The 56,901-nt window shown below is 63.5% G+C and carries 57 protein-coding genes (1 of these 57 only partly in view); 50 read left to right on the forward strand and 7 right to left on the reverse strand.

From position 1 onward, the window contains the following. From ACE3UG_RS10540 to ACE3UG_RS10725, 38 genes are all read left to right on the forward strand, one after another. The coding region (locus ACE3UG_RS10540) for a hypothetical protein (protein ID WP_374623297.1) at nt 1–319 on the forward strand (319 nt) is incomplete at its 5' end. Nucleotides 320–527: 208 nt separating this feature from the next. Further along, nucleotides 528–2,501, forward strand: coding sequence for a tRNA uridine-5-carboxymethylaminomethyl(34) synthesis enzyme MnmG (gene mnmG / locus ACE3UG_RS10545; RefSeq protein WP_374623300.1), 1,974 nt, complete (start codon nt 528–530; stop codon nt 2,499–2,501). Between the two features lie 12 nt (nt 2,502–2,513). Further along, nucleotides 2,514–3,194, forward strand: a complete 681-nt coding sequence (gene rsmG, locus ACE3UG_RS10550; RefSeq protein ID WP_374623302.1) for a 16S rRNA (guanine(527)-N(7))-methyltransferase RsmG — start codon at nt 2,514–2,516, stop codon at nt 3,192–3,194. After that, on the forward strand, nt 3,191–3,775 hold the full coding sequence (locus ACE3UG_RS10555) for a lipocalin family protein (RefSeq protein ID WP_374623305.1): 585 nt from the start codon (nt 3,191–3,193) through the stop codon (nt 3,773–3,775). The genes rsmG and ACE3UG_RS10555 overlap by 4 nt, the downstream gene beginning before the upstream one ends. Nucleotides 3,776–3,990: 215 nt before the next feature. Next, nucleotides 3,991–4,761, forward strand: coding sequence for a ParA family protein (locus ACE3UG_RS10560; protein ID WP_374623308.1), 771 nt, complete (start codon nt 3,991–3,993; stop codon nt 4,759–4,761). A 27-nt stretch (nt 4,762–4,788) separates the two neighbouring features. Continuing rightward, on the forward strand, nt 4,789–5,688 hold the full coding sequence (locus ACE3UG_RS10565) for a ParB/RepB/Spo0J family partition protein (RefSeq protein WP_374623311.1): 900 nt from the start codon (nt 4,789–4,791) through the stop codon (nt 5,686–5,688). Nucleotides 5,689–5,829: 141 nt separating this feature from the next. Then, the gene (locus ACE3UG_RS10570) at nt 5,830–6,915 is read left to right on the forward strand and encodes an SLC13 family permease (RefSeq protein ID WP_374623313.1); all 1,086 of its coding nucleotides are present in this window, start codon (nt 5,830–5,832) and stop codon (nt 6,913–6,915) included. Nucleotides 6,916–7,159: 244 nt separating this feature from the next. Continuing rightward, a complete protein-coding gene (locus tag ACE3UG_RS10575; protein ID WP_374623316.1) occupies nt 7,160–7,663 on the forward strand; it encodes an ATP synthase subunit I in 504 nt (167 codons plus the stop codon). A gap of 68 nt (nt 7,664–7,731) precedes the next feature. After that, nucleotides 7,732–8,580, forward strand: a complete 849-nt coding sequence (gene atpB / locus ACE3UG_RS10580) for a F0F1 ATP synthase subunit A (RefSeq protein ID WP_374623319.1) — start codon at nt 7,732–7,734, stop codon at nt 8,578–8,580. Nucleotides 8,581–8,663: 83 nt separating this feature from the next. After that, nucleotides 8,664–8,930: a F0F1 ATP synthase subunit C gene (atpE, locus tag ACE3UG_RS10585; RefSeq protein ID WP_017233820.1), complete on the forward strand. Its 267-nt coding sequence runs from the start codon at nt 8,664–8,666 to the stop codon at nt 8,928–8,930. Nucleotides 8,931–9,055: 125 nt separating this feature from the next. Further along, nucleotides 9,056–9,526 (forward strand): F0F1 ATP synthase subunit B, encoded by a 471-nt coding sequence (locus tag ACE3UG_RS10590; protein ID WP_374623323.1) that lies wholly within the window; start codon nt 9,056–9,058, stop codon nt 9,524–9,526. 2 nt (nt 9,527–9,528) lie between these two features. Continuing rightward, a complete protein-coding gene (locus tag ACE3UG_RS10595; protein WP_374623326.1) occupies nt 9,529–10,059 on the forward strand; it encodes a F0F1 ATP synthase subunit delta in 531 nt (176 codons plus the stop codon). A gap of 50 nt (nt 10,060–10,109) precedes the next feature. Beyond that, on the forward strand, nt 10,110–11,651 hold the full coding sequence (gene atpA, locus ACE3UG_RS10600; protein ID WP_374623328.1) for a F0F1 ATP synthase subunit alpha: 1,542 nt from the start codon (nt 10,110–10,112) through the stop codon (nt 11,649–11,651). 88 nt (nt 11,652–11,739) lie between these two features. Further along, nucleotides 11,740–12,627, forward strand: a complete 888-nt coding sequence (atpG, locus tag ACE3UG_RS10605; protein ID WP_374623331.1) for a F0F1 ATP synthase subunit gamma — start codon at nt 11,740–11,742, stop codon at nt 12,625–12,627. Between the two features lie 60 nt (nt 12,628–12,687). After that, nucleotides 12,688–14,079 (forward strand): F0F1 ATP synthase subunit beta, encoded by a 1,392-nt coding sequence (atpD, locus tag ACE3UG_RS10610; protein WP_374623333.1) that lies wholly within the window; start codon nt 12,688–12,690, stop codon nt 14,077–14,079. A gap of 147 nt (nt 14,080–14,226) precedes the next feature. Then, nucleotides 14,227–14,643 (forward strand): F0F1 ATP synthase subunit epsilon, encoded by a 417-nt coding sequence (locus tag ACE3UG_RS10615; RefSeq protein WP_374623336.1) that lies wholly within the window; start codon nt 14,227–14,229, stop codon nt 14,641–14,643. Between the two features lie 380 nt (nt 14,644–15,023). Further along, on the forward strand, nt 15,024–16,742 hold the full coding sequence (locus ACE3UG_RS10620) for an AMP-binding protein (protein ID WP_374623339.1): 1,719 nt from the start codon (nt 15,024–15,026) through the stop codon (nt 16,740–16,742). 159 nt (nt 16,743–16,901) lie between these two features. Further along, nucleotides 16,902–18,113: a Bcr/CflA family multidrug efflux MFS transporter gene (locus ACE3UG_RS10625; protein ID WP_374623341.1), complete on the forward strand. Its 1,212-nt coding sequence runs from the start codon at nt 16,902–16,904 to the stop codon at nt 18,111–18,113. Between the two features lie 596 nt (nt 18,114–18,709). After that, nucleotides 18,710–19,027: a flagellar transcriptional regulator FlhD gene (gene flhD / locus ACE3UG_RS10630; protein WP_374623344.1), complete on the forward strand. Its 318-nt coding sequence runs from the start codon at nt 18,710–18,712 to the stop codon at nt 19,025–19,027. 65 nt (nt 19,028–19,092) lie between these two features. Further along, a complete protein-coding gene (gene flhC, locus ACE3UG_RS10635) occupies nt 19,093–19,677 on the forward strand; it encodes a flagellar transcriptional regulator FlhC (protein WP_374623347.1) in 585 nt (194 codons plus the stop codon). 117 nt (nt 19,678–19,794) lie between these two features. After that, entirely contained in the window at nt 19,795–20,655 is an 861-nt protein-coding gene (motA, locus tag ACE3UG_RS10640; RefSeq protein WP_374623349.1) for a flagellar motor stator protein MotA, read from the forward strand. Between the two features lie 12 nt (nt 20,656–20,667). Beyond that, nucleotides 20,668–21,672, forward strand: coding sequence for a flagellar motor protein MotB (gene motB, locus ACE3UG_RS10645; protein WP_374623352.1), 1,005 nt, complete (start codon nt 20,668–20,670; stop codon nt 21,670–21,672). 19 nt (nt 21,673–21,691) lie between these two features. Continuing rightward, a complete protein-coding gene (locus ACE3UG_RS10650; RefSeq protein ID WP_374623355.1) occupies nt 21,692–22,075 on the forward strand; it encodes a response regulator in 384 nt (127 codons plus the stop codon). A 102-nt stretch (nt 22,076–22,177) separates the two neighbouring features. Next, nucleotides 22,178–24,253 (forward strand): chemotaxis protein CheA, encoded by a 2,076-nt coding sequence (gene cheA, locus ACE3UG_RS10655; protein WP_374623702.1) that lies wholly within the window; start codon nt 22,178–22,180, stop codon nt 24,251–24,253. 17 nt (nt 24,254–24,270) lie between these two features. Beyond that, nucleotides 24,271–24,786 (forward strand): chemotaxis protein CheW, encoded by a 516-nt coding sequence (locus ACE3UG_RS10660; protein ID WP_374623358.1) that lies wholly within the window; start codon nt 24,271–24,273, stop codon nt 24,784–24,786. An 87-nt stretch (nt 24,787–24,873) separates the two neighbouring features. Beyond that, on the forward strand, nt 24,874–27,225 hold the full coding sequence (locus ACE3UG_RS10665) for a methyl-accepting chemotaxis protein (RefSeq protein WP_374623361.1): 2,352 nt from the start codon (nt 24,874–24,876) through the stop codon (nt 27,223–27,225). A gap of 71 nt (nt 27,226–27,296) precedes the next feature. Next, entirely contained in the window at nt 27,297–29,048 is a 1,752-nt protein-coding gene (locus tag ACE3UG_RS10670) for a methyl-accepting chemotaxis protein (protein WP_374623364.1), read from the forward strand. A 182-nt stretch (nt 29,049–29,230) separates the two neighbouring features. Further along, a complete protein-coding gene (locus ACE3UG_RS10675) occupies nt 29,231–30,853 on the forward strand; it encodes a methyl-accepting chemotaxis protein (protein ID WP_374623367.1) in 1,623 nt (540 codons plus the stop codon). Between the two features lie 39 nt (nt 30,854–30,892). Next, nucleotides 30,893–31,834, forward strand: a complete 942-nt coding sequence (locus ACE3UG_RS10680) for a CheR family methyltransferase (protein ID WP_374623370.1) — start codon at nt 30,893–30,895, stop codon at nt 31,832–31,834. Nucleotide 31,835: 1 nt separating this feature from the next. After that, a complete protein-coding gene (cheD, locus tag ACE3UG_RS10685; RefSeq protein ID WP_374623372.1) occupies nt 31,836–32,510 on the forward strand; it encodes a chemoreceptor glutamine deamidase CheD in 675 nt (224 codons plus the stop codon). Beyond that, on the forward strand, nt 32,507–33,586 hold the full coding sequence (locus tag ACE3UG_RS10690; RefSeq protein WP_374623375.1) for a chemotaxis response regulator protein-glutamate methylesterase: 1,080 nt from the start codon (nt 32,507–32,509) through the stop codon (nt 33,584–33,586). The genes cheD and ACE3UG_RS10690 overlap by 4 nt, the downstream gene beginning before the upstream one ends. 151 nt (nt 33,587–33,737) lie before the next feature. Next, nucleotides 33,738–34,136: a chemotaxis response regulator CheY gene (cheY, locus tag ACE3UG_RS10695; RefSeq protein ID WP_150590129.1), complete on the forward strand. Its 399-nt coding sequence runs from the start codon at nt 33,738–33,740 to the stop codon at nt 34,134–34,136. 53 nt (nt 34,137–34,189) lie between these two features. Further along, on the forward strand, nt 34,190–34,813 hold the full coding sequence (gene cheZ / locus ACE3UG_RS10700) for a protein phosphatase CheZ (protein WP_374623705.1): 624 nt from the start codon (nt 34,190–34,192) through the stop codon (nt 34,811–34,813). A gap of 184 nt (nt 34,814–34,997) precedes the next feature. Next, nucleotides 34,998–36,149: a flagellar biosynthesis protein FlhB gene (gene flhB / locus ACE3UG_RS10705; RefSeq protein ID WP_374623379.1), complete on the forward strand. Its 1,152-nt coding sequence runs from the start codon at nt 34,998–35,000 to the stop codon at nt 36,147–36,149. A 3-nt stretch (nt 36,150–36,152) separates the two neighbouring features. Beyond that, nucleotides 36,153–38,258 (forward strand): flagellar biosynthesis protein FlhA, encoded by a 2,106-nt coding sequence (gene flhA / locus ACE3UG_RS10710; protein WP_374623382.1) that lies wholly within the window; start codon nt 36,153–36,155, stop codon nt 38,256–38,258. Beyond that, on the forward strand, nt 38,255–39,520 hold the full coding sequence (flhF, locus tag ACE3UG_RS10715; RefSeq protein WP_374623385.1) for a flagellar biosynthesis protein FlhF: 1,266 nt from the start codon (nt 38,255–38,257) through the stop codon (nt 39,518–39,520). The genes flhA and flhF overlap by 4 nt, the downstream gene beginning before the upstream one ends. Then, complete coding sequence (locus ACE3UG_RS10720) at nt 39,513–40,394, forward strand: MinD/ParA family protein (RefSeq protein ID WP_374623388.1); 882 nt, start codon at nt 39,513–39,515, stop codon at nt 40,392–40,394. The genes flhF and ACE3UG_RS10720 overlap by 8 nt, the downstream gene beginning before the upstream one ends. 39 nt (nt 40,395–40,433) lie before the next feature. Beyond that, nucleotides 40,434–41,162 (forward strand): RNA polymerase sigma factor FliA, encoded by a 729-nt coding sequence (locus ACE3UG_RS10725; protein ID WP_374623391.1) that lies wholly within the window; start codon nt 40,434–40,436, stop codon nt 41,160–41,162. On the opposite strand, the gene ACE3UG_RS10730 is transcribed toward ACE3UG_RS10725, so the two are convergent. The 3 genes from ACE3UG_RS10730 to ACE3UG_RS10740 are packed head-to-tail and all read right to left on the reverse strand — an operon-like array spanning nt 41,159 to nt 42,433. After that, a complete protein-coding gene (locus tag ACE3UG_RS10730) occupies nt 41,159–41,749 on the reverse strand; it encodes a flavoprotein (protein ID WP_374623394.1) in 591 nt (196 codons plus the stop codon). The genes ACE3UG_RS10725 and ACE3UG_RS10730 overlap by 4 nt on opposite strands. After that, nucleotides 41,746–42,003, reverse strand: coding sequence for a hypothetical protein (locus ACE3UG_RS10735; RefSeq protein ID WP_374623397.1), 258 nt, complete (start codon nt 42,001–42,003; stop codon nt 41,746–41,748). The genes ACE3UG_RS10730 and ACE3UG_RS10735 overlap by 4 nt, the downstream gene beginning before the upstream one ends. A gap of 1 nt (nt 42,004) precedes the next feature. Continuing rightward, nucleotides 42,005–42,433 (reverse strand): hypothetical protein, encoded by a 429-nt coding sequence (locus tag ACE3UG_RS10740; RefSeq protein ID WP_374623400.1) that lies wholly within the window; start codon nt 42,431–42,433, stop codon nt 42,005–42,007. A gap of 601 nt (nt 42,434–43,034) precedes the next feature. On the opposite strand from ACE3UG_RS10740, the gene ACE3UG_RS10745 reads away from it, so the two are divergent. Further along, complete coding sequence (locus tag ACE3UG_RS10745; protein WP_374623403.1) at nt 43,035–43,361, forward strand: type II toxin-antitoxin system HicB family antitoxin; 327 nt, start codon at nt 43,035–43,037, stop codon at nt 43,359–43,361. Between the two features lie 17 nt (nt 43,362–43,378). Here ACE3UG_RS10745 and ACE3UG_RS10750 read toward each other — a convergent pair whose 3' ends face one another. From ACE3UG_RS10750 to flgA, 3 genes are all read right to left on the reverse strand, one after another. Beyond that, on the reverse strand, nt 43,379–43,837 hold the full coding sequence (locus ACE3UG_RS10750; protein ID WP_374623406.1) for a flagella synthesis protein FlgN: 459 nt from the start codon (nt 43,835–43,837) through the stop codon (nt 43,379–43,381). Next, complete coding sequence (gene flgM, locus ACE3UG_RS10755) at nt 43,834–44,172, reverse strand: flagellar biosynthesis anti-sigma factor FlgM (RefSeq protein ID WP_374623409.1); 339 nt, start codon at nt 44,170–44,172, stop codon at nt 43,834–43,836. The genes ACE3UG_RS10750 and flgM overlap by 4 nt, the downstream gene beginning before the upstream one ends. A gap of 126 nt (nt 44,173–44,298) precedes the next feature. Then, nucleotides 44,299–45,345 carry a flagellar basal body P-ring formation chaperone FlgA gene (gene flgA, locus ACE3UG_RS10760; RefSeq protein ID WP_374623412.1) on the reverse strand — a complete coding sequence of 349 codons (1,047 nt, stop codon included), beginning with the start codon at nt 45,343–45,345 and terminating at the stop codon, nt 44,299–44,301. A gap of 405 nt (nt 45,346–45,750) precedes the next feature. Between flgA and flgB the strand changes: the two genes are divergently transcribed. The 11 genes from flgB to flgL all read left to right on the forward strand — a co-directional run bounded on the left by flgB (nt 45,751) and on the right by flgL (nt 56,552). Then, a complete protein-coding gene (gene flgB / locus ACE3UG_RS10765) occupies nt 45,751–46,191 on the forward strand; it encodes a flagellar basal body rod protein FlgB (RefSeq protein ID WP_374623708.1) in 441 nt (146 codons plus the stop codon). A 5-nt stretch (nt 46,192–46,196) separates the two neighbouring features. Continuing rightward, nucleotides 46,197–46,601, forward strand: a complete 405-nt coding sequence (gene flgC / locus ACE3UG_RS10770; RefSeq protein ID WP_374623415.1) for a flagellar basal body rod protein FlgC — start codon at nt 46,197–46,199, stop codon at nt 46,599–46,601. Between the two features lie 22 nt (nt 46,602–46,623). Further along, a complete protein-coding gene (flgD, locus tag ACE3UG_RS10775; protein ID WP_374623418.1) occupies nt 46,624–47,349 on the forward strand; it encodes a flagellar hook assembly protein FlgD in 726 nt (241 codons plus the stop codon). 78 nt (nt 47,350–47,427) lie between these two features. Beyond that, nucleotides 47,428–48,684 carry a flagellar hook protein FlgE gene (flgE, locus tag ACE3UG_RS10780; RefSeq protein ID WP_374623421.1) on the forward strand — a complete coding sequence of 419 codons (1,257 nt, stop codon included), beginning with the start codon at nt 47,428–47,430 and terminating at the stop codon, nt 48,682–48,684. Nucleotides 48,685–48,725: 41 nt separating this feature from the next. Beyond that, the gene (locus ACE3UG_RS10785; RefSeq protein ID WP_374623424.1) at nt 48,726–49,469 is read left to right on the forward strand and encodes a flagellar basal body rod protein FlgF; all 744 of its coding nucleotides are present in this window, start codon (nt 48,726–48,728) and stop codon (nt 49,467–49,469) included. A gap of 66 nt (nt 49,470–49,535) precedes the next feature. Further along, nucleotides 49,536–50,318: a flagellar basal-body rod protein FlgG gene (gene flgG / locus ACE3UG_RS10790; RefSeq protein ID WP_017233637.1), complete on the forward strand. Its 783-nt coding sequence runs from the start codon at nt 49,536–49,538 to the stop codon at nt 50,316–50,318. Nucleotides 50,319–50,360: 42 nt separating this feature from the next. After that, nucleotides 50,361–51,074: a flagellar basal body L-ring protein FlgH gene (locus ACE3UG_RS10795; RefSeq protein WP_374623428.1), complete on the forward strand. Its 714-nt coding sequence runs from the start codon at nt 50,361–50,363 to the stop codon at nt 51,072–51,074. A gap of 8 nt (nt 51,075–51,082) precedes the next feature. After that, entirely contained in the window at nt 51,083–52,252 is a 1,170-nt protein-coding gene (locus ACE3UG_RS10800; protein WP_374623710.1) for a flagellar basal body P-ring protein FlgI, read from the forward strand. Nucleotide 52,253: 1 nt separating this feature from the next. Then, entirely contained in the window at nt 52,254–53,138 is an 885-nt protein-coding gene (flgJ, locus tag ACE3UG_RS10805; RefSeq protein ID WP_374623430.1) for a flagellar assembly peptidoglycan hydrolase FlgJ, read from the forward strand. A gap of 173 nt (nt 53,139–53,311) precedes the next feature. Next, entirely contained in the window at nt 53,312–55,300 is a 1,989-nt protein-coding gene (flgK, locus tag ACE3UG_RS10810; RefSeq protein WP_374623432.1) for a flagellar hook-associated protein FlgK, read from the forward strand. A 16-nt stretch (nt 55,301–55,316) separates the two neighbouring features. After that, a complete protein-coding gene (flgL, locus tag ACE3UG_RS10815) occupies nt 55,317–56,552 on the forward strand; it encodes a flagellar hook-associated protein FlgL (RefSeq protein ID WP_374623435.1) in 1,236 nt (411 codons plus the stop codon). Between the two features lie 136 nt (nt 56,553–56,688). Here flgL and fliR read toward each other — a convergent pair whose 3' ends face one another. Next, nucleotides 56,689–56,901: the 3' portion of a flagellar biosynthetic protein FliR gene (gene fliR, locus ACE3UG_RS10820; RefSeq protein ID WP_374623437.1), read on the reverse strand. The gene runs 585 nt beyond the window's last position; the window shows 213 of its 798 coding nt (coding positions 586–798); its start codon lies beyond the right edge, outside the window; it ends in the stop codon at nt 56,689–56,691.

A 56,901-nucleotide genomic window follows, 5' to 3' on the forward strand; every position in this document is an offset into this window, starting at 1 on the left:
AGAGGCAGAGGCAGAGGCAGAGGCAGAGGCAGAGGCAGAGGCAGAGGCAGAGGCAGAGGCAGAGGCAGAGGCAGAGGCAGAGGCAGAGGCAGAGGCAGAGGCAGAGGCAGAGGCAGAGGCAGAGGCAGAGGCACAGGCACAGGCACAGGCACAGGCACAGGCACAGGCACAGGCGGGGCAGAGAGGCAGGAGCAGGAGCAGGAGCAGGAGCAGGAGCAGGAGCAGGAGCAGGAGCAGGAGCAGGAGCAGGAGCAGGAGCAGGAGCAGGAGCAGGAGCAGGAGCAGGAGCAGGAGCAGACGGCGGGGGGGCGGAAGGTGAAGCGCGCGTCCGTGGCGCGCTCCTCGCCACGGCGGCCTATTGAGATCGTCAAGAGACCGTCAATGTTTCACGTGAAACCGTCTCCAAAATCATCATTTCCCCCGGTTTCACGTGAAACCTGGGGTCGGTTACAAATGATGCATCGCAATACCGCTATAATTCCGCAATTACCGAATCCAGAGAGTTTGCCGAGTCCGGCAAAATTGCGATGCTTTATCCGACCGAGTTCGACGTGATCGTGGTAGGTGGCGGCCATGCCGGCACAGAGGCTGCGCTCGCCTCGGCCCGCATGGGCTGTAAGACGCTTCTGCTCACCCACAATATCGAGACGCTCGGTCAGATGAGCTGTAATCCCTCCATCGGTGGGATTGGCAAGGGCCATTTGGTGAAAGAGGTCGATGCTCTGGGCGGGGCCATGGCTGCCGCCACCGACGAGGGGGGCATTCAGTTTCGCATTCTGAATTCGTCCAAAGGACCTGCCGTGCGGGCCACCCGCGCGCAAGCTGACCGCGTCCTCTACAAGCAGGCCATTCGTCATCGGCTGGAGAATCAACCGAATCTCTGGCTCTTCCAGCAAGCCGTTGAAGACCTTATCGTCGAAGGGGAGCGTGTCGTTGGCGCCGTCACGCAAGTCGGGCTGCGCTTTCGCGCCCGTGCCGTGGTGCTGACGGCCGGGACCTTCCTCGACGGCAAGATCCACGTTGGGCTGAACAACTACGTGGGTGGTCGCGCCGGAGACCCGGCGGCGGTCACCCTGTCGTCACGCCTCAAAGAGTTGAAGCTGCCGCAAGGCCGGTTGAAGACGGGGACGCCACCTCGTATCGACGGTCGCTCGATCGATTTCTCGGTTCTCGAAGAACAGCCCGGCGATCTCGATCCGGTGCCCGTTTTCTCATTCCTCGGTCGCCCGGAGCAGCATCCGCGCCAAGTCCCATGCTGGGTCACACATACCAACGAGCGTACGCACGATATCATTCGCGCCGGGCTCGACCGTTCACCGATGTACACGGGCGTTATCGAAGGCGTCGGTCCGCGCTATTGCCCGTCCATCGAGGACAAGATTCATCGCTTTGCCGACAAGACATCGCATCAGATCTACCTTGAACCGGAAGGCCTCACGACAAACGAGTTCTACCCGAACGGCATCTCTACCAGCTTGCCTTTCGACGTTCAGCTCGAACTCGTGCGCTCGATGAAGGGCATGGAGAATGCGTATATCCTCCGGCCAGGCTACGCCATCGAGTACGACTACTTCGATCCTCGCGGGCTGCGCAGCTCGCTCGAAACGCGTGTCATCTCCGGACTCTTCTTCGCTGGCCAGATCAATGGGACGACCGGCTACGAAGAAGCCGCCGCCCAAGGGCTGCTCGCCGGCATCAACGCCGCACTGCAAGTACAAGGGCGCGACGCCTGGTGCCCTCGTCGCGACCAGGCCTACCTCGGCGTGTTGGTCGACGACCTGATCACGCGCGGCGTGTCCGAGCCATATCGCATGTTCACGAGTCGCGCAGAGTACCGCCTGTCGCTTCGCGAGGACAACGCCGATATGCGTTTGACGGAAATCGGCCGCGAACTCGGTGTTGTCGACGATGTTCGTTGGGAAGTGTTCTGTCGCAAGCGCGACGCTGTTTCACGTGAAACAGAGCGTCTCAAATCGACGTGGGTGAACCCCAAAACCTTCCCCGCCGACGATTCCGTACCGCTGCTCGGCAAGGTCATCGATCACGAGTATTCATTGGCCGATCTGCTGCGTCGCCCGGAAGTCGGTTACGACGCCTTAATGGCTGCGCAGGGCGGTCGTCTTGCCGCCGAGGGGGTGCTTTCGGACGATCCGCTCCAGGCCAGTCAAATACGCGAGCAGATCGAGATCGCCGTCAAATATCAGGGCTATATCGATCGCCAGGCCGACGAAATCGTGCGCAAGGAAGCCAACGAGAATACCGTGCTACCCGCCACCATCGACTACAACGATGTGCGGGGGCTGTCGATCGAAGTCCGTCAGAAGCTGAGCGCACAGCGGCCCGAAACGCTGGGGCAAGCGTCTCGCATCTCTGGTGTGACACCCGCCGCGATCTCGTTACTGATGATCCACCTCAAGAAGGGACTCGGACGTCGTCGCGCGTCGGAGGAAACGACTGCCGACGCTGCCACCGCCGATAGCGGCGACCAGCACGCTGCCTGACGCGGAGACCTCATGACTGCTCCGCAACACGCCGTCGCGAACGGCGGTAACGACCTGAGTGGGCTATTGGCTGACGGTATTCAGCGACTCGGTCTATCGATCCCCGAAGAACATCAGCGGCGCCTGCTCGATTACCAGGCGTTGCTGGCGAAATGGAATGCCTCGTTGCAGATGACGTCGATTCGAGACCCAAGACAGATGGTCGTCAAACATCTGCTCGATTCGCTCTCGATTCTGCCGCGTCTCGATCGTGAGCCGATTTCACGTGTGCTTGACGTAGGCTCAGGCGGCGGCTTGCCCGGCGTGGTGCTCGCGATGGTTCGCCCCGACTGGCAGGTGACGGTGAACGACATCGTTCAAAAGAAGACCGCGTTCCTCACGCAAGCCCGTGCGACATTCAAATTGACGAATCTGACGGTCGTGACGGGCCGGGTCGAGTCGCTCGTCGTTGGCAAGGATGTGCCCGCGCCGTTCGACGCCATCGTCTCGCGCGCCTTCGCCGAATTGACCGACTTCGTCACGCTCGCGCACAAATTGCTCGCCCCCAATGGCAGTTTCTGGGCCATGAAGGGCGTGGCAGCCGAGCATGAGTTGTCGCTTCCGGCAGACTTCGAATTGGTCGAGCGTCTGTCGCTGAACGTACCGTTTCTTGACGCCGAGCGTCATTTGCTCCGCGTGAAGGTGATTGCATGAACAAGATGACCCGTTGGGCGGGCGCTGTCATGGTCGGATTTTCGGTGGTTGCGGCTGTTGCGTGGGCGCAATCCGGCCAGGAATCGCTGACAACGCGCGTGCGCCCGGTGCAGAAGATCGACAAGGCGCGTTATGTCGGCACCTGGTACGAAATAGCACGCTACCCGAATTTCTTCGAGAGAAAATGTGTCTCGGACGTGACCGCAACGTATGTGGCGCGCCCGGACGGCAGAATCGACGTCACGAACAAGTGCCGCAAGGAAGACGGCACCTGGGTCAGCGACACCGGTCTGGCGCGCACGGATGGGCAGGGTACGGGGACCGCACGCTTCAAGGTGACGTTCGCGCCTGAATGGCTGCAATGGATTCCCTGGCTTTGGGCGAACTACTGGGTTATCGTGCTCGACGACGACTATCAGTTCGCCGCCGTCGGAGAGCCGGGTCGTGAGTATCTCTGGATCCTCTCGCGCACGCCGTCGCTCGATGAAAACTCACTGAATCAAATGCGTGCCCAGTTGCGCAAGCAAGGCTACGACACCGACAAACTGGTGTTGACGCCCCAAAAGGCCAGCGCGCCCTGAATCGGGTGTGCTGGCAGGCCTCGCAATGGCCAGCGGAGACAATAACCGAGCATTGCTCAGGTTATCGAATTATCGAGCGATATCGGTCAGCGCACGCCGTGCAACCCGGGCAAATCGTCCGTCGCTGACGGTACCGCGCGGCTAAGACCGGATTCACCTCGCAATCATCGTCATAACTCGCATCAACACGGCAGCATTCGGAGGACTACATCGGCATGGCGAAAATTTTCTGCGTGGCCAATCAGAAGGGGGGCGTCGGCAAGACGACCACCACGGTGAACCTCGCTGCCGGATTGGCGTCGCACGGGCAGCGTGTCTTGTTGGTGGACCTCGATCCGCAGGGCAATGCGACGATGGGCAGCGGCATCGACAAGGCCGCGCTCGAGACGAGTGTGTACGAAGTGCTGGTCGACGGCGTCGATGTAGCCACGAGCAGCCAGCGCTCGGAGTCCGGAAGTTACGATGTGTTGCCCGCCAACCGCGAACTGGCCGGTGCGGACGTGGAACTCGTCTCGCTCGAGAATCGCGATACGCGTCTGAAGCAGGCGCTCGCCAAAGTCGACGACGCTTACGATTTTGTCCTCATCGACTGCCCGCCGACGCTCTCGCTGCTCACGCTCAACGGACTGTGTGCGGCCCACGGCGTCATCATTCCGATGCAGTGCGAATATTTCGCCCTCGAAGGGCTGTCGGATCTCGTCAATACGATCAAGCAGGTGCACGCGAATCTGAACCGCGACCTGAAGGTGATCGGCCTGCTGCGCGTGATGTTCGATCCGCGCATCACGCTTCAGCAACAAGTCTCGGAGCAGCTCAAGGAGCACTTCGGCGACAAGGTATTCAACGCGATCATCCCGCGTAATGTGCGACTCGCCGAGGCGCCGAGCTACGGCATGCCGGGCGTCGTGTTCGATCCGGCATCGCGCGGCGCGAAGGCGTATCTGCAATTCGGTGCCGAGATGATCGCGCGTATTCAAACCATGTAAGGCGCATTCGCGCAGGAACGCATTGTCATGGCGACCAAGACCAACGCATTGAAAAAGAAGGGCCTGGGCCGCGGCCTCGAAGCGCTGCTCGGCGCACACGCCGATAATCACAACGGCGCAGCCGAGGCGGGCGCAGACGGCGCCCCGTCGGTGCTGGCGCTCGATCGCTTGCAGGCCGGCAAATATCAACCGCGTACGCGCATGGACGAGGGGGCATTGCAGGAGCTCGCGTCGAGCATTCGCGCACAGGGACTGATGCAGCCGATTCTGGTGCGTCGTGTCGATGATGAGAAGTACGAAATTATTGCGGGCGAGCGACGCTTTCGTGCCGCACGCATCGCCGGACTGGCCGAAGTGCCGGTGCTCGTGCGTGACGTGCCCGACGAAGCCGCCGCCGCGATGGCGCTCATCGAGAACATTCAGCGCGAAGATCTGAATCCGCTCGAAGAAGCGCAGGGCATTCAGCGCTTGCTCGGCGAATTCAATTACACGCACGAACAGGCGGCCGAGTCGCTCGGCCGCTCGCGCAGTGCGGTGTCGAACCTGTTGCGGCTGCTCAATCTCGCGCAGCCGGTGCAGACGATGCTGCTTGCGGGCGATCTCGACATGGGACACGCGCGGGCGCTGCTCTCCGTCGACGCCGCCACGCAGATCACACTGGCCAATCAGGTCGTGAACAAGCGCTTGTCGGTGCGCGATACGGAGCGCATCGTCAACGCCTCGCTCAAGCCGCAAGGCGACGGTATCCGTCGCCGCTCGGCGCAAGAGGGCGGGCGCGATGTGACGCGTCTCGAAGAAGAGTTGTCGGATCTGCTCGCGTCGAACGTGAAGATCAAGGTCGGCCGCAAAGGCGCCGGACAACTCACCATCGAATTCGGCAGTCTCGACGCGCTTGACGGTATTCTTGGACGTATTCGTGCCGAGTAATTTCGGTTTCCTGAGTATTCAGTCGTGAACGATTCTTCGGGAAAACCGGTCGCGCCGTCGCCTCCGTCGCCTCCGTCGCCTCCGTCGCGCGAAGCGGTCGCGACGCGTGTACTGCGCGCTTTGCGTGCCACGTATGAACGTGTGCGTGACGATCGTGTGCTGCTCATTTTGATCGTTGGGTTCGTTGCCCTGCAGATCGCGCGGCCTGCACGCGTTGGCGAGCTGTTCGCGCGGATCGATCAACACACGATCCTCACGCTCGCGGGGCTGTTGATGCTCACGCGCGCCATCGATCAGAGCCGTTTTCTCGACTGGCTCGCCCAGCGGCTGTTGCGCGCGTTTCGCACGGAGCGGCGGCTTGCGCTTCTGATGGTGGCGTTCGCCGCCGCACTCTCGACGCTGCTCACCAACGACGTCGCCCTGTTTGCCGTGGTACCGCTTGCGCAATCGCTCGCACGGATCGCGCCCGTGAGGATCGAGCGGCTGATCATCTTCCTCGCGCTCGCGGTGAATGCCGGCTCGAGCCTCACTCCGCTGGGAAATCCGCAAAACCTCTTCCTCTGGCAACACAGCGGCATGGGCTTCGGTGCCTATGTCGTCATGATGACGCCGCTCACGCTTGCGCTCATGGCCGTGTTGCTCGTGATGTGCGCGATCGCGTTCGATTCGCGGGCTCTGCATTTTGCGCGGCGCGGTCCAACGCACAGCGTGCGCTGGGCGTTGCTGTGGACCGCGCTGGCGCTGTTCGTGGCGTTCGTGATGATGGCGGACCATGGGTACGCCGGTTGGGCCTGTGCGGGCGTGGCAGCGGTGCTGCTGGTCGCGCGTCGCAACGCGGTGCTCGGCATCGACTGGCTGCTGCTCGCCATCTTCGTGCTGATGTTCGTGGTGCTGCGCGGGGTGGCCGAAATGCCCCAAGTGCGTGCAACGCTCGGACAGGTCGACTTCTCCGGCGCAGGCGTGGCCTACGTGGGGGCCGCGGTATTGTCACAATTCATCAGTAACGTTCCCGCTGCGATTCTGCTCGCGGAGTACAGCCACAACTGGCCAGCGCTCGCGCATGGCGTGGCGGTCGGAGGCTTTGGCCTCGCCGTCGGTTCGTTGGCGAACCTGATTGCATTGCGCATGGCGAAATCCAGCAAGATCTGGTGGCACTTTCACTGGGTCTCGATCCCGTTCTACGGAATCGCGCTATGCCTGGGGTTTATCGCCCTGAAATGGATGTGATTACGCATCGAATGCGGCCAAGGTGCAGAGATTGCGCAGCGTTTATCGGGAATGCCGCGCTGCACCATGATAAAAATCACACGCCCTGAGAGTTGGCGCCAAATCGAGGCATGCACTGCACAATTTCGGCGAATTTGTTGTGCGTTTCGATTGACTGGGGTTCGTAATCTCCCGTAAAATCTCGCGGGTTTATCTGCTTGAAGAGCCCATTCGTTTTGCACGAGTCGGGCGGGGAGGCTACGAGATGACCGACGAAAAACGGTCGATTTTGGAACCGAAACCGCAAGCGCCGGCACGTGCAACACCAGAGTTCTGGGACGAAGAGCAGGAGCAGGAAACTATCGTTCCGCTCACGCGTGCGCAGGCCGAGCGTCTGTTCGGTCCCGATGTGGGGCGCGCATCCCGTGTGACTCCATTCAGGGTGGTGGGAGCCCAGGTACTTCTGTCGCTGGTTGCGGCATTGGCCTGGTGGTCACTCTCGGCATCGCCACGAGACGCGGCGATGTCCGCATGGCTGGGTGGAATGATCGGATGGTTGCCGGGCGCATTGTTTGCGCTGCGGCTAAGGATGTCAGGTGATCGCCTCTCCGTCGGTTCGCTGATGATGGGAGAGGCGGTCAAGGTAGCAACGACGATTGCGTTGTTGGTGGCCGTAGCGTACGGCTATCCGGGGGTTCACTGGATAGCGTTGCTGGTCACCTTCGTGCTGACGCTCAAGGTCTATTGGCTTGCGCTGGCGCTGAAGTAGCGGAGAGAGTCCGCTCGCGCGTCGTCACGCACCGTGTGCGGATTTTCATAATTGGGTGTTTGATCGCTATGTCAGAAGAAGTCGGCCACGCTCCGAACCCGTCGGAGTACATTTCGCACCACCTGCAAAACCTCGCGAGTTCGACGCAGACCAAGATCGTCGACTTCACGATCATCAACTGGGACACCATGTTCTGGTCGATCGCGATGGGCGTTCTGGGCTGCTTCCTGCTTTGGTTGGCTGCCCGTAAAGCAACCTCGGGCGTGCCTGGCCGTTTCCAGGCTGCGGTTGAAATGCTCGTCGAGATGGTGGAAGACCAGTCGAAGAGCATCGTGCACGGCAATCGTGCCTTCATCGCGCCGCTCGCGCTGACCGTGTTCGTCTGGGTCGCGCTCATGAACTCGCTGGACCTGCTGCCTGTCGATCTGCCGTCGAAGATCATCGAGTGGGCGGGCCTGAGCTCTGTCATTACCCATCACCGCATTGTGCCGACGGCCGATCTGAACGGCACGCTCGGTATTTCCGTCGGCGTGCTCATTCTGATGCTGTATTACAGCTTCAAGATCAAGGGCGCAGGCGGCTTCATGCACGAGCTGTTCACCGCACCGTTCGGTAACCACTTCCTGCTGTGGATCCCGAACCTGTTGCTCAACCTCATCGAATTCTGCGCCAAGACCGTGTCGCTCGGTATGCGACTGTTCGGCAATATGTACGCCGGCGAACTGTTGTTCCTGCTGATCGCTCTGCTGGGCGGACTCTGGAGCTTTGGTGCAGATGCGTCGGTGCTGGGTTTCGTCGGTCACATCATTGCCGGCACCGCATGGGCGATTTTCCACATCCTGATCGTGTTGCTCCAGGCGTTCATCATGATGATGCTCACGCTGGTGTATATCGGCCAGGCGCACGACCATCACTGATCGGTCGTTGCGGTAGTCAAGGGTTTCCGGTTTTTCAGTTTTTCATATTTAAAGTTTCAAGTCTCTAACCAAAAGGAGTAATCATGCAAGCTTTCATCGCCAACATCCAGGGTCTGACCGCCATCGCTATCGGCATCATCATCGGTCTGGGTGCTATCGGCGCCTGCCTGGGTATCGCGCTGATGGGCGGTAAGTACATCGAAGCGTGCGCCCGTCAGCCCGAGCTGATGAACCCGCTGCAAACCAAGATGTTCCTGCTGGCCGGCCTGATCGACGCTGCATTCCTGATCGGCGTGGGTGTTGCCATGCTGTTCGCTTTCGCGAACCCGCTGCTGTCGAAGCTCGCTTAAGTTTCTTTCGGCCGGCCGCGCAATGATCCGCGCGGCCAACTGGACATGAACGGCGCGCCCAAGCCAGCTGGCACAATGGGGCGCGCTGTTTTGCCAATCGACTCGCATCACCGAAAGGAAACACCGTGAACATAAACGCAACTCTGTTCGCGCAAACCGTCGTGTTTCTGATCCTGGCATGGTTCACGATGAAGTTCGTGTGGCCGCCGCTGATCAAGGCTATCGACGAACGCGCGAAGAAAATCGCTGACGGTCTGGCTGCTGCCGATAAGGGCAAGGCTGAACTCGACGCCGCCAACAAGCGCTCCACGCAAGCCCTCGCGGAAGCTCGCGACGAAGGCGCGAAGCGTATTGCGGACGCCGAGAAGCGTGCCATGGCCGTGGCCGACGAGATCAAGGCTCAAGCGCAAGCCGAAGCCACCCGCATCATCGCCAACGCCAAAGCCGAAGCCGAGAATCAGGCCGTCAAGGTCCGTGAATCGCTGCGCGAGGAAGTTGCCGGTCTGGCCGTCAAGGGCGCCGAGCAAATCCTGAAGCGTGAAGTTGACGCCAAGGCCCACGCCGACCTGCTGAACCAACTCAAGGCAGAGCTCTGATCATGGCCGAACTCGCAACCATCGCTCGTCCGTACGCCGAGGCGTTGTTCCGCGTGGCCAAGACCGGCGACCTGAATCGCTGGTCGGTGTTGGTGCGCGAACTGGCGCAAGTCGCAGCGCTGCCCGAAGTGGCCAACCTGGCCGACGATCCGAAAGTCACGCCGGCGCAAGTCGTCGACGTGCTGACCGCGGCCGTGAAATCGACCGACGCCGAAGTGCGCAACTTCGTCGCCGCTGTGGTCGAGAACGGCCGTCTGGCCGCCATGCCGGAAATCGCCGAACAGTTCGAAGCGTTGAAGAACGCTGCCGCCGGTTCGGCGGATGCCACGATCGAAAGCGCCTTCCCGCTCGAAGGCGAGCAACTGACCTCGCTGGTCAAGGGCCTCGAGCACAAGTTCGGCTGCAAGCTCAACCCGAGCGTGACGGTAGACCCGTCGCTTATCGGTGGCGTGCGTGTGGTGGTTGGCGACGAGGTGCTGGACACTTCGGTGCGCGCCCGCCTGGCGGCTATGCGGACGTCGCTGACGGCCTGAGGCCGGCGCGATACGACTGCCACGGCAAGAATTGAATATCAGGAGCACATATGCAACTCAATCCCTCTGAAATCAGCGAACTGATCAAGAGCCGGATTCAAGGTCTCGAGAGCGGCGCCGAAGTCCGTAACGAAGGCACCGTGATCTCGGTGACTGACGGTATCTGCCGCATCCACGGTCTGTCGGACGTGATGCAGGGCGAAATGCTGGAATTCCCGGGCAACACGTTCGGTCTGGCACTGAACCTGGAGCGCGACTCCGTCGGCGCCGTGATTCTGGGTGAATACGAGCACATCTCGGAAGGCGACACCGTCAAGTGCACGGGCCGCATTCTGGAAGTGCCGGTCGGCCCGGAACTGAAGGGCCGCGTCGTCGACGCGCTGGGCGTGCCGATCGACGGCAAGGGTCCGATCAACGCCAAGCTGACCGACGCAATCGAAAAGATCGCCCCGGGCGTGATCTGGCGTAAGTCGGTGTCGCAACCGGTGCAGACCGGTATCAAGGCAATCGACGCCATGGTGCCGATCGGCCGCGGCCAGCGTGAGCTGATCATTGGTGACCGTCAGACGGGTAAGACCGCTGTGGCCATCGATGCGATCATCTCGCAGAAGGGCAAGGGCATGACCTGCGTGTATGTCGCGATCGGTCAGAAGGCCTCGTCGATCATGAACGTGGTGCGCAAGCTCGAAGAGCACGGCGCGATGGAATACACGATCGTGGTGGCGGCGACGGCGTCGGACTCGGCAGCCATGCAGTTCATCGCACCGTACGCCGGTTGCACGATGGGCGAGTACTTCCGCGATCGCGGCGAAGACGCGCTGATCATTTATGACGATTTGACCAAGCAAGCCTGGGCCTATCGCCAGATCTCGCTGCTGCTGCGCCGCCCGCCGGGCCGTGAAGCCTACCCGGGCGACGTGTTCTATCTCCACTCGCGTCTGCTCGAGCGTGCGGCTCGCGTCTCGGAAGAGTACGTCGAGAAGTTCACGCAGGGCGCAGTCAAGGGTCAGAGCGGTTCGTTGACGGCGTTGCCGATCATTGAAACGCAAGCGGGCGACGTGACCGCGTTCGTTCCGACGAACGTGATCTCGATTACCGACGGCCAGATCTTCCTGGAAACCGATCTGTTCAACGCAGGCATCCGTCCGGCAATCAACGCCGGTATCTCGGTGTCGCGCGTGGGCGGTGCAGCGCAGACCAAGGTCATCAAGAAGCTGTCGGGCGGTATTCGTACCGACCTCGCACAGTATCGTGAGCTGGCTGCGTTCGCGCAGTTCGCGTCGGACCTGGACGAAGCCACCCGCAAGCAACTCGAGCGCGGCCGCCGCGTGACCGAATTGCTCAAGCAGCCGCAATATCAGCCGCTGCAAGTCTGGGAGCTGGCCGTATCGCTGTTCGCCGCCAACAACGGCTATCTGGACGACCTCGAAATCGCTCAGGTGCTGCCGTTCGAAAAGGGTCTGCGCGAAGTTCTGAAGACCAGCCACGGTGCGCTCATCGGCCGTATCGAAGAGACCAAAGATCTCTCGAAGGACGACGAAGCCGCCCTGCACGCTGCGATCAAGGACTTCAAGAAGACCGGCGCTTACTAATCCGGTTGAATCGGTAACTATTCAACGGACCCGAGAAGGCGCGATGTTCAGGCAAGAGCGGATGTCGCGCCGAGACAAGGAGTAAGCAATGGCTGGAATGAAGGAAATTCGCGGCAAGATCAAGAGCGTGCAAAACACGCGAAAGATCACCAAGGCCATGGAAATGGTGGCTGCGTCGAAGATGCGCCGCGCGCAGGAACGCATGCGTCATGCCCGGCCGTACGCCGACAAGGTGCGCCAGATCGCCGCGCATATGGGCCAGGCGAATCCGGAATACCACCACCCGTTCATGGTGAAGCATGCCGACGCGAAAGCCGCCGGCTTCATCGTGGTGACGACCGACAAGGGCCTGTGCGGTGGCTTGAACACCAACGTGCTGCGTGCCGTGGTGACCAAGATGAAGGCCATCGAAGCGCAGGGCCTGAAGATCGAGGCCACCGCCATCGGCGGCAAGGGCTTCGGCTTCCTGAACCGTATCGGCGCGAAGGTGGTTTCGCATGTCGTGCAACTCGGCGACACCCCGCATCTGGACAAGCTGATCGGCGCCGTAAAGCTGCAGCTCGACGCGTACGCCGAAGGCAAGCTCGACGCCGTGTACCTCGCGTACAACCGTTTCGTCAACACGATGAAGCAGGAAGCGGTGGTCGAACAGTTGCTGCCGCTGCCCGAGAAGCTCGAGGGCGAGTCGGAAGACGCGAGCGCAGTGCCCGCATCGCATTCGTGGGACTACATCTACGAGCCGGATGCGAAGACGGTCGTCGATGCTCTGCTGGTGCGTTACGTCGAAGCGGTCGTGTATCAGGCAGTCGCAGAGAACATGGCGTCGGAACAGTCCGCCCGTATGGTGGCCATGAAGGCCGCATCGGACAACGCGAAGACCGTGATCGGTGAATTGCAGATGGTCTACAACAAGGGCCGTCAAGCAGCGATCACCAAGGAACTGTCCGAAATCGTGGGTGGCGCTGCCGCAGTGTAAGCGGTGGCACGGGCCGATGCGCCGCAAGGCGAAATGAATTGAGTATCTAAAGGAAAAGCGATGAGTACTGCTTTGATTGAAGGCAAAATCGTACAGTGCATCGGCGCCGTGATCGACGTGGAATTCCCGCGCGAGAGCATGCCGAAGATCTACGACGCGCTCACCATGGAAGGGTCGGAACTGACGCTCGAAGTCCAGCAGCAGCTGGGCGACGGCGTGGTTCGTACCATCTGTCTGGGTTCCTCCGAAGGCCTGCGCCGCGGCATGACGGTGAAGAACACCGGCCTGCCGATCACGGTGCCGGTCGGCAAGCCGACCCTGGGTCGCATCATGGACGTGCTGGGCCGTCCGATCGACGAAGCCGGTCCGATCGCACAGGATCACACCCGTTCGATCCACCAGAAGGCGCCGGCATTCGACGAACTGTCGCCGTCGACGGAACTGCTCGAAACCGGCATCAAGGTGATCGATCTGATCTGCCCGTTCGCCAAGGGCGGCAAGGTGGGTCTGTTCGGTGGCGCCGGTGTGGGCAAGACCGTGAACATGATGGAACTCATCAATAACATCGCCAAGGAACACGGCGGTTATTCGGTGTTTGCCGGCGTGGGCGAGCGTACCCGTGAAGGGAACGACTTCTACCACGAAATGAAGGACTCGAACGTTCTGGACAAGGTCGCGCTGGTGTACGGCCAGATGAACGAGCCGCCGGGCAACCGTCTGCGCGTGGCGCTGACCGGTCTGACGATGGCCGAGCACTTCCGTGACGAAGGTCGCGATGTGCTGTTCTTCGTGGACAACATCTACCGTTTCACGCTGGCCGGTACCGAAGTGTCGGCACTGCTCGGCCGTATGCCGTCGGCCGTGGGCTATCAGCCGACGTTGGCTGAAGAAATGGGTAAGCTGCAAGAGCGTATTACGTCGACCAAGACCGGCTCGATCACGTCGGTGCAAGCCGTGTACGTGCCTGCCGATGACTTGACCGACCCGTCGCCGGCTACCACCTTCGGTCACTTGGACGCCACCGTCGTTCTGTCGCGTGACATCGCCTCGCTGGGTATCTACCCGGCCGTCGATCCGCTCGACTCGACCTCGCGTCAGATTGACCCGAACGTGATTGGCGAAGAGCACTACTCGGTGACCCGTCGCGTGCAATCGACGCTGCAGCGTTACAAGGAACTGCGCGACATCATCGCGATTCTGGGTATGGACGAACTGTCGCCGGACGACAAGCTCGCCGTGGCCCGCGCGCGTAAGATCCAGCGTTTCCTGTCGCAGCCGTTCCACGTGGCCGAAGTGTTCACGGGTTCGCCGGGCAAGTACGTTCCGCTCAAGGAAACGATCCGCGGCTTCAAGATGATCGTCGACGGTGAGTGCGACCACCTGCCGGAGCAGGCGTTCTACATGGTTGGCACGATCGACGAAGCGTTCGAAAAAGCCAAGAAGATGCAGTAAACGGTTGAGTGCCGGGTGACGGCGGTGTCTCGCAAGAGACGCCACCGCTCCTCGGCAGGTGACTGTTGCGGGGCGGGGTAGCGAAGCGAGGTCGGCAACGTCCGAACTGGCGCGCCTGCCGCTTCATCACACTCAACGGGAGCGATTATGGCAACCATTCACGTAGACGTCGTCAGCGCGGAAGAGCAGATTTTCTCCGGTCGGGCGCGCTTTGTGGCGCTGCCGGGTGAAGCCGGCGAACTGGGCATTCTGCCCGGTCACACGCCGCTGATCACGCGCATCAAGCCGGGCGCGGTGCGTATCGAGGACGAAGCAGGCAACGAAGACTTCGTCTTCGTGGCCGGCGGCATTCTCGAAGTGCAACCGGGCACGGTCACCGTGCTCGCCGACACCGCAATTCGCGGCAAGGATCTGGACGAGGCGAAGGCTGCCGAAGCCAAGCGCCGTGCGGAAGAAGCACTGTCGAACAAGGATTCGAACATCGAGTACGCGACCGCCCAGGCCGAGCTGGCCGAAGCCATCGCGCAACTCGCTGCGATTCAGAAGTTCCGCAAGGTGAAGTAAATCTGCATCGCGGTTGCGCCGACTTCGCGGTCGACGCAGCACGCCATGCGCGCCGTAGCGCAAAGGTGGACGTCATCGCGACGCACATCGTCGCGCAATGGCAGGAAGCCCCGTGCATGAGCATGCATGGGGCTTTTGTTTTGTTGGCTGATGTCGACACCAGGCACGCTCGACACGCACGCCTACCCCCTCGACTCAGGGCCTTCCCCACTCGTTCTGTCACTCGAATTACGTTAACGTAAACGTCAACGATGCGTGACGCGCTATTGTTATGCAGGCAAGCCCCGATCGTTCGACGAAACGACAGGCGGGCCGATCACTGACACGCGCGATGCGCGACAGCATTTCGCCACTTCAGCATTGCTTCAGGAGACAAGCGCATGGAAAGCCGGGAAGGTGCGGGCGTTGTACCTCGTAATGGACTGTCGTATGTGAAGGGGGAAACCACCATACCGCTGTCGACGTTGACCGTGTTCGGTCTGCTGGCCGAGACGGCGGCCAAGTATCCGGAGCGGCAGGCCGTTGTGTTTCGCGAGCAGGGTGTGGATTGGACCTGGCGCGAATTCGTCGCGCACGTGGATACCTTTGCCGCCGGACTGATGTCGTTGGGATTGCAGAAGGGAGACCGCGTGGGCATCTGGTCGCCGAACCGTGTCGAATGGCTGGTGACGCAGTTCGCCACGGCGCGGGCCGGCCTGATTCTTGTGAACATCAATCCGGCGTACCGGCTGGCCGAACTCGAATACGCGATCAACAAGGTCGGGTGCAAGGCGCTTGTCGCGGCGGAGTCGTTCAAGACGTCGCGCTACCTCGACATGCTCAACGTGCTCGCGCCCGAGCTGGCGCAGTGCGCACCGGGGCAACTGACGTCGGCGAAATTGCCGTCGCTGCGTACGGTCATTCGCATGGGCGAGGGCATCACGCCCGGCATGATGAACTACAGCGACGTGGTCACGCTCGGTGCGGACGCGGATCTCGACACGCTGCACAGCATCTCCGATGGACTCGATTGCTTCGACCCCATCAATATCCAGTTCACGAGCGGCACGACGGGCAACCCGAAGGGCGCCACGCTCACCCATCACAACATCGTCAACAACGGGCGCTACATCGCCATGGCGATGCGCTTCTCAGAGCGCGACAGCCTGTGTATTCCCGTGCCGTTCTACCATTGTTTCGGAATGGTGCTGGCGGTTCTCGCCTGCGTGTCGACCGGCGCGAAGATGGTGTTCCCGGGGGAGGCCTTCGACCCGAAGGCGACCATGGCTGCCGTTTCGGAAGAGCGATGCACCGCGTTGCACGGTGTGCCGACCATGTTCATCGCGCAGCTCGATCATCCGGACTTTGGCAACTACCAGTTCGACTCGCTGCGTACCGGCATCATGGCGGGCTCGCCGTGTCCCATCGAGACGATGAAGCGCGTCATCAACGAAATGCATATGAGCGAAGTGACGATCGCCTACGGCATGACGGAGACGAGCCCGGTGTCGTTCCAGACGACGACGACCGATCCGCTGGAAAAGCGCGTGACGACGGTGGGGCGCGTGCAGCCGCACCTCGAAGTGAAACTCGTCGATGCTGCCGGCGAGATCGTACCCGTCGGCGAAAAGGGCGAGCTTTGCACGAAGGGCTACTCGGTGATGCAGGGCTATTGGGACGACGAGCCTCGCACCCGCGAAGCGATTCGCGACGGGTGGATGCACACGGGCGACCTCGCCACGCTGGACGAGGAGGGTTACTGCAATATCGTCGGCCGGGTGAAGGACATGCTCATTCGCGGCGGCGAGAACATCTACCCGCGCGAGATCGAGGAGTTCCTGTTCCGTCACCCGAAGATCCAGGCAGTGCAGGTGTTCGGCGTGCCGGATGCGAAGTACGGCGAGGAAGTCTGCGCCTGGGTCATTCTCAAGCCGGGTCAGAGCGCGACGGAAGACGACATTCGCGCATTCTGCAAGGATCAGATCGCGCACTACAAGATTCCGCGCTACATCCGTTTCGTGGATGAGATGCCGATGACCATCACCGGCAAGGTCCAGAAGTTTGTCATGCGCGAGCAGATGGTCGAGTCGCTGGGACTCTCGGAAGCGAAGACGGCGTGACAACGGCGTGAGAGCGGCGTGAGGGCGGCGTGAGAGTGGCGTGAGAGCGGCGTGAGAGCGGCGTGAGAGCGTGCGCGTGCGCGGCGCTCGACTGCTTACTTTTTGAGCGCGCCAGGGGACAATGCCGTATCATTCGGGGTTACCCGTAGGTTACGCGCCATGCCCCCCCACACATTTCGCACCGTCGTCGTCCTCGGCATTCTGTCGGCCATCGGCTCGCTGTCGATCGACATGTATCTGCCCGCGCTGCCGAGCATCGCACGGGAACTCAATACGACGGATGCGGCCGCGCAATTCTCACTCGCGTCGTTCTTCATCGGGCTCGGACTGGGGCAGTTGTTGCACGGACCGCTTGCCGATCGATACGGCCGCAAGCGTCCGCTGTATGCCGGTCTGGCGCTGTACACGCTCGCATCGGCGGGCTGCGCACTGGCGAGCAACATCGAGACGCTGATCGTCTGCCGCTTCGTTCAGGCGGTCGGCGGATGCGCATGCTTCGTCATCGCCCGTGCGATGGCGCGCGACTTGTTCGACACAAGCACCGTCGCGCGCGTTTTGTCGCGCATGACCCTCATCATGGGGGCGGCCCCGATCCTCGCGCCGCTCATCGGCGGGCAGGTACTCCTGTTTGTCGGTTGGCGCTGGATCTTCTGGGGCCTGACGACGTTTGGCGCGATCTGTTTTGCGATGTCGGTGTATTGGCTGCCGGAGACGCGCGAGGCCGCAAAACAGGCGCGCCACTGGCTCGCGACGGCGTGGCACAACTACGGCGCGCTGGTTCGCGACCGCGAGTTCATGGGGAACGCGCTCGCGGGCGGCGTCTCGCAGGCCGGAATGTTTGCCTACATCACCGGCTCGCCCTTCGTGTTCATCAATCTGTACGGTGTCGACCCGGCGCACTACGGCTGGCTTTTCGGGCTGAACGCCTGCGGGATCATCGCCGGCTCGCAGGTCAACGCACACCTGTTGCGCAAACGCCGTCCGGCCGATGTGCTGCGCCGCACCAACAATCTGGTCGCCGTGCTGGGACTGTTGATGCTGGCAGTGGCGGCGTTTCGGCTCGGCGGACTGATCGGATTGATGGTGCCACTTTTCGCCTATGTCACCAGCTTGGGCTTTTCGCAGCCGAACGCCGTGGCCGAGGCGCTGAACCGGCAGCACCAACGCGCGGGCGCCGCATCGGCGCTGCTCGGTGCGCTGCAATTCCTTGCCGCCGCGAGCGCCGGCGCTGCCGTCGGTCTGATGCATGCGCGCTCGGCCGTGCCGATGGCCGCCGTCATGGCCGTGTGCGGTGTGCTCTCGTGGTGCTTCCACACGATGCTGATTCGACGCCCGGGCCGGGCGTCACCTCCTGCCGCCGGGGCAGCCTGACGGGTTCGACGTCCCGTCGAGACGCGAGCCTGCGCGCACTCGCGCAAGCGAGCACCCGAGCACCCGAGCACCCGAGCACCCGGTGCCGTCGGAGTGTCGGAAATTTGCCACATAAAGACAGTGGCTGCGGGCAATGCATCGCCGTCGCCGAGCATTTTTCGGGAACCGATACGAGAGTTGTCATTCCAAACCAGAGATTTGGCGCGCGACTCTACATCTGTAACAGTTTGTAATTGAACTATTCCCTGCCCCGTGCGATGGGCAAAGTACGATCCAGCGACACCTTGCAAAGCCTCCCAATTTTTTGCAAGGAAGACTAAAGTTCGGCGGCCCGCCGCCGAAATACAGTCAACTAGTAGAGCGCAGCTTCGTGACACTTTCATGAAGTTGCCGTCGCTTCGTCACCGATCGTTCTTCCGGGCGCATCGAAGGGAGCGCTCGCACTCCTCGTGTAGGAAAACTTCCTACAAAAAACTTCCGCTTTTCTCGCCATCCCTCGTAGTTTTTATCCGATTTCTTTATCTTTCGCCCTTGCCCACAATGCGAGGGCATAAGCCGTAGTACCGCCAGATTCATCCATTGCGCCGGGGGGCCGCATGCGAAACAGCGAAACACTGAACGAGATTCGTGAATTGAATCTCTCCTACCTCGTCCTGGCGCAACGCCTCATTCGTGAGGATCGTGCCGCCGCCATGTTCCGCTTGGGGATCAGCGACCAACTTGCCGACGTGCTCGGCAGACTCACACTGGCTCAACTCGTCAAGTTCGCGGGGTCGAACCAGCTTCTGTGCCGATTTCGATTCGACGACCACGTGATGCTCTCGAGCCTCACGCATGGGACGAAAGACGTGGGTATGCAGCAGTCGCATGCTTCGATTCTGCTCGCGGGTCAGCCCGTCGAGCAGATCGGCTAAGCACGCCACGCACGCTGGGCCGCCCGACGGGCGGCGCTTCGCGTGACTTGCCAGGAAGCCTGCATATGCGTACCAAAAGCGTTGTTCTCGAGGCGCGCGAGATTCAGTTGGCCATCGAGCTGATTGAACTCGGCGCCCGTCTCCAGTTGCTCGAAGCGGAAACGAGCCTGAGCCGCGACCGGCTCATCAAACTCTACAAGGAACTCAAGGGGGCGTCGCCACCCAAGGGCATGCTGCCGTTCTCGACCGACTGGTTCGTGACGTGGCTGCCGAACATCCATTCCTCGCTCTTCCACAACATCTATCGACATCTCGTTCAGTACGGCGGATGCCAAGGCATCGAAGCCATCGTCAAGGCGTACCGTCTCTACCTGGAGCATGTGGAATTGCATGGCTGGGAAGCGGTGCTCGGGTTTACACGGGCGTGGACGCTCGTTCGCTTCTTCGACAGCAAGATGTTGCAGATGACGCCGTGCACGCGCTGCGGCGGACATTTCGTCACGCATGCCCACGAGCCGCATGGCCAGTACGTTTGCGGGCTTTGCCAGCCGCCGTCGCGGGCGGGAAAAACCCGTAAGGCGAAGCACGCGCATGCCGCCGATCTGGCGCCCTCCGAGCCGGACTCGGATATCTCCCCCCTGGCGGCCTAGCCAAGCCCACGTCGCGAGGTCGCACCCCCCTACAGTTTCCCTGCGTGTCTGCCGTTAAGCCCTCTGAACAGGAAGGACATTTTTCCGTAGACGTATTTTTGCGAGAGGTATCCGGCAGTGCTTGTCGTCATTGGTTACATCATCGTTCTGGCATCGGTCTTTGGCGGCTTCGTCATGGGCGGCGGTCACCTGGGCGCACTGTTTCAGCCGACCGAGCTGCTGATCATCGGTGGCGCGGGCGTCGGCTCGTTCGTGGTGGGCAACAACAGCAAGGCGATCAAGGCGACGATGAAGGCGCTGCCGATGCTGTTCAAGGGCTCGAAATACACCAAGGATCTGTACATGGAGCTGATGGCGCTCCTGTACGTGCTGCTCGCAAAAGCGCGCAAGGACGGCATGCTCGCCATCGAAGGCGACGTGGAAGACCCGGCAGCGAGTCCGGTGTTCTCGCAGTACCCGCGCATTCTCGGCGAGCCGCGCATCATGGAATTTCTCACCGACTATCTGCGCCTGATGGTGAGCGGCAACATGAACGCGTTCGAGATCGAGAACCTGATGGATCACGAAATCGAAACGTACCGCCATGAAGGCGAAGTCCCCGCCCATTGCCTGCAGAAGACGGGCGACGCCATGCCGGCTTTCGGCATCGTGGCGGCCGTGATGGGCGTGGTGCACACGATGGCTTCGGCCGACCAGCCGCCGGCCGTGCTGGGTGCGCTGATCGCGCAGGCACTCGTCGGCACGTTCCTTGGCATTTTGCTGGCGTACGGGTTCATCTCGCCGTTGGCGCAACTCATCGAACACCGCATCAACGAGTCGGTGAAGCTCTACGAGTGCATCAAGGTCACGCTGCTCGCCAGCCTGAACGGTTACGCGCCGGCACTCTCGGTCGAATTCGGCCGGAAGGTGTTGTATTCCACAGTACGTCCGTCGTTCGCCGAGCTCGAAGAGCACGTGCGGCAGGTCAAGGCACGTTGACGGACGGGTGCAATGAGCGAGAAAGACGAGCGGCCCATTGTCGTCAAGCGTCGTGCGCGCAGTGCGCACGGCCATCACGGCGGCGCATGGAAGATCGCCTACGCCGACTTCATGACGGCCATGATGGCGTTCTTCCTGCTGATGTGGCTGCTTAGTTCCGTGACCAGCAAGGAGCTGACCGGCATTGCCGAATACTTCCGCACGCCGCTCATGGTCGCGCTCACGGGGGGGCGCAATGCTGCGGAGAACAGCGGCGTCATTCCCGGCGGCGGCATCGACACCACGCGCACCGATGGGCAGCAGTCGCGGGGCGAACCGCCCAGGTCGCGCCAGACCATGTCGGCGGCACAGGCCGAGCGCGCCGAGGCGCAGCGCTTGCGCGAACTCAAGGCGCGCATCGAGAAGGCGATCGAGGCCAATCCGACGCTCAGGCAATACCGCAAGCAGTTGCTCATCGACGTGACCACCGAAGGCTTGCGCATCCAGATCGTCGACGACCAGAACCGGCCGATGTTCGCCAATGCCAGCGCACAAGTGCAGCCGTACATGCGCGACATTCTGCGCGAGATCGGCAAGTCGCTCAACGACGTGCCGAACCGGATCAGCCTGTCGGGCCATACCGATGCCACGGCCTACGCGCAGGGCGACAAGAGCTACAGCAACTGGGAGCTGTCCGCCGATCGCGCCAACGCCTCGCGTCGCGAACTGATTGCGGGCGGTCTCGACGGCGACAAGGTGCTGCGCGTCGTGGGCCTGGCCTCCACCGTGCCGCTCGATCGCGATAACGCCTACGACCCGATCAACCGTCGCATCAGCATCATCGTGCTCAACCGCCGCGCAGAGCAGTCGGTCAAGCAGGAGGCCGACCAGCCGACGATCGACGCGACCAACGCGCGCGGCGCCGGAATCGATGCGGTGAACGCGGTTATCAACGGCGAGCTGCCTGCGATGCCCGAAGTGCCTGCGCCACCCGGCCCTCCGGCGGCACCGGCGGCCCCCGGCAACGCGGTGCGATAACACTGACAAGAGGAGACGCATGCAGGCCCTTCGCAACACGATTCTCGCGGTCGACGACTCAGCGTCGATGCGTCAGATATTGGCGGCGACGCTCGACGAAGCCGGGTACGCCGTGACGACTGCCCGCGACGGGCAGGAGGCACTGGCGCTGGCGTCGACCAGGGCGTTCGATCTGGTGCTGACCGACCAGCACATGCCGGGCATGGACGGACTGTCGCTCATTCGCGCGCTGCGCGAGCTCGACGCGTTTGCGCTGACGCCCATTCTGGTGCTCACGACCGAAGTCGACGGGACGTACAAGGCGGCGGCTCGCGAGGCGGGCGCAAGCGGCTGGTTGATCAAGCCAGTCGATCCAGAGGAATTGGTCGACGTGGTGGGCTCGCTCGTCGGCGAAGGCGCATGACGATGGCGTCGATGTCACAACCCAGTTAGGACGAGGAAACCGGTGGATATCACCCAGTTCTACCAGACCTTTTTCGATGAAGCGGAAGAGTTGCTCGCGGAGATGGAGCACCTGCTGCTCGCGCTCGATATCAATGCACCCGATAACGAGCAACTCAACGCGATCTTCCGTGCGGCGCACTCGATCAAGGGTGGCGCCGCAACGTTCGGCTTCACCGCGCTCACCGAGACCACTCACCTGTTGGAGAACCTGCTCGACCGCGCCCGTCGCGGCGAATTGCAGTTGCGCACCGAGATGGTCGATACCTTCCTGGAAACCAAAGACGTGTTGCATCAACAATTGAATGCCTACCGCGCCTCCAGTGAGCCCGATGCCGAGGCGATGAAGCGCATTTGCGCAGTGCTCCAGCAGCTTGCCGCAGAAGAAGGCGGCGCCCCGGCACCTGCCACGCCTGCCGCACCTGCCACCGCAGCACCTGCGCCCGTGTCCGCCACGCCGGCCGCGCCTGCTACCGATGCGAGCGGTGCCCCCGCGCGCGCCATTCCACCGGGTCAGACGCGCCTGAAGGTCACGCTCACCGGCGTGGGCGAGAAGGACCAGGCGTTGCTCGCGGAAGAGTTGGGCAACCTCGGCGATGTGGCCGGCCGTGAGTCCAGCGGCGACACGCTGCACCTGTGGCTCGATACCACCTGCGGCGCCGACGACATCCTCGCCGTCTGCTGCTTCGTGATCGAGCCGTCGCAGATCGACGTGCAGGACGCTGCGTCTGCGGCGGCTGCTGCACCGGCATCGGTGGAATCGCCGGTCGCGGTGCCGGCGCCGGTCCAGACGTCCGAGATCTTTGCGCAGGCGCCGTCGGCACCCATCGAGGTGCCTGCCGAGCCGATCGTCGTGCCGCCAGTGCCGCAAGCAGGCGCCTCCGGCGGGGGCAATGGCGCGCATCCGCCGTCTGAGAAGCGTGCGGCGGCGCCGGCCGGTGGCGCTGCCGGTCACGAGAACAGTTCAATTCGCGTGGGGGTGGAGAAGGTCGACCAGCTCATCAACCTCGTGGGCGAGCTGGTGATCACGCAGGCGATGCTCGCGCAAACGGCGAGCAGCCTCGACCCGATGCTTCACGACCGCCTGTTCAACGGCATGGGCCAGCTCGAGCGCAACGCGCGCGATTTGCAGGAGGCCGTGATGTCCATCCGCATGATGCCGATGGACTATGTGTTCTCGCGCTTCCCGCGTCTGGTGCGCGATCTTGCGGGCAAGCTGGGCAAGCAGATCGAACTCGTCACCTTCGGGCAGGCGACCGAACTCGACAAGAGCCTGATCGAGCGCATCATCGATCCGCTCACGCACCTCGTGCGCAACAGTCTCGACCATGGCATCGAAACGACGGAGCTGCGGGTGGCGTCGGGCAAGGACCCGGTCGGCCAGCTCGTGCTGTCCGCTGCGCATCAGGGCGGCAACATCGTCATCGAAGTGAGCGACGACGGTGCGGGTCTGCGTCGCGAAAAAATCCTCGCCAAGGCACAGCAGCAGGGTCTGCCGGTCTCGGACTCGATGTCCGACGAGGACGTCTGGCAATTGATCTTCATGCCGGGCTTCTCCACGGCGGAGGCGGTCACCGACGTGTCGGGCCGCGGCGTGGGCATGGACGTCGTCAAACGAAACATCCAGCAGATGGGCGGGCATGTGGAGATTCTCTCCACGCGCGGCAAGGGCACCACGATTCGCATCGTACTGCCGCTCACGCTCGCGATTCTCGACGGCATGTCCGTCAAGGTCGGGCCCGAGATCTTCATTCTGCCGCTGAACTTCGTGATGGAGTCGCTGCAACCGCGTCGCGACGACATTCGTGCCGTGACCGGCGAAGGTCAGGTGGTGCTGGTGCGCGGCGAGTATCTGCCGCTCGTCGAGCTGTACCGCGCATTCGATGTGCCGGATGCGCGCCTCGATCCCACGCAGGGGATCATCGTGATCCTTCAGGCCGAAGGCCGCCGCTTTGCACTGCTCGTCGACGAGCTGGTCGGGCAGCAGCAAGTCGTGGTGAAGAATCTCGAAACCAATTACCGCCGTATTCACGGTATTTCCGCCGCCACCATCATGGGTGACGGCAGTGTGGCATTGATCGTCGACGTGGCGGCGCTTCAGCGCGGCCAGCGCTCGGCAGCCGCCACCATCTTCAACTGAAGTCGGAGACGCGTCAGATGGACAACCTTTCGCAAAACCATGCCGTGTCGCGCCAGGGTGGCGCCATGCAAACCGATGGCGACGGCCAGGAGTTTCTCGTCTTCACGCTGGGTGAAGAGGAATACGGCATCGATATCCTGAAGGTGCAGGAGATTCGCGGCTACGACGCCGTCACGCGCATCGCCAACGCGCCCGATTTCATCAAGGGCGTGATCAATCTGCGCGGCATCATCGTGCCGATCGTGGACATGCGCATCAAGTTCCGTCTGGGCCGCGTCGAGTACGACACGCAAACCGTCGTGATCATTCTGAACGTGGCGGGTCGCGTGGTCGGCATGGTGGTCGACGGTGTGTCCGATGTGCTCACGCTTGCGCGCGGCGAAATCAAGCCGGCGCCCGAGTTCGGCGCACAACTGGCCACCGAGTACCTCACGGGGCTGGGCACGGTCGAAGGCCGCATGCTGATCTTGATGGACATCGAGAAGCTGATGACCAGCGACGACATGGCGCTCATCGAGCGTCTGGCGAGCTGAGTCCCGGCGTTATCGACGGGCCGAGACACCCGTAGCGTCACCCTACAGACATAACCCACCGACCAGCAGTCCACGGAGACCGAGCACGTGCGCGATAACCAGCCCGTTACCCAGAGCGAATTCGTCATCGGCGAGCATCAATACCTGATCTCACGGACGGACCTGAAGGGGCGGATCACGTATGCCAATCCCGCCTTCGTGGAGGTGAGCGGCTTTTCGCGCGACGAACTGCTCGGCGCGCCGCACAACATCGTGCGGCATCCGGACATGCCATCGGAGGCGTTCGGCGATCTGTGGGAGACGCTCAAGCGCGGCGATACGTGGACCGGGCTGGTCAAGAACCGTCGCAAGAATGGCGATTTCTACTGGGTGCTGGCGACTGTGACGCCGACGCTGGACAACGGTGCCGTGGTGGGCTACACGTCGGTGCGCGTGCGTCCGGAGGCGGGGGCGACGGCCCAAGCCGAGGCGATCTACGCGCGCTTTCGCAACGGGCAGGCGGGCAACTTGCGCATTCGCCGCGGCCAGATCGAGCGCGGCGGTCTCGCGGCACTGGCCCGCAAGGTGCGCGTCGACACACTGCGAGCGCGCTTGACCGGCATCATCGTGCTCGGCGCGGTCCTGCTCGCCATGGTTGGCGGGCTGGGCATATGGGGCTTGTCGAGCAGCAACGCGAAGTTGCTCAACGTGTATCGGAACGGCATGGTGCCGGTGAGCACGCTGGCCGTGATCGGTCAGAAGCTCGACCGCGACGTATTGCTCGTGGCCGAAGCCGTGGGCAGCCCGAACCTCGATGCCATGAAGCGTGCGGGCGACGAAATCACCGACAGTCTCGACGATATCAACGCGCAGTGGGCCGAGTACATGAAGTCGGTCGATCCGGGCACGCGAGCGCAGGCCGAGCGCTTCAACGTGATTCGCCAGCGCTTCACGAGCGACGGCCTGCAAAAGACGGTCGAGATGCTCAAGGCCGGTTCGGCCGAAGGCGCGCAACAAACTTACCTCGAAAAGGTCAAGCCGGCGTACGGCCCGATGCGCGACGAGTTGAACGTGCTGACGCGCCTCGAACTCACGCAGGCGACCGACCTGTATCAGCAGTCGCAGAAGGAGTACACGGTCGTGCGTGCGGCCACGGCGGTGGCCGTGATCGGCGGCATCGTCGTGCTGTTCGTCCTTGGCAGCATTCTGCGCCGCGCGATCAATCGGCCGCTGCGCGTGGCGCTCGCGATGTCGAAGCAGATTGCGGCGGGCGACCTCACCGGTCGTGCGCAAGGCGCGGGCCGCGACGAAGTCGGCCAGTTGCTCTTCAGCCTCACGGTCATGAAGAACAGCCTGCTGTCCATCGTCTCGGATGTACGCGAAGGCGTTGAATCGATCAACGTGGCGTCGCGCGAAATCGCGGCGGGCAACACCGATCTGTCGGCGCGTACGGAGCAACAGGCCGCCTCGCTGGAGCAGACGGCATCGTCGATGGAGCAGCTCACGGCCACGGTCAAGCAGAACGCCGACAACGCCAAGCAGGCGAGCGCGATGGCCGTCAACGCCTCCGAGATCGCCGCGCGCGGGGGGCAGGTGGTCGGCACCGTGGTCGATACGATGCAGGGAATTTCCTCCAGCTCGCACAAGATCGTCGACATCATCAGCGTGATCGAAGGCATTGCGTTCCAGACCAACATCCTCGCGTTGAACGCGGCGGTGGAAGCGGCGCGTGCGGGCGAACAGGGCCGTGGCTTTGCCGTGGTGGCGGGCGAAGTGCGCACGCTGGCGCAGCGCAGTGCAGCGGCGGCCAAGGAAATCAAGGTGTTGATCCAGGACTCGGTCGGCCGGGTGGAGAACGGCTCGGCGCAGGTTGCGCAGGCCGGTCAGACGATGGAAGAGATCGTGCAGGCCGTGCGGCGCGTGACCGACATCATGGGCGAGATTTCGGCGGCATCCAGCGAACAGTCGGGCGGCATCGAGCAGGTCAACCGGGCCGTCACGCAGATGGACGAAGTCACGCAGCAGAATGCCGCGCTCGTGGAAGAAGCAGCGGCGGCTGCCGGGGCGCTCGAGGATCAGGCGCATCGTTTGCGCGACGCCGTGTCCGTCTTCCGTGTCGGCGACGCCCTCAAGGAGGCGGCTGGGGCGCACAGCGCGACCGTGCAGCAGAACACGTCGGCGGTACGTCAGGCGGGCGCCGCCACGCCTGCGTTATCGGTCGCAACGCCTGCGCTATCGGCCGCCGCACCGGCAAGGGCCAGTGCAGGCGCAGGTGCGGCGCGTGCCGTCACGCGTCGCGCGCCGTCCCCCGCGCCGGAAGCCCCCGCTGCATTCGGCGCACAGGAAGACGCTCGGGTGCTGCAACTGACGGCGCGTCGCAGCAAGACGCCCGCCACCGGATCGACGGCGGCAACGCCGGGCGCCGCGTCGAGCGACCCGGGCGATTGGGAAGAATTTTGACGTTTCGTTGACTGAGATGATTGAGATGGGTATGCCGGCCGCAGGCCGGTCTTCACGGGGTAGAGATCGTTATGTTTAAGAATGTCACCATCCGGGCCCGGCTGACGCTGGCGCTGGGACTCTTCATGGTGCTGCTGGTCGTCGGCGCCGCGGTGGGTCTCGTTTCGCTGCGGCAAAGCAACGAGTCGCTGCGGCAGATCTACACGAACGATATGGCGTCGTCGAACGCACTCGCGCGAACGACGATCTCGACACTGGCGGCGCGCGTGACGCTCTCGCGCATCGAATTCATTGCCGATCCGACCGAGATCAAGTCGGCGATCGAGCGCGTTCGCCAGAATCTCAAGGCGGCCGACGACGCCTGGGCCACCTACGCTGCGCTTCCGATGAGCGACGGCGAGAAGGGCTCGGCCGACGCGGTGATCTCCGCGCGCGGAAAAGTGGTCAACGACGGTATCGTGCCTGCGCTCAAGGCCATCGAATCGGGCGATATCCCCGACTTCCATGCCAAGACGGTCATGGATGTGCCGCGTCTGTTCAGCGACTACACGAAGGCCGTGACGATCTTGGCCGATCTGCAGGCAAAGAAGGCCGCAGAGCGCTACGCCGAAGCCCAGGCCCGCTACACGATGGTGATGTGGATGGTGGCGATCGGCCTGGCGGTCGGCCTGATCGTCGGCGTCGTCACGCAGATCACGCTCACGCGCGCGGTCGTCGGCCCTATCGACGACGCCATCAAGCACTTCGAACGGATCGCCGGCGGCGACCTCACGCAGCGCATCGAGGTCTGGAACGACACCGAGACCGGGCGGCTGTTCAAGGGCGTGAAGCATATGCAGGACAGTCTCGTGCGCACCGTGACGGAAGTTCGCTCGGGCACGGAGTCGATCACGTCGGCGGCGCAGCAGATTGCCGCAGGCAACACCGATCTGTCGGCGCGCACCGAGCAGCAGGCGGCATCGCTCGAAGAGACGGCATCGTCGATGGAGCAGCTCACGGCCACGGTCAAGCAGAACGCCGACAACGCGCGTCAGGCGAGCCAACTGGCCGTCACCGCTTCGGACATCGCGGCGCGCGGCGGCGATGTCGTGGGGCGCGTGGTGGGCACGATGCAAGGCATCTCGACGAGCTCGAGCAAGATCGTCGACATCATCAGCGTGATCGACGGGATTGCGTTCCAGACGAACATCCTCGCGCTGAACGCTGCAGTGGAAGCCGCCCGTGCGGGCGAGCAGGGCCGTGGCTTTGCGGTGGTGGCGGGCGAAGTGCGCACGCTGGCGCAGCGCAGTGCGGCGGCGGCGAAGGAAATCAAGGAACTGATCGAAGATTCCGCCCACAAGGTGCATGACGGCTCCGCCCTCGTCGAGCAGGCCGGTCAGACCATGGAAGAGATCGTGCAGGCGGTCAAGCGCGTGACGGACATCATGGGCGAGATCTCGGCGGCGTCCAGCGAGCAGTCGGGGGGGATCGAACAGGTCAACCGGGCGGTGACGCAGATGGACGAGGTCACGCAGCAGAACGCCGCGCTCGTCGAAGAAGCGGCGGCCGCAGCGGGCTCGCTCGAGGAGCAGGCCAATCGCCTGAAGTCGGTGGTCTCGGTGTTCCGTCTGGACGCGAGCCAGACCGCAGCAAGCCACGCGGCGCCGGCACCGGTGGCACGCCCGGTCGCGAAGAAGGCGGCCGCGCCCACGACGCTCGCTTCGGCACCGGCCCCGAAGGCCGCGCCCGCAGCGCCGCGCAAGCCGGCCCCGGCCGCTGCCGCCCCGGCGGCGAGCACCCGCACCGGCACGGACGACGCCAGCGGCGATTGGGAGACCTTCTGAGCAGGCTTCGCGCGCTCACTCGGGTCACCAGGTAACACTTTATTGGAACGGTGCACGCGTCACTTCCCGGAGCGGAACGAGCCGGAATCGACGGGGCGCGTGTCGGCAAGTGGCAACAATCGGCAAGACGAAAGCCATCGTGCGCATTGCGCCGCGATGCGCCGGTAGTGGAGGGTCACATCATGATGCGAATGAGTCTCAAGGCAAAACTCTGGTCCGCGCTTGCGCTGATGTGGCTCGGTCTTTTGATTTTTGGCGGCTGGGCGGCCTGGCATGAACGCAGCACGATGGAGTCGGAACGGCGTGCGGCGGTGGAGAACATCGTCACGAGTGCCGACGGCATCGTGCGCGACTACGCGGCGCAGGCGGCCGCGGGCAAGATCAGTGTCGACGAGGCGAAGCAGCAGGCCATGGCCCGCCTGAAGACCATGCGTTATGGCGACAGCGGTTATCTGGTCATCTTCAACACGAAGCCGGTCGTGCTCATGCACCCGACGCTGGCCGACCTGGTGAACAAGGACGTCTCGAACTACAAGGACTCGAACGGCAAGCTGCTCTTCGTCGAAATGGCCCGCGTCGCCAAGGAAAAGGGTTCGGGCTTCGTCGATTACTACGGCCGGGTCGCGGGCAGCGACAAGCGCCTGGCGAAGCTTTCGTTCGTGAAGTACTTCGCCCCCTGGGACTGGGGCGTGATGAGCGGCGTGTATGTGCAGGATATCGACGAGGCGTTCTACAGCACCTTGATTCGCTACGGCATTGCACTGCTCGTCATCGGCGCCATCGTGACCGCCGCCATGATCGCGATCATTCGCAACGTGCAGCGCAGCCTCGGCGGCGACCCGGAGTACGCGGCCGACATCGCGCATCGCATTGCGAGCGGCGATCTGCAAAGTCATGTGAACGTGGCGCCGGGCGATAGCAGCAGCCTGCTCTACGCGATGCAGGCCATGCAGCACACGCTGGCCGAGACCATCGGGCAAATTCGTGACGGGACGGAGTCGATCACGACCGCTGCGCACGAGATCGCGGCGGGCAACACCGACTTGTCGGCACGCACCGAACAGCAGGCGGCGTCGCTCGAAGAGACGGCATCGTCGATGGAGCAGCTCACGGCCACGGTCAAGCAGAACGCCGACAACGCGCGTCAGGCGAGCCAGCTTGCCGTGACCGCGTCGGAGATCGCCACGCGAGGGGGGCAGGTCTCGGGGCAGGTGGGCGCGACGATGGACGGCATCTCGACGAGTTCGAGCAAGATCGTCGACATCATCGGCGTGATCGACGGGATTGCGTTCCAGACGAACATCCTTGCATTGAACGCTGCGGTGGAAGCCGCCCGTGCGGGCGAGCAGGGCCGTGGCTTTGCGGTGGTGGCGGGCGAAGTGCGCACGCTGGCGCAGCGCAGTGCGGCGGCGGCGAAGGAAATCAAGGCGTTGATCGAAGACTCGGCCCGCCGCGTTCAGGACGGCACGGCACTCGTGGCGCAGCAACGCCAGACGATGGGCGAGATCGTGCAGGCGGTCAAGCGCGTGACGGACATCATGGGCGAGATCTCGGCAGCCTCTGCCGAGCAGTCGAGCGGTATCGAGCAGGTCAACCGGGCCGTGGCGCAGATGGACGAGGTCACGCAGCAGAACGCGGCACTGGTCGAAGAGGCGGCAGCGGCGGCCGGGGCGCTGGAATCGCAAGCGCATGACCTGCGCTCGGCGGTGTCGGTGTTCCAGACCCGTGGCGAGGGCGCGGGCGTGCATGCGATGGGCGCGACACGTCGCGCGCCAACGCTGCAAGCACTCGCGCGCGCGGCATAGCGTGAGCGACCGACCGCTGCCTTGGCAAAGTGAGACAACATGAGTGATTCGCGCAACCCCTCGCCTCCGACCCGCCGGACTGCCGCAGGCAGCGACGGCGACGTCGGCTCGCGCAGTGCGGAATTCGCGCGCGCGAGCGGCGCGGCGCTCTCGGGCGAGCGCGACTTCACCTTCTCGTTGACCGACTTCGGCCGCATCCGCAATCTGATTTATCAGCGCGCCGGGATTGCCCTGGCCGAGCACAAGCGCGAGATGGTGTACAGCCGCATCGCGCGGCGCTTGCGCGCGCTCGGCATGACGAGTTTTACCGACTACCTCGACCTGCTCGAGGCCGACACCGGCAGCCCCGAGTGGGAGTCGTTCACCAACGCGTTGACGACCAACCTGACGTCGTTCTTCCGCGAAGCGCACCATTTCCCGTTGCTCGCCGACTTTGTCCGTCATCGTGCCAAGCCGATCTCGATCTGGTGCTGTGCGGCGTCGACGGGCGAAGAGCCTTACTCGATTGCGATGACGCTCGTCGACACGCTCGGTGCACGACCCAATGCGAGTGTGCTGGCCACCGATCTCGACACGCAGGTGCTTGAACGGGCGTCGACCGCCGTCTACAACGGCGAGCAGACCGGCAAGCTCTCGCCGGAGCAATTGCGCCGTCATTTCCTGCGCGGCACGGGCGCGAACGCGGGCAAGATCAAGATCCGTCCCGAACTGCGGCAGCTGGTGACGTTCGAGCCGCTCAACCTGCTGGCGCCGTCGTGGCAGATTGGCGGACCGTTCGACGTGATCTTCTGCCGCAACGTGATGATCTATTTCGACAAGGCCACGCAGGCGCGCATTCTCGAGCGGTTCGTGCCCTTGCTCAAACCCGACGGGCTGCTCTTCGCCGGGCATTCCGAGAACTTCACCTATGTGAGCCGGGCGTTCCGACTGCGCGGGCAGACGGTGTACGAACTGGCCGGCACGAGTCCACGAGGAGCCTGATATGACGCAGCCGCTGGCCGAAGCCCTCGCGACCAATCACTACTTCGATAACGCGTTCAATACGCAGGCGGTGAAGTTGCTGCCGTCGGAGTATTACGTGACCACCGACGACGTCATGCTCGTGACCGTACTCGGCTCGTGCGTGGCCGCGTGCGTGCGCGACAGCGTCACCGGCATCGGTGGCATGAATCACTTCATGCTGCCGGATGACGGCGAGAGCGAGCGCGACCGTATACTCTCGGCGTCCATGCGCTACGGTGCGTATGCAATGGAAATGCTCATCAACGAGCTCATCAAGCTCGGGGCACGGCGCGAGCGACTCGAAGCGAAGGTCTTCGGCGGCGGCGCGGTGCTGGCGGGCATGACCACACTGAACATCGGCGACCGCAATGCGAACTTCGTGTTGCGCTATCTCGAGATGGAGCAGATTCGCGTGACTGCGCAGGATCTGCTCGGACCGCATCCGCGCAAGGTGTGTTTTTTGCCGCGCACCGGACGGGTGATGGTCAAGAAGCTGGGCGACCGGGGCGATCCGGCCATCGTTCAGCGCGAACAGGCGTACGCGCAGCGTCTGCGCGCACGCGAAGTACGGGGCTCCGTAGAACTCTTTGCGCCACCGGCCAGAAATGCCAAGCCTCGGCCGGGGCCTGACAACCGACAAATGGAGGGGGCTTGAGCGAACCCATCAAAGTCCTGTGCGTGGACGATTCCGCACTGGTGCGCAGCCTGATGACCGAGATCATCAATGCGCAGCCGGACATGACCGTTGTAGCGACCGCACCCGACCCGCTCGTGGCGCGCGATCTGATCAAGCAGCACAACCCGGACGTGCTCACGCTCGACGTGGAAATGCCGCGCATGGACGGGCTCGACTTCCTCGAGAAGCTCATGCGCCTGCGTCCGATGCCGGTGCTCATGGTGTCGTCGCTGACCGAGCGCGGCTCCGAGGTCACGTTGCGCGCGCTCGAATTGGGTGCGGTGGATTTCGTGACGAAGCCGCGTCTGGGCATTCGTGACGGCATGCTCGAATATGGCGAGATGATTGCCGACAAGATCCGTGGCGCAGCCCGTGCCCGGGTGCGCAGCGCGCCGCCCAAGAGCGCGGTGCCCGTGCCGGTGGAAGCTGCACCGATGCTGCGCAACCCGCTGGTGTCGACGGAGAAGCTGATTATCATCGGCGCGTCGACGGGCGGAACGGAGGCGATCCGGGAGGTGTTGGTCCCGATGCCGCCGGATGCTCCGGCGATTCTGATTACCCAGCACATGCCGGCGGGCTTCACCAAGTCGTTCGCGCAGCGCCTGAACGGGTTGTGCCGCATTACGGTGAAGGAAGCGGAGCATGGCGAACGGGTATTGCCGGGCCACGCGTACATCGCGCCGGGTGGCGACACCCACCTGCAGCTCTCGCGCAGCGGCGCCAACTACGTGGCGTTGCTCGACCCGGCACCGCCGGTGAATCGACATCGGCCGTCGGTCGATGTATTGTTTCGCTCCGCAGCCGTTCACGCCGGGCGCAATGCGATCGGCGTGATTCTCACCGGCATGGGCCGCGACGGTGCGGCCGGTCTGGTGGAGATGCGCCAGGCCGGGGCGCATACGTTCGCGCAGGACGAAGCGAGCTGCATCGTGTTCGGCATGCCGCGCGAGGCCATTGCGATGGGGGGGGCGGAAGAAGTGGTGCCGCTGCACGAGATGGCGCGCAAAGTGCTGCATCAGGTTGCGAAATTTGGCGAACGTACGCAGCGCGTTTAGGGTGACCAGACCCTAATAGGGCGCTTTTTGGCGTTTTTTCGCCGTATGCTTCGCGTCGATTTGCGCACACACTCAGGGCATTGAGTGAAGGCGAAGTTTGCGCATGAATATCGCCGGCCCCCAGTGGGGCGCCGGCCGAATTGGAGTGATGATGGTAGACAAGAACTTGAAATTCCTGGTCGTCGACGATTTTCCGACGATGCGCCGGATTGTGCGAAACCTGCTCAAAGAGCTGGGGTTCTCGAATGTCGACGAGGCGGAGGACGGTGCGGCGGCGCTGGCCAAACTGCGCGGCGGCAGCTTCGAATTCGTGGTCTCGGACTGGAACATGCCGAACATGGATGGCCTGACGATGCTCCAGCAGATCCGTGCCGATCCGAACCTCGCCAAGCTGCCGGTGTTGATGGTGACGGCCGAAGCGAAGAAGGAAAACATCATCGCGGCTGCCCAGGCCGGCGCTAGCGGATATGTCGTCAAGCCGTTCACGGCCGCGACCCTCGACGAGAAGCTGGGCAAGATCTTCGAGAAAATGGAAAAAACGGGGGCCTGAGCGTGACCCAAGAGGCGAGCACTGAATGGCCGGGTGAGCCCAACGGCGCTTACGTGACCGGCGAAGCCGATCCGGCCGAGCGCATGCTCATGCGCATCGGGCAGTTGACGCGCATGCTGCGCGACAACCTGCGCGAACTCGGTCTGGACAAGCAACTCGAGCAGGCGGCCGAAGCGATTCCCGACGCCCGTGACCGTCTGAACTACGTGGCCACGCTGACCGAACAGGCGGCCGTGCGTGCGCTCACCGCTATCGAACTGGCCAAGCCCCTTCAGGACCGCCTCGAAGCGGACGCCAACGCGCTCGACGAACGCTGGGCCAAGTGGTTCGACCAGCCGCTCGAACTCGACGACGCGCGCAAGCTCGTCGCAGAGACACGCACCTATCTGCGCCGCGTGCCCGAAGACACCCGTGCGACCAACCATCATCTGTTGGAAATCATGATGGCGCAGGACTTCCAGGACCTGACCGGGCAGGTCATCAAGAAGATCATGGAGGTCGTGCAGGAGATCGAGAAGCATCTGCTCCAGACGCTGCTCGACAACATGCCGCCCGAGAAGCGCAAGGAGGCCGAAGACTCGCTGCTCAACGGGCCGCAAGTCAAGAAAGACGGTCGCACCGATATCGTGGCCGACCAAGGGCAGGTCGACGACTTGCTCGCCAGCCTGGGCTTCTGAGGCCGCGCCGCGCCCGCCGGCGGACCGGTTGCCGGAGCGCGTTTCCGGTGCCGGGCCGGCCACTTCTCGGGCGCGGGCGCGAATTACCGCCCAATCCCGCCTCTATTCCCGCCTTTGTGACTTGACGGTTACGGCCATAATCGGTCGCGATGGGGTGGGTTCGTCCACCCGCGGTGGATAGGGCATGGCTGAGGAAAGCGATCTCGAAAAGTCGGAACCTGCGTCTCCCCGGCGCCTTGAAAAGGCGCGCGAGGAGGGTCAGGTTGCGCGTTCGCGCGAGTTGTCCACGTTCGCCTTGCTGGCGGCCGGCGTCGGCGGCCTGTGGATGTCGGCCGATCGCATCTCGCAAGGCTTCGCGCAATTGATGCGCCACGGCATGCAGTTCGAGCCGGCCACCGCCCTCGACACGCACCGCATGCTCTCGAACGCCGCGCACTCGGGCGCCGACGCCCTGATCGCCATTGCCCCGCTGCTCGGCGTGCTCGTGCTCGCGGCGATTGCCGCCCCGATGGCACTGGGCGGCTGGCTCTTCACCACCCAGTCGCTTGCCCCCAACTTCGGCCGCCTGAACCCGCTCAAGGGGCTGGGGCGCATGTTCTCCATGCAGGGGGTGGTCGAACTGATCAAGGCGGTAGCGAAGACCGTGCTCGTGGGCGCCGTCGCCTACTGGGCGATTGCCCGCGACCGCGACGCCGTCATGGGGCTCATGACCCAGTCGCCGCGCGCGGCACTGCCTTATGTCGGCGAGTTGATCGCGGTGTGCTGCGCGTTCATCGTGGCGTCGCTGCTGCTGGTGGCCGCCATCGATGTGCCGTTCCAGCTTTGGCAACACTACAAGAAGCTGCGCATGACCAAAGAGGAAGTGCGTCAGGAAAACAAGGAAAACGAAGGCGATCCGCATCTGAAGGCGCACATCCGTCAGTTGCAGCGTCAGACGGCGCGCCGTCGCATGATGCAGGACGTCCCCAAAGCCGACGTGATCGTGACGAACCCGACGCACTTCGCCGTCGCGCTCGAATACAAGGACAACATGCTTGCGCCGCGCGTGCTCGCCAAGGGGGCGGATCTGGTCGCGCTGCGCATTCGCGAGATGGGCGTCGAGCACAACATTCCGATTCTCGAGGCGCCGCCGCTGGCGCGGGCACTGCACGCGCACGTGGACATCGGTCAGGAAATTCCGGCCACGCTATACACGGCTGTGGCCGAAGTGCTGGCGTGGGTCTTCCAGCTTCGCCGCTGGCGTGCCGAGGGGGGCGTGGCGCCGCGCGCCCCGTCGGAACTCCTGGTGCCGGCCGAACTCGACGCGCCGCGGCGCGCCGGGGCGAAACGAGTGTAACGAATGAATCTCAACCCTCGCGCCAACCAGCTTCTGCGCTCGTCGCAACTGTTCCTCGGCGGGAATTTGAAGTCGCTCGCCGCGCCGGTATTGATCGTCATGATTCTCGGAATGATGATCCTGCCGTTGCCGCCGTTCATCCTGGATTTGCTCTTTACGTTCAACATCGCGCTGTCGGTGATGGTGCTGCTCGTGAGCATGTACACGCAAAAGCCGCTCGACTTCGCGGCCTTCCCGAGCGTGCTGCTGTTCTCCACGCTGCTGCGCCTGTCGCTGAACGTGGCGTCCACCCGCGTGGTGCTGCTCCAGGGCCATACCGGCCCCGACGCCGCGGGCAAGGTGATCGAGGCGTTCGGCCATTTCCTGGTGGGCGGCAACTACGCCGTCGGTATCGTGGTGTTCATCATCCTCGTGGTCATCAACTTCATGGTGATTACGAAGGGCGCCGGGCGCATCGCCGAAGTCGGTGCGCGCTTCACGCTCGACGCGATGCCCGGCAAGCAGATGGCGATCGACGCCGACCTGAACGCCGGCTTGATCGGCGAAGAGGAGGCGCGCAAGCGTCGCTCGGTGATCGCGCAGGAAGCCGACTTCTACGGTTCGATGGACGGCGCGTCGAAGTTCGTGCGCGGCGACGCCGTTGCCGGTCTGCTCATCATGGTCATCAACATCGTCGGCGGGCTGATCGTCGGCGTGGCCCAGCACGGCCTCGACATCGGCATGGCCGCCAAGAACTACACGCTGCTGACGATCGGCGACGGTCTCGTCGCGCAGATCCCGGCGCTGGTGATCTCGACCGCGGCCGGTGTCGTCGTCTCACGTGTGGCGACCGATGAAGACATCGGGCAGCAGGTCGTCTCGCAGCTTTTCAGCAATCCGCGCGTGCTGGGCATCACGGCCGCGATCCTCGGTCTGATGGGCCTGATCCCGGGCATGCCGCACTTCGCCTTCCTGCTGCTGGCGGTTGGCCTGGGTGCGCTGGCACGCTACCAGTTCCGCCGGGCCGAGGCCGAGAAGCAGCAGGCATCTCGCCCGACACCCGTGGCGGCCACCGCGCCGGCCGAAGTGGCGGAAGCGTCGTGGGACGATGTGGCGCTCGTCGACCCGCTGGGGCTGGAAGTCGGCTACCGGCTGATTCCGCTCGTCGACCGCAATCAGGACGGCGAGTTGCTCAAGCGCATCAAGGGCATCCGCAAGAAGTTCGCGCAGGAGATCGGCTTCCTCGCGCCGGTGGTGCACATCCGCGACAATCTCGAGTTGCGCCCGAACCAATATCGCATCACGCTCAAGGGCGTGATCATCGGCGAGGGCGAAGCGTATCCCGGCCAACTGCTCGCCATCGATCCGGGCCAGGTCAGCGCGCCGCTGCAGGGCACGCCCACGCGCGACCCGGCCTTCGGCCTGCCGGCCACGTGGATCGACGTCGGTCAGCGCGATCAGGCGCAAGCGTACGGATACACGGTGGTCGACGCCGGGACTGTCGTCGCCACGCACCTGAACCATCTGATCAACGCCCACGCCCATGAGTTGCTCGGACGTCAGGAAGTGCAGCAGCTCATCGAGCGCATCGGCAAGGACGCGCCGAAGCTCATCGAAGACCTGGTGCCGAAGACGGTCGCGCTCACCACCCTGCAGAAAGTGTTGCAGAACCTGCTCGAGGAGCAGGTGCCGATTCGAGACATGCGTACCATCATCGATACCCTCGCCGAGCACGGTGCGCGCGTGCAGGACGCGCACGAGCTCACGGCGCTGGTGCGACTCTCGCTGGGACGGGCGATCACGCAGAGCGTATTCCCCGGCAACGGCGATCTCGAAGTGGTGGGACTCGACGCCAATCTCGAACGCATTCTTACGCAGGCGCTGTCCGCCGGCGGGGGCACGGGACTCGAACCGGGTCTTGCCGACACGTTGCTGCGTGAAACTCAGGCAGCCGTGGCGCGACAGGAGCGGCAGGGTCTGCCGCCGGTCTTGCTGGTTCAACATCCGCTGCGTTCGCTGCTCTCGCGCTTCCTGCGCCGCAGCGTGCCGCAGCTCAAGGTTTTGTCGTATGCGGAAGTGCCTGACACACGGAACGTGAAAATGACGGCACTCATCGGAGGTCAAGCGTGAAGATTCGGAAATTCTTTGCGGGCACGTGCCGCGATGCACTGCGCCAGATTCGCGAGGAAATCGGACCCGATGCGGTCGTGTTGTCCAACCGTTCGGTTGCCAATGGCGTTGAAATCGTCGCCCTGGCGGAAGAGGATCTTGACGCGCTCGCCGGCGGCGACCTGCCGACGCACCGCCCGCGTGCGCGCCCGGCGGCGCCTGCGTCTGCCGCGCCTGTTGCACCTGTTGCGGGCGGCCATGACGCCGCTGCCGCGAGCGCGTTCGCGCAGACCATGATGGGCGAACTTCAGTCCATGCGCGGGTTGCTCGAAGAGCAAGTCGCCGGGCTGGTGTGGAACGACAAGCGACGCCGCTCTCCGGCGCAGGGCGAGATTCTGCGCACGTTGCTCGCCGCGGGCTTCTCGGCGCAACTGGGCCGCGCGTTGCTCGAGCACCTGCCCGAGGGCAGCGACAGAGAGAATGGGCTGGACTGGGTGAAAAGCGCGCTCAAGCGCAATCTGCCCGTCATGCCCAATGAAGACGAATTGATGGACCGTGGCGGTGTGTACGCCCTGATGGGGCCGACCGGCGTGGGCAAGACCACAACGACGGCCAAGCTCGCGGCGCGTTGCGTGATGCGTCACGGCGCTGAGAAGCTCGCGTTGCTCACGACGGACAGCTACCGTATTGGCGGGCATGAGCAACTGCGTATCTACGGCAAGATTCTCGGCGTGACGGTGCACGCGGTGAAGGATGCCACGGATCTGCGGCTCGCGCTGACCGAGCTGCGCAACAAGCATATGGTGCTGATCGACACGGTGGGCATGAGCCAGCGCGACCGCACGGTGCCGGAGCAGGTGGCAATGCTGTGCGGCGCACAAACGCAGGTGCAGCGCCTGCTGTTGCTCAACGCCACGAGCCATGGCGATACGCTCAACGAAGTGGTGCACGCGTATCGCAGCGCGAGTGCGGAGGGCGGCGGCGATCTGGCGGGTTGCATACTGACGAAGCTCGACGAGTCGACCAATCTCGGCTCGGTACTCGACACGGTGATTCGCCATCGCCTGCCCGTGCATTACGTTTCCACGGGACAGCGTGTGCCGGAGAATCTGCACGTGGCCGATCGGCAGTTCCTGGTCGACACGGCGCTTTCGGCGCCGGTGACGGGGTCGCCGTTCGTGCCGGCCGAGGAAGACCTGCCGGCGGTGGTGCGCGGGCTCGATCCCAACTACAGCGGGCTGTTCGCGCCCGCACAACCTTCAGGCGAGGCGTGCTTTGGTTAAACTCGTGCTCGATCAAGCGGAGGGACTGCGCCGGCTGGTGGCGCGCCACAGCACGCGCATTATTGCGGTGGTGGGGAGTGCGCCTGAAGCGGGTCAGACGAGTGCCGCGCTGAACCTGGCCAGCGCCCTGGCCCATCACGGGCAGGATGTGGTGCTGGCCGACGAAAGTGGTCATGCGGCGCCGGCCCTGGGCGTGCCGCTGCGCGGCGACCTCCACGACGTGCTTGCCGGGCGGGTGTCGCCCGAGGCGATTCGTGTGCGTACGCGCGGCAATGTGGTGCTGGTGCCGGTGGCGCACCGTCATCCCGAGCGTATCGATGCGTCTCGCGCGCTGCCGCTGCTGAGCATGGGTGAGCCCGACGTCGTGGTCATCGACTGCACCCACGCGGGAGCGGTGCTCAGCCCGCTGGCGGCGCATGCGCACGATGTACTGGTGGTGTTGGGGTGTGAGCCGGCGTCGATCACGGGGGCGTATTCGTGGATCAAGCAAGCGCATTTCGAGTATGCGCTGGCGCAGTTCCGGGTGCTGGTGAATCGGGCAGAGGATTTGGAGGCGCGCGTGGTGTGCCGCAATCTGGCGACGACGGCGAGCCGGTATCTGGCGGTGTCGCTGGAGCTGGCGGGCCATGTGCCGCTGGATCGGCAAGTCGGGCGCGCGCGGCAACTCGCGCGCACGGTGGTCGATGCGTTTCCGATGGCCCCGGCGGCGGTGGCGTATCGGCAATTGGCGGCGCAGGTGACGCATTGGCCGCTGGCAGTGCGAGAAACGGGGCGGGCGGCGCTAGGGGCCGGGGTCGGGGTCGGAGACATCGGCGGCGATCGCGGCAGCGAGATCACGCATGGCGTGGGCGCGGTGAGCGCGCACACGGCCTGAGCGCGGCACGGCACGCGTCCAGAGGAAGCGGAGGGAAACATGTATACCGCGCGCGGGAAGGTCGACACGAAAGACACGCTGACCCAATACGCGCCGTTGGTGCGCCGCCTGGCGCTTCAATTGATGGCGAAGTTGCCGGCGAGCGTGGAGCTGGAAGATCTGATTCAGGCGGGCATGCTGGGGTTGCTCGACGCGTCGAACCGATATCAGGAGACGCAGGGCGCTCAGTTTGAAACGTACGCGAGTCAGCGCATTCGTGGCGCGATGCTCGACGAGTTGCGCGAACTGGATTGGGCGTCGCGCGGCATTCGCAAGACGGCGCGCCAGATCGAGAAGGCGGTGCAGCGTCTGGAGCAACGGCTGGGGCGCGGGCCGTCGGAGAGCGAGATTGCGGGCGAGATGTCGATCAGTCTGGCCGACTATCAGCAGATGCTGCAGGACATACACGGCTGCCAGCTCGTTTATTACGAAGATTTCGATTCGGCGGACGAAGAGCCGTTCATCGACCGGATCTGTGCGGACCCGGGCGCCGACCCGCTGACGATGCTCCTCGACGAGGGTTTGCGCGGTGGCGTGATCGATGCGATCGATCAGTTGCCTGAGCGCGAGAAGTTGCTCATGAGCCTGTATTACGACCAGGGCTTGAACCTGCGTGAGATTGGCGCAGTGCTGGAAGTGAGCGAATCGCGCGTCTGCCAGTTGCATAGCCAGGCGATCTCGCGCCTGCGCACAACGTTGCGTGAGAAGGCGTGGACGTCGGCGAGTTAAGGTGTCTGAGCCGCTGTCCGATTGGCGGAGAGGATGTGGCCGACGGACTCGGCAATGCCTTCTGGCTTAGCCATTGCGGCGGGGCCAAAGTCCCCGCCTGCGAGCCACTTTTCTCTTGGGGGGATAACGCAGACATTCCAAGACTGAAGGCGAGCCAGATGCGTTTCCGTGGCGGGATGCTCCCACATGAATTTGTTCATCGACGGTGCGACCATCAGTGGTTTGACTCCCAATTGCCACGCTCGAAAGACCGTCGTGAGCAAGTTGTCGCATATTCCGCCGGCCAATTTGCCGAGGGTATTGGCTGTCATCGGTGCGATGACGAACAGATCGGCCCAGTTTCTCAGCGATATGTGCAAGATTCGATCGCCGCGCTGGCGCCATGTATACCAATCGTCCTCATCCGTGTGGACTTTCGCGCGACATTGCGCCGACGCCAGATCGAAAAATGCTAGCGACGAGGTGGACGCCACGACTTGAACCTCGTGTTTCGCGCAAAGCAACTCGATCAGCTTCACTGAATCCTTCGCGCCAACACTCCCCGTGATACCCAAGAGAACGCGACCTCGGATTTCGTTCGAGCTCATCCTCGTCTCCGTGATCTGTATGACTTGAGCAAGCCATATAGGCTGATCGAAGCCCAAAAGATCTCGATGAGCAGCGACGCTGGGTTAGGGTTGTAGATTAGCGAATAGACGATCATCGCCGATCCGCAAAGATTCAAGGCGGAATAGCGGTAAGCGCTGGTCGGGAGCGATCCGTGAAGATTCAGGAAGTAGGCTGCGACGACGAGGAGCGCGCCTGCGACACCGATAAGATCCGCAATGGTTGTTGTCATCATGTCAGGTCGGCATCGCGATTTTCTTTCCAAGGGCTGACGACGTGACCGTCGGCAGATGAATGGCATCCGTCCACCCGCGCGATGCACGGATAGTGGCCGTCGCACAATCCGACAGTTCGTTCTGAACAATCAATTCACATTGAATGGGCTCAAGAGCTTCGAAGAAGTCGTCAATGATCGACCAGCACGCTTGCTCAAGTGTCATTGCGAGCTTGGCGTATTTGCCCAGATACGTCTGGAATGAGAAAAATTCAACGAGTTGCTTTCTCGGGTGATATCTGAATTTCAAGCGGGCGACGTTCACCTCGGTCGGGTGAAGGTGTTCGTTGGTGCGGAATGCCGGTATGTCGAATGCGATTTCATAAGCCCGCATTCGGGCTTGTTGCTTGATGGCATTCGGAATGACGACAAAATCATGATCGACGTTCATTGAGACTCCCTGCCGGATAGCATGCATTGCTAAGACAGGGAAGTTTGACCCAATGAGTCGAGATGTTTGGATCGATGACGATGACAGATTCCGCAATGAACAGCGCGAAGGCGTTTAGCTAGCGCTCTCTTCTCGTTGTGTGAGGCGATGCGACAACGTGCCGCTTTTCGGAAGAGACTCAAGAAGTCTGGCTACTACGCGAGAAGGCATAGACGTCGGCGAGTTAAGTCACGCCTGTTGAGCCATGCCCTCGGACGTTCGTCTCCGAGGGCTTTTTGCATCTGGGAACGGCAAGGCTTCATCTTTTCGGACAAATCGGCCTTGAACGAATAGTGCTCTTATTGGCACCATTCTGGCATGCCGTCCTTATCCAAACTTCTCGCCAAGATTGCTCGCGAACCTGCCAATGTGCGATCTGTCGAGTTGGTGTTTCTCTGCGAAGCCTACTTTGGCGCGCCGCGCCGGTCAGGCAGCCACACCATCTTCAAAACGCCATGACATGGGAATCCTCGCATCAATTTGCAGAATTCGGGAGGCATGGCGAAGGCTTAGCAGGTACGCCGGGTCTTGAATGCCATCTGAAAATTCGAGGGCCGAGAGCATGAACATTGATCGTTACACCTATCGTCTGACCTGGTCGCCGGAAGATGGCGAGCACGTCGGGCTTTGTGCCGAATTCCCATCGCTGTCCTGGCTGGATGTGACGCCGGAAGGAGTGTTGGACGGTATTCGGAAGGTGGTGACGGACGTGGTCGCCGATATGCAGGCGAACGGGGAAACGGTGCCGGAACCGCTGGCCGAGCATCGTTACAGCGGTGAATTTCGCGTGCGGATTCCCCCAACGCTACATCGCGCGTTGGTCATCGAAGCGGCGGAACTGGGAGTCAGTCTGAATCGACTGGCGAGCCTCAAGCTTGCGGCGAACTAAGCCGCGTCAAGCCGTAGTCAAGCCGTAATGCTGCCGCCGCTCGATCGCGGGGCGGTGCGGCCGTCGGGGCCGTAGAGCGGGGCGTTCTGCTGCGGGCCGTACAACACGTTCAGCGCCTGCTGCGTGTAGGTCAGGCGCGTGCGAATCAGTACGCCGTTGGTCTCGTTGGCACGCTTGGCCTCGATCGCGGCATCCAGCAGCGCCTTCCACGCGGCGTCGATGCCGGTGTCGGCAGCGGCGGCCGCCGTCGCGCCCGATTCGTCCGGACGGTAGCCCAACGCTTCCAGCCGGGCGTCACGTTCGCGCCCAAGTGCCGCGAGTTCGGTCACGGCGTGCGTCTTGCGCTCGGTCAGCTCCGGCAGCGCGTCGAGCGTGCCGTTGACCAACGCCTGCTGTTCCTCGTCAAGCAGCGCCGAAAACGCGCGAATGGCGGTGGTTTCGGCAGCGAGGGTCTTCAGCAAGGCATCGGTGGTCATGACTTCGATTGCGTGGAGAGCAGATCGCGCGCGGTCGCAATGAGACCGTCCGCAATCTTGGTGGGATCCATGGCGAGCTTCCCTTCGGAGATCGCCTGCTTGATCGCCGCCACCTTGGCAACGTCGATATCGGCGGAACCCGTCTGGGCCAGCGCAGACTGCAAGGCGCGCATCTCCGACGACAGCGCGCTCGTGCTCACGTTCGCATCGTTGCCCGTGCCGGCGACGGACGCGCTCGCGCCATCGGCGCTCACAGTGCCAGCCGTCGTCCGGTCGGTCGGCGCCTTGCCCGAACCGACGCCGGTCAACGGATTGGCGGGTGGTTTGATCTTCATATGCTTTTCCCTGAAACCTGCCTGTGTAACGGCGTAATCGGGCATAACTTTAGGTAAGTTACATCCTGTTACCCGATCCTGCACGCAGCCGATTTCAGTGGATGTTAACCGATGGTGAGTGTTTGCTTACAGGGCAACTTCCACTTCGACACTCCCGTTCTTGCCCGTCTTGACGGTCCCGCTGACGAGCAGACCGGCGCGGGTGCGCACTTGCACGGGATCGCCGGCACTGGCGCGCGAGAGCACCTGTCCTTCCGTGCTGACCTCAAAGCCCGCACCACGCGAGACGACACGCACGGTTTGCCCTTGCTGGACGGCAATCGCACTGCGCAGCAGGTCGGATCGGATCGGCAGGCCAGACGTGATGCGGTTCACCGCCACTGTTCCGATGATTTGACCGGCGTCGGTGGCCACCGTGCGCGGCAGCAACGTGAGATCGCCCTGACGCGGCGACAGATCGTTCGGCCCGATGGCCTCGCCCGGATTGATCTGGCGGGCGGCGACGAAATAGGTTGCGGTGATGCTCACACGCGCCTGGAGATAGAGCGTCCAGGGGCGCTCGCCCGAGCAGCGCACGCCAACCGTCGTCGAACCCCACAACCGCGCGCCGGGCGGCAGAAACGGTTCGAGGCCGGCACACGCCGGCATCCGATCTGAGACGGCATCGCCAACGGTCAGGCCCACGCGTCCCGGCAGGCCCGTCGTCTGCTCTCGCAGGAAACGTTCGGCCGTCTGACGGATGACTTGCGTGTTCTCGAAAGGCGATTGAATGGCGGGGGCGGCCACCTGAGGCGCGGGCGCCTGGACGGCGGCCACGTTGCCGGCATTCGGATTGAAATTCGGACTGGCATTCGAACTGGCATTTGCCGTCGTGACCGTGCGGACCTGACTCGGCACGGTCGATGCGATACCGGGCGCCCCAGCGCGGTTGCCGGGAATGACCACTGCACCCGGGCCAAGCGTGTCGCCCAGCGTTTGCGCGGCCGGATCGGTGGCGATGCCGGCGCCCGGCGAGGCACCCTGTGCGACGCCCGGCACGCTCAGGCTTGCCACGCTTGCCAGACCGAGTGCGACGGCGAGCCAACCGAATCGTCCAGTCGCGCGAAGACCACGCCACGGCGCGCTGCGCTCGCGAGGGGCATTGGCGAGACCGCCGCCGATTTTGCCTGCCATGCTCACTCTCCTTCGCACCCGGCACCCGAGTCGTTCGCGCGGTGCCCGGCACACAACCTACGCCGCGTGGTGAAGCCGACGGCGCCGGGCAGCGTTCCTATGCCTGGGGGGCGAACCCCGCCCAGCGCCGTCAGGAAGCCATTCTAGAGAGGTCCCTGCCCCGGGCATGGCCCGAAATGGCGGTCAATCTCCTTCCTATTCCCCCGATTGAATCGTGAGGGGTACGCATACGATGCACAGCATGCCAAAAGGTCCGTCATTTTTTCGGGCCGGGCAGGGATATGCCGTCTGTGCACTGCCGTTAGGTCCGTGGGTCCGTCGATCGGCCCGAGCGGACCTCGGTGCCGAGGCGGAACGGCTTCTTGCGCAGTACCCAGCATCAAGGCAGGCATCGGGCGAGACGAGATCATGGACAAACTGGACGCGGCATTGCGATTTTCTCAGCAGGCGCTGGCCATGCGCGCCTACCGCCAGGAGGTGATCTCCTCGAACATCGCCAATGCCGACACGCCGGGTTACAAGGCGCGCGACATCGATTTCAACAGTGCGTTGAGCCAGGCGGTCGAGCGCGGCGCGCAACAACAGCTCGCTTCCGAGTCGAGCGTTTCGCTCGCGCGCACGTCGTCGCGTCACATCGCAGGGCGTGGCGTGAGCATGGCGCCGCCGTTGGGCGGCCCCGAGCTGCTCTACCGCGTGCCTTACCAACAAAGTATCGACGGCAACACCGTCGAACTCGATGCCGAGCGCGTGAACTTCGCGGACAACGCCGTGCATTACCAAACGGGCCTCACGGTCCTGTCCAGCCAGATCAAGACGATGCTGGCAGCCATCACCAGTCAAGGGTAAGTGCCATGCCACTGATGAGCATCTTCGATGTCGCCGGTTCGGCCATGACTGCGCAATCGCAGCGCATGAACGTGACGGCCAGCAATCTGGCCAACGCCGATTCCGTGACCGGGCCGGACGGGCAGCCGTACCGCGCCAAGCAGGTCGTGTTTCAGGTCAACCCCGTTGCAGGCACCGACGTCGGTGGCGTGAAGGTGGCGGGCGTGATCGAAGACCCGTCGCCGCTCAAGACCGTGTACGACCCGAAGAACCCGGCAGCCAACGCCCAGGGCTACGTCACCATGCCCAACGTGAATCCGGTGGAGGAGATGGTCAACATGATCTCCGCCTCCCGCTCCTATCAGGCCAACGTGGAGGCGCTCAACACCGCCAAGACGCTGATGCTCAAAACCCTCACGGTCGGCCAGTAAGGGGCCGCGCGGAGACCAGAAGATGGCCAGTATCAATACGTCGAACGCCTCGAACTTCTCGCAGTCGTTCCTCGACTCGATCAACGGCACCGCCAGCAGCAACGCCAGTTCGTCGGCCGGCGGCGCGAACGATTTGCAGAACAGCTTCCTGAAGTTGCTCGTCGCGCAGATGAACAACCAGGATCCGCTCAACCCGATGGACAACTCGCAGGTGACGTCGCAGCTCGCGCAGATCAGCACGGTCTCGGGCATCACCCAGTTGAACACCACGCTCTCGTCGGTGACCTCGCAGCTCAACTCGACGCAGAGCCTGCAAGCGGCCGCGCTGGTGGGCAAGGGCGTGCTGGTGCCGGGCAGCAACGTCGGTGTGGGCAGCAGCACGGCCACGGACGGCACGGTCACGAAGACCGCCACGCCGTTCGGCTTCGAACTGCCGAGCGACGCCGACACGGTAACGATTCAGATCAAGGACAGCACAGGCAAGGTGGTGCGCACGGTCAACGCGGGCGCGCTCGATGCCGGTGTGCAGGCCCTCACGTGGGACGCCAAGGACGATGCGGGCACCGCCGTGGCCGATGGCAAGTACACGGTCGCCGTGACCGCTTCGGCCAACGGGCAGGCCGTGACGCCGACCCTGCTGACTTACGCGCAGGTGCAAAGCGTGGTGGCCAGTACGACCGGCTCGCCGCTGCTCAACGTGGGCACGGGCTCGAACATCAAGCTCTCCGACGTACGCGAGATCCTGTAACAAACCCCTTACCGCGCAAGCCCTTAGCCGTTTTATCGCGACAGACATCGTCGAGCACAGAATTTCAGGAGTATCAACATGGCCTTTTCGACCGGACTGAGCGGCCTGAACGCCGCCTCCAAAGACCTGGACGTCATCGGCAACAACGTTGCCAATGCGGCTACCGTCGGCTTCAAGCAGGGTCAGGCGGAATTCGCCGACATCTACGCCAATTCGCTGTACGGCGCGGGCAACAATACGGTAGGTATCGGCACGCGTGTGGCGTCCATCGCCCAGCAGTTCACGCAGGGCGACATCACTGTCACGAACCGTCAGCTCGATCTGGCCGTCTCGGGCAACGGCTTTTTTCGCGTGTCGAATAACGGCACCATCGCCTACACGCGCAACGGCCAGTTTTCGCTCGACAAGAATGGCTACATCGTCGACGCCAACGGCGATCGTCTGACCGGCTATCTGGCCGGCCCGAACGGCATCATCAACAGCGTCTCGCCGGTCGATCTGCAGATCCCGACGGGCGATCTCGCGCCGACGGCCACCACCAAGATCACCGGCCAGTTCAACCTCGACTCGCGCAGCGCGGTGAACACGACCCCGTTCTCGATCACCGACCCGAACTCGTACACGAACGCCACGTCGCTCAAGGTCTACGACTCGCTGGGCAATTCGCACGACGTGAACCTGTACTTCGTGAAGTCGAGCGTCAACGCCGTGACGAACAACGCGACATGGACGGTGTACGCCTCGGTCGACGGCACGACGCAGGTCGGCACCGGCCCGATCGGCACCATGACGTTCAACTCGGCCGGCAGCCTCGTGGCGCAGACCGACTCGACCGGCACTGCCGTGACCGGTCCGATCACGCTGCCCGCGATCACCTACGGCAACGGCGCATCGAACGCCAGCATGACGCTCGACCTCTCGGGCACCACCCAATACGGCAACACCTACACGCCGAACACGCTTACGCAGAACGGCTACTCGTCGGGACGTTTGACCGGGTTCACGTTCAGCGCCGACGGCACCATCGTCGGCACGTACTCGAACACGGAGTCGATGGCGCTGGGGCAGGTGGCACTGGCGAACTTCAACAACGTGCAGGGCCTGATTCCGCAGGGCAACAACCTGTGGTCGGAGTCGGCCGCGTCGGGCATTCCGATCGTGGGTGTGCCGGGCGGTACGAACCTGGGCAAGCTGCAGGCGGGCGCAGTGGAAGCCTCGAACGTCGACCTGACGGCAGAACTGGTCCATATGATCACCGCGCAGCGCAACTACCAGGCCAATGCGCAGACGATCAAGACGGAAGACCAATTGATGCAGACGATGGTCAACCTGTAAGTCGGAGCCGCCCACATGCGTAACTTGCACGGAGGCCGTCGATGGATCGCCTGATCTATATCGCCATGACCGGCGCGAAGCAGGCGATGGAGCAGCAGGCGACCACCGCCAACAACCTGGCGAACGTCTCGACACCCGGCTTTCGCGCCCAGCTCGCGGCCTTCCGCCAGGTGCCGGTGCGCGCCGAAGACGGCGCAACGGGCACGCGTACGTTCGTCGCGACGTCCACGCCGGGCAGCGATTTCACGCCCGGCGCGATGCAGCAGACCGGCCGCCCGCTCGATGTGGCCATTCAAGGGCAGGGCTGGCTCGCCGTGCGCGACGCGCAGGGTCGCGAAGCATACACGCGCGGCGGCAACCTCGAGATGACGGCAGACGGTCAGCTCACGCTGCATGGGTTGCCGGTGATGACCGACGCCGGTCCGGCCGCTGTGCCGCCGGGCGCTGCGGTGACCATCGGCACCGACGGCACGATCTCGGCCTTAGGCCAGGGCGATCCGCCCAACTCGATTGCCGTGATGGGCCAACTGAAGCTGGTCAATCCGCCGGAAGGCAATCTGGTGCGGGGCGACGACGGTCTGTTCCGCACGGCGAACAACGCGCCGGCGCAGGTCGACCCGAACGTGGTCGTCGTCGCGGGTGCGATCGAGAACAGCAACGTCAATCCGGTCAATAGCCTGGTGAGCATGATCTCGCAGTCGCGGGCCTTCGAGATGCAGATGAAGATGCTGCAGACGGCCGATACCAACGAACAATCCGCCAACCAGTTGCTGAACTTCAGCTAACGGGCGTATGGCGCGAGGCGTCCGAGGGGACTGCGCGCCGCGACCGCACACGGGGAGAAACACCAAATGATCCGTTCGCTCTACATCGCTGCTACGGGCATGAACGCCCAGCAGACGAACATGGACGTGATTTCGAACAACCTCGCCAACACCAGCACGAACGGCTTCAAGAAGGGCCGCGCGGTGTTCGAGGATCTGCTGTACCAGACGCTGCGCCAGCCGGGCGCCCAGTCGTCGCAGCAGACGTTGCTGCCCTCGGGCCTGCAACTGGGTACCGGTGTGCGTCCGGCCGCGACCGAGCGCATCTTCACGCAGGGCAACCTCACGCAAACCAGCAATGCCAAGGACGTGGCCATCAATGGCGACGGCTTCTTCCAGGTCCTCATGCCCGACGGCACCACGGCCTACACGCGCGACGGCTCGTTTCAGGTCGATAACAATGGCCAGCTCGTGACGGCGTCGGGCTATCCGGTGCAGCCGGCCATCACGATTCCGGCGAACGCCCTGTCGCTGACCATCGCGCGCGACGGCACGGTCTCGGTCACGCAACCCGGTAACACGGCGAACGTGCAGATCGGAACGTTCCAGCTCGCCACGTTCATCAACAACGCGGGCCTGCAAAGCCTGGGCGAGAACCTGTACGCGGAGACCGCCGCCTCCGGCGCGCCCAACGTCGCGCAGCCGGGGACCAATGGTGCGGGCGTACTCAACCAGAACTACGTCGAGACGTCGAACGTGAACGTGGTGGAAGAGCTGGTGAACATGATTCAGGCGCAGCGTGCCTATGAAATCAACTCGAAGGCGGTCACGGCATCCGACCAGATGCTGCAACGTCTGACGCAGATGTAAGCAGCGGTGCGCCGCGCAAAGCTCCACAGAATGAACGTCGATATGTCAGCTCGAACGACCGTTACGCATCGCAGCGCAGGCCTCGCGCGGTTGCTGGCGCTGGGCGCCGCCGCCGCGTTGAGCGGTCTGGCGGGGTGCGCCTACGTGCCGCAGGAGCCGGTCGTCAATGGGCCGACGACCACGCGTCCGCCGCCCCCGCCGGTGGCGGCCGATCCCGAGGGCTCGATCTACCGTCCGCTCTACTCGAACCGCCCGCTGTTCGAAGACCGTCGTCCGCGTAACGTGGGCGACATCCTCACGATCGTCATCAACGAGAACACGGCGGCGAGCAAGAACTCGGCGGCCAACACCACCCGCGCGGGCAGCGGCTCGTTGACGCTCACTCAGGTGCCGGGCGTGATGGGCGGTGTGCTCAACAATCAGGGTCTGGACGCGAGCGGCGCCAACAAGTTCGACGCCAAGGGCGCGGCCAATGCCAATAACGTGTTCTCCGGACAGATCACGGTGACCGTGATGGAGGTGCTCTCCAACGGCAACCTTGCGGTGGCCGGCGAGAAGCAGATCGCGATCAATCAGGGTACGGAATACATCAAGTTCTCGGGCGTGGTCAGCCCGCAGACGATCTCGGGCGCGAATACCGTGCCTTCGACGCAGGTGGCCGATGCGCGCATCGAATACCGTGGCAAGGGCTACATCAATGAAGCCGAAACCATGGGCTGGCTGCAGCGCTTCTTCCTTAATATTTCGCCATTCTGATGTCGATCATGCCGTTCCCGTCGCCCCGTGCGCCGTCCTTGCGCCGTCTCCGCCAAGGCCTTCGCCGCTTTGCCGCCATGTTTGCCGTGGCAGGCGCGGCTACCGCCCTGCTGCTGATGCCGGGCGCGGCTCGCGCCGAACGCCTCAAGGATCTGGCTTCGATTCAGGGCGTGCGCGATAACCAGTTGATCGGCTACGGCTTGGTCGCCGGTCTGGACAACTCGGGCGATCAGACCACCCAGACCCCGTTTACCGTGCAGAGCATGACGAACATGCTCTCGCAGTTGGGTATTACCGTCGCGCCCGGGACCAACATGCAGTTGAAGAACGTGGCCGCCGTGATGGTCACCGCCACGCTGCCGGCGTTCACGCGACCCGGTCAGGCAATCGACGTGGTGGTCTCCTCCATGGGCAACGCCAAGAGCCTGCGTGGCGGCACGCTGCTCATGACCCCGCTCAAGGGGCCGGACGGTCAGGTCTACGCGCTGGCGCAGGGCAACCTGCTCGTGGGCGGCGCCGGCGCGTCGGCCAACGGATCGAGCGTGACCGTCAATCAACTGGCCTCGGGCCGTATTCCGAGCGGTGCGATTGTCGAGCGCGCCGTACCGAGCGCCATGGGCGGGCAGCCGGGCACGTTGCAGATGGAGTTGAACGTCACGGATTTCTCCACCGCCCAGCGAGTCGTCGACGCCGTGAATCGCCGCTTCGGCTTCGGCACCGCACAAGCACTGGACGGCCGCGTGATCCTGCTGCACACCCCGACCGATCCGTCGGGCCGTGTGCAGTTTCTGGCACAGCTCGAGAGTGTCGACGTGCACCCGGACAACTCGGCCGCTCGCGTCATCATCAACGCACGCACCGGTTCGGTCGTGATGAACCAGAACGTGACGATCCAGCAGTGCGCGGTGGCGCACGGCAACCTGTCCGTGGTCATCGACACGCAGAACAACGTGAGCCAGCCCGCGCCGTTCTCGGGCGGTCAGACGGTGGTGGCGCCGAACTCGCAAATCTCCGTCCAACAGGAAAACAACGCGCTGAGGATGATCAAAGCAGGCGCGAACCTCGCCGATGTCGTCAAGGCACTGAACTCGCTCGGTGCGAGCCCGGCCGACCTGATGTCGATTCTGCAAGCCATGAAGGCTGCGGGCGCGCTACGCGCCGATCTGGAGATCATCTGATATGGCCGACGGCTCACGACTCACCGGCGCGGGCATGCCCTTGCCCGACCTCACGCAACGCGCGACGTACGACATGCAGGGCCTGAGCGCGTTGCGTGCGGCGGCGCACCAACAGACACCGCAAGCCACGCAGCAGGCGGCCAAGCAGTTCGAGGCGGTGTTCACGCAGATGATGGTCAAGAGCATGCGCGACGCGACGATGTCCGGCGGCCTGCTCGGCAGCGATCAGGAAAAGATGTTCAACGGCATGCTCGACGACCAGCTCGCGCAGCAGCTTGCCTCGCACAAGGGCATCGGTCTGGCCGACATGATGCTCAAGCAGCTTGCCCGCACCGGCACCACGCTGCCTGCGGCGGCGATGGGGCGCCAGCAGTCGCTGCAGGGCCGCGCTTACAACGCCGCAGACGCGATTGGCGTTGCCGACGGCGCGCCGGCCGTGGCGGGAGAGTTCGTCGAGCGCATGGCCACGGCGGCACAGAATGCCAGCGCCAGCAGCGGCATTCCCGCGCGCTTCATGCTCAGTCAGGCGGCGCTCGAATCGGGCTGGGGCAAGCGCGAAATCCGCCGCAGCGACGGCAGCACGAGCTTCAATGTCTTCGGCATCAAGGCGGGCAAGCACTGGAACGGACCGACGGTCGAGGTCGCCACGACCGAGTACGTGAACGGGCAGCCGCGCAAGGTGATGGCCAAGTTTCGCGCGTATCGATCGTATGACGAGGCGTTTGCCGACTACGCCAACCTGATCTCGAACAACCCGCGCTACGCCTCGGTCGTGGCGAGCGCCAACGACGCGGCGAGCTTCGCCACCAATCTTCAGCGCGCAGGTTATGCCACCGACCCGCAATACGCCAGCAAGCTGATAAAGATCATGAAGCACTTCGCCTGACCGGCAGGGGGGGGCGGCTCGCCGGGCGGCCTCCGGCGCGAAGGACGGAAGGCGATACGAAATCCTCGGCGCGGCGGCCTCAATATTGCCGCCGGGCTGCCGTAAACACATCGGTAACGGTGCGCAAGCGGGCCCGTCGCCGCCGCACGTACCCCTATTCAAGCCGCGAGATCATGAGCCTAATCAATATTGGCATGAGCGGGCTGAACGCCTCCCAGTTCGCCCTGAACACCACCGGCAACAACATCTCCAATTCGGGGACGGCCGGTTACAACCGTCAGATCGTCAACTACACCGAGGCGGACAGCCAGTTCGCCGGTGTGGGCTACATCGGCCAGGGTGTGTTGGTGAACGACGTGTCGCGCGTGTACGACCAGTTCCTGTCGAATCAGGTCAACCAGGCGCAGACCCAGTACAGCCAGCTCAACACCTATTACCAGCAGATCTCGCAGATCAACAACGCGCTGGGCAGCTCCACGACCGGCCTGTCGGCGACGATGTCCACGTTCTTCACGAATCTGCAGACGATCGTGACCTCGCCGAACAACTCGGCCACGCGCGCCACGGTGATTTCTTCCGCGCAGACGCTCACGAGCATGTTCCAGTCGCTCGCAGGCACGCTGTCTTCGCTGCGCACCAGCGTGAACGGCAACATCGCCCAGTCGACCGAGCAGATCAACACGTACGCCAAGCAGATCGCCACCCTCAACGACGCGATTGTGCAGGCGCAGGGCAACAGCACCGGGGCCACGCCGAACGACCTGCTCGACCAGCGCGATCAGGCCATCGCGAGCCTGAATGCCATCGTGCAGACGAATGTCGTCAAGGACAGCAACGGCTCGTATAACGTGTTCGTCGGCAACGGCCAGTCGCTCGTGACGGGCAATTCGGCCTATCAGCTCACGACCGTGGCCTCGGCGAGCGATCCGTCGCAGATGACCGTCGCCTATGTCACCCCCAGCGGTGCGAAGGTGCCGATTCCGGAATCGTCGCTCACCGGCGGCTCGCTCGCGGGTCTGTTGTCGTTTCGCAGCGGGGCGCTCACGCAGGCGCAAAACTCGCTCGGCCAGATCGCGCTGTCGCTGGCCGGCACGTTCAACGCGCAGAACCAGTTGGGTCTGGATCTGTACGGTCAGATGGGCGGCAACTTCTTCACGGTGCCCAACCCGACGATCATCGCGAACACGACGAATTCGAACGGCGCCACGCTCAATGCAAGCATCACCGACGCTTCGAAGGCGACCGCAAGCGACTACACGGTGAGCTTCGACGGCACCAACTACACGCTCACGCGCCAGACCGACGGCGCCAAGTGGACCGCCGGTGCGCCCGCCGTGCCGGGCACCGCGCTGAACTTCCAGGACGGCGGTGGCGTGGCGTTCCCCGACGGCTTCTCGGTCACCACCAGCGGCATGGTGGCCGGCGACAGCTTTACGATCCAGCCGACACGCAACGCCGCCCAGAACATCGGCGTGGCCATCACCGACCCGGGCAAGATCGCGCTGGCCGCACCAATCATCGCCTCGAGCGCCAGCAGCAACAGCGGCTCGCTCAAGGTCGATCAGGGCAGTGTGGACGCCAGCTACCTGTCGAACGTGCTGAGCGCGCCGGTCAATTTCACGTTCAGCAAAGACGCCACGACCGGCGCGCTCACGTTCGTGGCTCCGTCGGCGATGACGGTCACGGTCAATGGCGTGGCGACCGCGTACGCCGCCGGCGCCACCGTGCCTTACAGCGCCACCAACGGCGCCAAGATCACCACGAACGGCATGACGGTCAACGTGAGCGGTACGCCAGCCAATGGCGACACGTTCACCATCGCGCCGAACACGTCCGGCGCCGTGACCGACAACCGCAACGGCCTGGCACTCTCGGCCTTGCAGAACGACAAGACCAAGGTGGGCGGGTCGCAAAGCTATGCGTCGGCTTACGCGAATCTGGTGTCGTATGTCGGTTCGACCACGAATACCTACAAGTCGACCAGCGCTGCGCAGCAAACCCTGCTGCAACAGGCGCAAACCGCGCAGCAGTCGAATTCCGGCGTGAACCTCGACGAAGAGGCGGCCAACCTGATCAAGTTCCAGCAGCTCTATCAGGCCAATTCGAAGGTGATTCAGACCGCGTCGACGCTGTTCGACACCATCCTCCAGATGGTCAACTAAGCGCAGGGGCAACGTCATGCGTATCAGCACCAACATGATTTACGATCAGGGGATGCGCTCGATGAGCCAGAACACCTCCGATCTTCTCAACGTTCAGGCACAACTCTCGTCGGGCACGCGCGTGACCACGCCGAGCGACGACCCGATCGCGGCCGCCCAGGCGGTGGCCGTGTCGCAGGACAACGCCATGAACACGCAGTACGCGGCGAACCGTCAGTCTGCGACCACGCAGTTGCAGCTCGAGGATTCGACCTTCGGCAGCGTTATCAACTCGCTGCAGCATGTGATGTCGCAGATCGTGTCGGCGGGCAATTCGTCGCTCAACGACAGCGACCGTACGACCATCGCGACCGATCTTCAGTCGAGCTTCCAGCAATTGCTCTCGCTGGCCAACACGACCGACGCCAACGGCCAGTACCTGTTCTCGGGCTACAAGGGCAACTCGGCCGCCTACGTGGCATCGGCCACAGGCGCGTCGTATGGGGGCGACTCGGGGGTGCGTTATGTGCAAGTGAGCCCGAACCGTCAGATCGCGATCAACGACATCGGCTCGAGCATCTTCGAGGCCGTTCAGGCCGGTACGGCCGGCACGCTCATCAGCGGCAGCGCCGCCAATCAGGGGACCGCAACGTTCTCGCCCGTCTCGACCACCAACGTGGCCGCCGCCGGCGCGGACCATCAATACCAGATCAGCTTCGCGATCGACACCACCACCACGCCGCCCACGACCAACTACACGGTCAAGGATCAGACGGATACCACCGTGCCGGACGTGACGGGCGCGTACACCGCCGGCCAGCCCATCACCTTCGGCGGCAAGTCGGTGACGTTCTCCGGGGTGCCGGCCACTGGCGACAGCTACACCGTGCAGCCGGCCAGCACGGGCAGCACGAACATGTTCGACAACCTGCAGTCGCTGATCAACACGCTCAAGACGCCCATCGCCAGCACGAACGGTACGGGTCAGGCGAACCTGAGCAACGCGCTCACGACCTTCGGCCAGATGTTCAGCAACACCTACGATAACGTCACCACGGTGCGCACGACGACCGGCTCGCGCATGAACGAGCTGAGTTCGCTCAATAACATCGGCGACACGAACTCGCTGAATTACCAATCGCAACTGGGCGATCTGCTCGACGTCGACTGGAACTCGTCGGTGACCAAGTTCTCGCAATTGCAGGCGGCGTTGCAAGCGTCGCAGCAAAGCTTCCTGCAGACGCAGAAGCTCTCGCTGTTCAGCCTGCTCTGAGCGGAGCGCTGGCGCGGCGGATGCCGCGTGCGACAAGACGAACGCAAGCGGGCCGCCGAGCATCACCGGGCGGCCCGTTGCCATTGGGCTGGGGGTGGCGCTGGGGTGCGTGGCACGGACCGTTGGCGGGCGGCATTCAGGGAGACGGTACGAACGCGGCCGTCGTGCGGATCATCATGTCGATGCCGATGGCGATGAAATGATCCATGACCGGGGCGATGCGCGGCATCATCAGCTCGATCACGACGAGGCCCACGCCCAGTGTGAGTGGAAAGCCCACCGCGAAGATGTTGAGCTGCGGGGCGGCACGGTTCAGAATGCCCAGCGACAGATTGCAGATGAGCAGCGC

This window comes from Pandoraea sp., assembly GCF_041919235.1.
Taxonomy (GTDB): Bacteria; Pseudomonadota; Gammaproteobacteria; order Burkholderiales; family Burkholderiaceae; genus Pandoraea.

Bases quoted from the DNA above. Each gene is read 5' to 3' on its own strand.
- ACE3UG_RS10670 (WP_374623364.1), top strand. From the start codon at position 27,297: ATGTTTAAGAATGTCACCATCCGGGCCCGGCTGACGCTGGCGCTGGGA.
- flhB (WP_374623379.1), top strand. From the start codon at position 34,998: ATGGCTGAGGAAAGCGATCTCGAAAAGTCGGAACCTGCGTCTCCCCGG.
- ACE3UG_RS10660 (WP_374623358.1), top strand. From the start codon at position 24,271: ATGGACAACCTTTCGCAAAACCATGCCGTGTCGCGCCAGGGTGGCGCC.
- ACE3UG_RS10625 (WP_374623341.1), top strand. From the start codon at position 16,902: ATGCCCCCCCACACATTTCGCACCGTCGTCGTCCTCGGCATTCTGTCG.
- rsmG (WP_374623302.1), top strand. From the start codon at position 2,514: ATGACTGCTCCGCAACACGCCGTCGCGAACGGCGGTAACGACCTGAGT.
- atpA (WP_374623328.1), top strand. From the start codon at position 10,110: ATGCAACTCAATCCCTCTGAAATCAGCGAACTGATCAAGAGCCGGATT.
- flgD (WP_374623418.1), top strand. From the start codon at position 46,624: ATGGCCAGTATCAATACGTCGAACGCCTCGAACTTCTCGCAGTCGTTC.
- motB (WP_374623352.1), top strand. From the start codon at position 20,668: ATGAGCGAGAAAGACGAGCGGCCCATTGTCGTCAAGCGTCGTGCGCGC.
- ACE3UG_RS10680 (WP_374623370.1), top strand. From the start codon at position 30,893: ATGAGTGATTCGCGCAACCCCTCGCCTCCGACCCGCCGGACTGCCGCA.
- ACE3UG_RS10565 (WP_374623311.1), top strand. From the start codon at position 4,789: ATGGCGACCAAGACCAACGCATTGAAAAAGAAGGGCCTGGGCCGCGGC.
- flgC (WP_374623415.1), top strand. From the start codon at position 46,197: ATGCCACTGATGAGCATCTTCGATGTCGCCGGTTCGGCCATGACTGCG.
- atpD (WP_374623333.1), top strand. From the start codon at position 12,688: ATGAGTACTGCTTTGATTGAAGGCAAAATCGTACAGTGCATCGGCGCC.
- ACE3UG_RS10725 (WP_374623391.1), top strand. From the start codon at position 40,434: ATGTATACCGCGCGCGGGAAGGTCGACACGAAAGACACGCTGACCCAA.
- ACE3UG_RS10555 (WP_374623305.1), top strand. From the start codon at position 3,191: ATGAACAAGATGACCCGTTGGGCGGGCGCTGTCATGGTCGGATTTTCG.
- ACE3UG_RS10615 (WP_374623336.1), top strand. From the start codon at position 14,227: ATGGCAACCATTCACGTAGACGTCGTCAGCGCGGAAGAGCAGATTTTC.
- flgA (WP_374623412.1), bottom strand. From the start codon at position 45,345: ATGGCAGGCAAAATCGGCGGCGGTCTCGCCAATGCCCCTCGCGAGCGC.
- ACE3UG_RS10675 (WP_374623367.1), top strand. From the start codon at position 29,231: ATGATGCGAATGAGTCTCAAGGCAAAACTCTGGTCCGCGCTTGCGCTG.
- ACE3UG_RS10745 (WP_374623403.1), top strand. From the start codon at position 43,035: ATGAACATTGATCGTTACACCTATCGTCTGACCTGGTCGCCGGAAGAT.
- mnmG (WP_374623300.1), top strand. From the start codon at position 528: ATGCTTTATCCGACCGAGTTCGACGTGATCGTGGTAGGTGGCGGCCAT.
- flhC (WP_374623347.1), top strand. From the start codon at position 19,093: ATGCGTACCAAAAGCGTTGTTCTCGAGGCGCGCGAGATTCAGTTGGCC.
- flgM (WP_374623409.1), bottom strand. From the start codon at position 44,172: ATGAAGATCAAACCACCCGCCAATCCGTTGACCGGCGTCGGTTCGGGC.
- atpB (WP_374623319.1), top strand. From the start codon at position 7,732: ATGTCAGAAGAAGTCGGCCACGCTCCGAACCCGTCGGAGTACATTTCG.
- ACE3UG_RS10575 (WP_374623316.1), top strand. From the start codon at position 7,160: ATGACCGACGAAAAACGGTCGATTTTGGAACCGAAACCGCAAGCGCCG.
- flgG (WP_017233637.1), top strand. From the start codon at position 49,536: ATGATCCGTTCGCTCTACATCGCTGCTACGGGCATGAACGCCCAGCAG.
- ACE3UG_RS10620 (WP_374623339.1), top strand. From the start codon at position 15,024: ATGGAAAGCCGGGAAGGTGCGGGCGTTGTACCTCGTAATGGACTGTCG.
- ACE3UG_RS10560 (WP_374623308.1), top strand. From the start codon at position 3,991: ATGGCGAAAATTTTCTGCGTGGCCAATCAGAAGGGGGGCGTCGGCAAG.
- ACE3UG_RS10650 (WP_374623355.1), top strand. From the start codon at position 21,692: ATGCAGGCCCTTCGCAACACGATTCTCGCGGTCGACGACTCAGCGTCG.
- ACE3UG_RS10730 (WP_374623394.1), bottom strand. From the start codon at position 41,749: ATGAGCTCGAACGAAATCCGAGGTCGCGTTCTCTTGGGTATCACGGGG.
- ACE3UG_RS10740 (WP_374623400.1), bottom strand. From the start codon at position 42,433: ATGAACGTCGATCATGATTTTGTCGTCATTCCGAATGCCATCAAGCAA.
- ACE3UG_RS10795 (WP_374623428.1), top strand. From the start codon at position 50,361: ATGTCAGCTCGAACGACCGTTACGCATCGCAGCGCAGGCCTCGCGCGG.
- flhD (WP_374623344.1), top strand. From the start codon at position 18,710: ATGCGAAACAGCGAAACACTGAACGAGATTCGTGAATTGAATCTCTCC.
- ACE3UG_RS10785 (WP_374623424.1), top strand. From the start codon at position 48,726: ATGGATCGCCTGATCTATATCGCCATGACCGGCGCGAAGCAGGCGATG.
- atpG (WP_374623331.1), top strand. From the start codon at position 11,740: ATGGCTGGAATGAAGGAAATTCGCGGCAAGATCAAGAGCGTGCAAAAC.
- ACE3UG_RS10800 (WP_374623710.1), top strand. From the start codon at position 51,083: ATGCCGTTCCCGTCGCCCCGTGCGCCGTCCTTGCGCCGTCTCCGCCAA.
- cheD (WP_374623372.1), top strand. From the start codon at position 31,836: ATGACGCAGCCGCTGGCCGAAGCCCTCGCGACCAATCACTACTTCGAT.
- ACE3UG_RS10595 (WP_374623326.1), top strand. From the start codon at position 9,529: ATGGCCGAACTCGCAACCATCGCTCGTCCGTACGCCGAGGCGTTGTTC.
- cheY (WP_150590129.1), top strand. From the start codon at position 33,738: ATGGTAGACAAGAACTTGAAATTCCTGGTCGTCGACGATTTTCCGACG.
- cheA (WP_374623702.1), top strand. From the start codon at position 22,178: ATGGAGCACCTGCTGCTCGCGCTCGATATCAATGCACCCGATAACGAG.
- atpE (WP_017233820.1), top strand. From the start codon at position 8,664: ATGCAAGCTTTCATCGCCAACATCCAGGGTCTGACCGCCATCGCTATC.
- flgJ (WP_374623430.1), top strand. From the start codon at position 52,254: ATGGCCGACGGCTCACGACTCACCGGCGCGGGCATGCCCTTGCCCGAC.
- ACE3UG_RS10750 (WP_374623406.1), bottom strand. From the start codon at position 43,837: ATGACCACCGATGCCTTGCTGAAGACCCTCGCTGCCGAAACCACCGCC.
- flgE (WP_374623421.1), top strand. From the start codon at position 47,428: ATGGCCTTTTCGACCGGACTGAGCGGCCTGAACGCCGCCTCCAAAGAC.
- flhA (WP_374623382.1), top strand. From the start codon at position 36,153: ATGAATCTCAACCCTCGCGCCAACCAGCTTCTGCGCTCGTCGCAACTG.
- flgL (WP_374623435.1), top strand. From the start codon at position 55,317: ATGCGTATCAGCACCAACATGATTTACGATCAGGGGATGCGCTCGATG.
- flgK (WP_374623432.1), top strand. From the start codon at position 53,312: ATGAGCCTAATCAATATTGGCATGAGCGGGCTGAACGCCTCCCAGTTC.
- ACE3UG_RS10735 (WP_374623397.1), bottom strand. From the start codon at position 42,003: ATGATGACAACAACCATTGCGGATCTTATCGGTGTCGCAGGCGCGCTC.